This is a genomic window from Micromonospora sp. NPDC047707, from assembly GCF_040704235.1.
Classification (GTDB): Bacteria; Actinomycetota; Actinomycetes; order Mycobacteriales; family Micromonosporaceae; genus Micromonospora.
In genome coordinates, this window is sequence record NZ_JBEYSU010000010.1 from 118,217 (window position 1) to 173,651 (window position 55,435).

The window sequence follows — 55,435 nt, forward strand, 5'->3', positions numbered from 1 at the left end:
CCCGGTGTGGGCTCTTCGCAGGCCCCCCCTTATTCCGTTTTTGGTTCTGTGGGTCACCATTTTAACCCGGGGGTTTTAACCCCGCCACCCCTCCTTACCGCTCGGCGGCGGTTCAGAAGTCGCCGCCGCCGAAATCGCCGCCGCCGAAGTCGCCGGCGCCCGCACCGCCGCTGCCCTCGCCGCCCACGTCACCGCCGCCCGCACCGCCGGCGTCGCCCTGGTCGGCCCCGTCCTGGAAGCCCTCCTCGTAGCCGGTGCCGTAGCCGTACCCGGGATCGCCCCACATCGGGGAGAAGAGCGCGTCGGCGATGAGCAGGCCGCCGACCACGCCTGCGCCGGCGCCCAGCGCGGTCTTCCACCAGGGCGTCGAGTACCAACCGGCCGGCACCGGCCGGCCCTGGAACCGCCCACCCGGGTAGTAGTAGGGCGTGTCCCGGCCGGGCTGCGGGCCGGCCTTGAAGGTCTGACCCTGCACGTCCACCTCGCGGTCCCGGGTGAGCTGCCCGGCACCTCTGGCCGCGGCGAGCGGCGGCAGGTCCGGCCCGGGGTCGATGCCCATCGCGGTCCGGGCCGCCCGGATGTACGCCAGTCCCTCCAGCGCCGTCTCCCGGGCGAGCGCGAACTGGTGCGGTGTCCGCGCCTGCTCCAGCTGGGAGCCGGCCGCGTTGTACCGCTCCCCGGCGTCGGCCAGCGCCTGCCGGACCGCGGGTTCCTCCCCGTGGAGGTTCATCAGCTGCCCGCCGAGTCGCTCGTACCAGCGCTGCGCCTCCGCCCGCGCGTCGGCCAGCTCGTCACCGCGGCGCGCACCCGCCTGGGCACGGGCGACCGCGAAGGCGATCACCGCGCCGAGAGCCACGATGCCGAGGCACAGCAGAAGTTCCATGACGCGTACCTACCCACGCGCGCCCGGTCGTACCCGTTTGGCAAGCTCGGCGGCATGGACTTTCCGACGCTGGCCGTGGTGGTCGTCTGCCTCGCCGCGGGCGGCGCCGTGGGCTGGTACGCCGCCCGCGTCCGGTCCGCCACCGAGATCGCCCGGCTGGAGGCCACCCTGGCGGCCACCCGGGAGGGCGAGGGGCGGCTGGAGCAGTCCATGCGCGCGCTCAGCTACGAGGCCACCGCCCAGTCCCAGGAGGCGGTGGCCCGGGCGGTGGCGCCGCTGCACGAGACCCTCCGGCGGTACGAGCAGCGCGTCGCCGAGCTGGAACGCGACCGGGTCGACGCGTACGCCGAGCTGCGCGAACAGGTCCGTGCGATGAGCACCGTCTCCGGCGAGTTGCGCACCGAGACCAAACAGCTCGTGGCGGCGCTGCGGGCACCCCAGGTCCGGGGCCGGTGGGGCGAGCACCAGCTGCGTCGCATCGTCGAGGCGGCCGGCATGCTGGAGCACTGCGACTTCGCCGAGCAGGTCACCGCCGCGACCGACCACCAGGGGGTCCGCCCCGACCTGGTGGTGCGGCTGCACGGCGGCCGGTCGGTGGTGGTCGACGCGAAGGCGCCGTTCGAGGCGTACCTGACGGCGATGGAGGCCCGCGACGAACGTGGCCGCGACGCCCACCTCGACGCGCACGCGAAGCACGTGCGCGCCCACGTCGACGCGCTGGCCGCAAAGTCGTACTGGGCGGCGTTCGACCAGACACCGGAGTTCGTGGTGCTGTTCGTGCCGGCCGACCCGTTCCTGGACGTCGCATTGCAGCGCGACCCCACACTGCTGGAGCACGCGTTCGCCCGCAACGTCGTGCTCGCGACGCCCGCGACCCTGGTCGCGCTGTTGCGTACGGTCGCGTACTCCTGGCGGCAGGAGGCGCTGGCCCGCAACGCGGTGGCCGTGCACTCACTCGCCCGGGAGCTGTACGGACGGCTGTCCACGCTGGGCGACCACGTGAGCAAGCTGGGCGCGTCGCTCGGCGGGGCGGTGACCGCGTACAACCGGGCGGTTGGCTCCCTGGAGGCGCGGGTGCTGGTCAGCGCCCGCAAGCTCGCCGAGCTGGGCGTCTCGGACGAGGAGCTGACGACGCCGGCGCAGGTCGAGATCACTCCGCGCCAGCCCCAGGCTCCGGAGCTGCTGAAGCCCGGCACCTGAGTGGACGGTCACGGTCCGTCCATGTGGACCGCTGGATGTGACAGTGCGTGTCCGCGCATGTCACGAGATGGTCACAACGAACTTCCCGGTAGTGACATCGGACATCGACACCCCGAAGGATTTCGCTCACGCGTGCCCTGTATCTGAGGGCCCTGTTCTCTGGAGGAAGAGAACGTGAGCAAACCCCGGAACCTGAGCCGGCGTACCTCCGCCGCGCTCTTCGCGTCGGTGATGGCCGCCAGTGCCGTCACCGTCGCGGGCGGCGCCGCCACCGCGAGCGCCGCACCCACCACACCCGGCTCCGCACCGGCCACCCCCGTCGAGGTGCTGGGTGCCCACGACGCCAAGCTGCTCGCCGAGGCGGAAGCAAAGAAGGCCCCCAATGTCACGCTCATCGTGGCGACGGACAAGGGCGAGGCGAAGGACGTCGCCGACGACCTGAAGGGTCTCGGCGCGGCCGTCACCGAGCGGTACGACACGATCGGCTACGTCCTGGCGAAGGTCCCCACCGACAAGGTGGTCAAGGCCGCCACGCTGCCCGGCGTCTCCGCGGTCGACCTGGACGAGAAGATCCAGCTCCCCGACCCGAAGCCGGAAACCGCACCGTCAGGCAAGAAGGCGGCCCGGCAGGGCGCGACGCTGAGCGGCCCGGGCGCCGACACCCGCTCCGACAACCCGTACATGCCGACCAACGAGACCGGCGCGGTGCGGTTCGTCGACCAGAACCCGGAGTGGGACGGTCGCGGCATCACCATCGGCATCATGGACTCCGGCGTGGACCTGGAGCACCCGGCGCTGCAGCAGACCACCACCGGTGAGCGGAAGATCGTCGACTGGGTGACCGCGACGGACCCGTTCGAGGACCCGACCTGGCTTCGGATGAACACCCAGGTCACCGGCCCCTCCTTCACCACCCCCGAGGGAACCTGGACCGCTCCGAGCGGTTCCTACCGATTCGCCACGTTCCTTGAGCGGATCACCCGCAACAGTGAGCCGGGCGGTGACGTCAACCGGGACGGCGACATCACCGACGTCTTCGGGGTGCTCTACAACCCGGCCACCAATGACATCTGGGTCGACAGCAACCAGAACAACAACTTCACCGACGACGCCATGATGCGGCCGTACAAGGAGAAGTTCGACATCGGCTACTTCGGCACCGACAACCCGGCAACGCCGGTCAAGGAGCGGATGTCGTTCGTGGTCGAGTACCGCAAGGGCGTCAACACCAGCCCGATCGGTTTCCCGGGCACCTCGGACTACGTCAACATCGGCATCATCGAGAGCGCGCACGGCACCCATGTCGCCGGCATCACCGCCGCCAACGACATGCTGGGCAACGACGCGTTCGACGGTGCGGCGCCCGGCGCCAAGATCGTTTCTGCCCGGGCCTGCTCGTGGGGCGGTGGCTGCACGTTCGCCGCCCTCACCACCGGCATGGCCGACCTGGTGATCAACCGCGGCGTCCACGTCGTCAACATGTCGATCGGCGGCCTGCCGGCGCTGAACGACGGCAACAACGCGCGCGCCGAGCTGTACAACAACCTGATCACCACGTACGGCGTGCAGATGTTCATCTCCGCCGGCAACAGCGGCCCCGGTGTCAACACCATCGGTGACCCGTCGGCCTCGTCCAACGTGGTCAGCGTTGCCGCCAGCGTCAGCAAGGACACCTGGCTGGCCAACTACGGCTCGGTCGTGAAGAAGAAGAACGCCCTGTTCAACTTCTCCTCCCGGGGTCCGCGCGAGGACGGCGGCGCCAAGCCGAACATCGCCGCGCCGGGCTCGGCCATCTCCACCACCCCGGTCTGGCAGGCCGGCAGCCCGGTCGCCGAGGCCGGCTACGCCCTCCCGCCGGGCTACGGGATGTTCAACGGCACCTCGATGGCCTCCCCGCAGGCCGCCGGCGCCGCGGCGCTGCTGCTGTCGGCCGCCAGGGCGACCGACCGGGGCATCACGCCGGCCGCGCTGCGTCGGGCGATCTACAGCTCCGCCAAGCCGATCAAGGACGTCCCGACGTACGCCCAGGGCTACGGAATGTTCGACGTGCCGGGTGCGTGGAAGCTGCTGCGCCAGGGCGTGGACACCCGCTCCTACACCTCCGACGCCCCGGTCTGCACGGTGCTCTCCGACCAGCTCGCCACCCCGAACCGGGGCACCGGCGTCTACAACCGGTGCGGCTCCGCCGACGGCGGCCAGAAGGTCGGGCAGTCGAAGACCTACCAGGTCAAGCTGACCCGCACCAGCGGGCCGGCCGGCACCATCAAGCACAACGTCGGCCTGCGGGGCAACGACGGCACCTTCAAGGCGCCGAAGACCGTCGCGCTTCCGCTGAACAAGACCGTCACCCTGGCCGTGACCGCCAAGCCGAAGAGCGCGGGCGCGCACAGCACGATCGTGACGGTCGACGACCCGGCGACCAACACCGTCGACTTCGAGGTCTCCGCCGTGGTGGTGGCATCGAACGACGTCCGGAAGCCGGACTTCGCCTACGCCGCCGAGGGCTCGGTGGACCGGAACAGCACCACGTCGTACTTCGTGACCGTGCCGCCGGGCGCCGGTGCGCTGCAGGTGAACCTCTCCGGCATCGCCACCGGCTCGCAGACCCGGTTCATCGCGTTCAACCCGTACGGCGTTCCGGTGGAGAGCACCTCCAGCCTCGCCTGCTACACCAACTTCTCCAACGCCGCCACCTGCAAGCCGCAGGAGCGGGACTACCAGAACCCGATCCCGGGCGTCTGGGAGATCGAGGTGGAGTCGCGGCGTACCTCGCCGTCGCTGAACAACCCGTACCACATCCAGGCGCGGGTCCAGGGCGTCGCGGTCGAGCCGGCCGTGGTCGAGCTGCCGGCAGTCGACGCCGGTGCGGCGACCCCGGTCTCGTGGTCGCTGAAGAACACCTTCGGCCCGGTCACCGTGACCGGCCAGGGCGGCCCGCTCTCCAGCGTCCACGCGGAGCGGCCGACCATCGTCGAACACACCACCCAGGAGTTCACCGTCGAGGTGCCGGCGGGCGCGACCAGCTTCACCGCCCGGATCGGCAACCCGGCCAACGCGGCCGCGGACCTCGACCTGTACGTCTTCCGGGGTACCACCCCGGTCGGCCAGGCCGCGGACGGCGACTCGGAGGAGGCGGTGACCATCGCCAACCCGGTGGCGGGCACCTACCGGGTGGTCGTCGACGGGTACGCGGTGGACGGTGCCGGCGGCAGCACGGCGTACGACTACCGGGACTCGTTCTCGGCGGCGGCGCTGGGCAACCTCTCCGCGTCGGCGACCCCGCTCACCCTCGCCCACGGCGCCACCGCCACCCTCACCGGTGCGGTGACCGCCCAGTCCACCCCGGCCGCGGGCCGGCAGCTCTTCGGTGAGCTGGCCGTGGTGACCACGGAGGGCGCGGTCGTCGGCCGCGGCGCGGTCTCCATCGGCTCGGTGAACTGACCCATCGCAGGACAGCAGGAGCCCGTCCCCGGTCCGCCGGGGGCGGGCTCCTGTCACGTGTCGCGAGGTCTCGGAAGCCCCGGAGGGCCTCCTCGGCGTCCGGCGCGTCAGCCCCGCCGGGAGGCGGTCTCCACCAGGAAGGGGATGCCCTGCTGGCAGGTGGTCATCATGTCCGGCTGGATCTTCCCGGTCACCGTCACCGTGGCGCCGGCGGTCAGCACGTCGCGCGGGCCGCCGATCAGCAGGTACCCGTCGAGCAGCAGGCAGCCGGGCTCGACACCGGACTCGACCTTCCCGGTCAATGTGGCGGCCCCGACCGGCGGTGGCTTGGTCGGCCCGCCTGGCTGCTTGGGGCTGACCGTCGGCACCGGCTGCGTGGGGGCGGCCGGCGAGGTCGGCGGGACGGCGCCGGGGGTGGTCGGCTCCGGGATCGGCGAGTCGGTCACGGGCGATGCTCCCGTCGGGGTGGGGGTGCCGTCGCCCGTACCCTGGCCGCCGCAGGCGCCGAGCGCCAGGCAGACGGCCAGTGCCGGGACGGCGAGCCGAAGGGTCCTCATACCCGTATCTGACGTACCGGCGGCCGCCGGCGTTCCACGCTAACCCCGGGCCGCCGCGGCGGCCTTCATGTCCCGCTTGAGTTCCTGTGGCAGGGAGAAGGTCAGCCGCTCGTTGGCGGTCACGACCTCCTCGACGTCGGCGAAGCCGCGCGCGGCGAGGTGGGCCAGCACGTCCTGGACCAGCTCCTCGGGAACGCTGGCGCCCGAGGTCAGGCCGACCGTCGTCGCGCCCTCCAGCCAGGCGTCGTCGATCTCGTGCGCGAAGTCGACCAGGTGACCGGCGCGGGCGCCGGCGTCGAGGGCCACCTCGACCAGGCGGACCGAGTTGGAGGAGTTCTTCGAGCCGACGACGATCACGACGTCGCAGTCCGGCGCGATCTCCTTGACCACGTGCTGCCGGTTGCTGGTCGCGTAGCAGATGTCGTCGCTCGGCGGGGACTGGAGCATCGGCAGCCGCTTCTTCAGGCGCGCCACCGTCTCCATCGTCTCGTCCACCGACAGCGTGGTCTGCGAGAGCCAGACGACCTTGTTCGGGTCGCGGACGGTGATCCGGTCGGCGCCCTCCGGCCCGTCGACCAGCTGGATGTGCTCGGGGGCCTCGCCGGAGGTGCCGACGACCTCCTCGTGCCCCTCGTGGCCGATCAGCAGGATGTCGTAGTCCTCGGCGGCGAACCGCTTCGCCTCCTGGTGCACCTTGGTGACCAGGGGACACGTCGCGTCGATCGCCTTCAGCGAGCGCGCCTTCGCCTGTTCGTACACCTCGGGGGCGACGCCGTGGGCGGAGAAGATGACGGTGGCGCCCTCCGGCACCTCCTCGTTCTCCTCCACGAAGATCGCGCCCTGGGCCTCCAGGGTGCGGACCACGTGCTTGTTGTGCACGATCTGCTTGCGCACGTAGATCGGCGCGCCGTAGAGCTTGAGCGCCTCCTCGACGGTCTGCACCGCCCGGTCGACGCCCGCGCAGTAGCCGCGGGGCTTCGCCAGGATCACGCGCTTGCCGGTCCGGGACGTCGCTTCAGCCTCAGTCACCCGCCCATCGTACGTGCCGGCTCTCCCACCGGCAGCGCCTGCGACCCGTACCACAGCCCCCTGCCCGACCCTTCGATCATGAAGTTGACGGGTGGTTCGATCTTTTCGGCACCCGTCAACCTCATGATCGACGCGGGCGTGGTCGGGGGTGGGAACTAGGGTGGGCGGGTGGGTACGGGAGCGGAGATCCCGCGGAGCAGCTCCGAGGAGCCGTGGCCGGTCCGGGTGGTCAGCCAGAAGATCGGCGCCTGGATCGCCCGGCTGGGCTGGGTGTGGGTGGACGGGCAGGTCGCGCAGATCAGCCGCCGTCCCGGGGCCAGCACGGTCTTCCTCACCCTGCGGGACCCGTCCGCCGACCTCAGCCTGACCGTCACCACCAACCGGGACGTACTGGACTCCGGCGCGCCGGAGCTGCGCGAGGGCGCCCGCGTGGTGCTGCACGCCAAGCCCGAGTTCTACGCGGCCCGGGGCACCCTGAGCCTGCGCGCCGACGAGATCCGTCAGGTGGGGCTCGGCGAGCTGCTGGCCCGCCTGGAGAAGCTGAAGAAGCTGTTGGCCGCCGAGGGGCTCTTCGACCGGGCGCGCAAGCGCCGGCCACCGTTCCTGCCCAACCGGATCGGGCTCATCACCGGTCGCGCGAGCGCCGCCGAGCGGGACGTGCTCACCAACGCGCGGCGACGCTGGCCGGCGGTGGCGTTCCGGACGGTCAACGTGGCCGTGCAGGGGCCGTCGGCCGTACCGCAGATCATCGACGCGCTGAAGGTGCTCGACGCGGACCCAACCACCGACGTGATCGTCATTGCCCGGGGCGGCGGCAGCATCGAGGACCTGCTCCCCTTCTCCGACGAGGCGCTGTGCCGGGCGGTCTTCGCCTGCCGTACGCCGGTGGTCAGCGCGATCGGCCACGAGACCGACGCGCCGCTGCTCGACTACGTCGCCGACGTCCGCGCGTCCACCCCGACCGACGCGGCCAAGCGCGTGGTTCCCGACCTCGCCGAGGAGGTCCGCCTCATCGGGCAGGCCCGGTCCCGGCTGGAGCGGGCGGTCCGCAACCTCGTCGACCGGGAGTCGCACCGCCTCGACCTGCTCCGGTCGCGGCCGGTGCTGGCCCGGCCGCAGGTGATGGTCGAGCAGCGGGCGACCGACGTGACCGGGCTGCGCCAGCGGGCTCTGCGCTGCCTCGACCACCGGCTGGCCGCCGCCGACGACGACCTGCGGCACACGCTGGCCCGCCTGCGCGCCCTGTCCCCCGCCGCCACCCTCGACCGCGGGTACGCCATCGTGCAGCGCGCTGACGGCCACGTCGTCCGCGCGGCGTCCGAGGTCGCCAAGGGGGATCCGCTTCGGGTACGCCTCGCCGACGGCGAGCTGGCCGCGACCGTGGACGGCTGACACCGTCCGTCCGGCGGTGTCCGCCGGGTGTGATGGGATGGGGTCGATGAGCGAGGAAACCAAGGACGAGCGGCTCAGCTACGAGCAGGCCCGCGCCGAGCTGGCGTCGGTTGTCGAGCGGCTGGAGGCCGGCGGCACCACGCTGGAGGAGTCGCTGGCGCTCTGGGAGCGCGGCGAGAAGCTGGCCGGCGTCTGCCAGGCGTGGCTGGACGGCGCCCGCGCCCGCCTCGACGCCGCCCGCCAGGAGGCCGCCGAGTCCTGACCGCCCCGGTCGCCAGATCCCGGGAAGGTCCGCCCCCCGGAGGGGCCGCGTTCCTGCAAACCCACGAGGCGGCGGCGGGGCCGCCGGAGTGCGTCCCGGCGCGGGCGGCCGGAGGCCGCCCGCGCCGCCCGTCACGTGAACAGGTTGTAGAACTCGGCGGGCGCCTCGACCACCTGGTCGGCCGGCGGCTGCTGGGCCGGCGTGGCGTTGCCGTAGTCGGAGTACGCCATCCGGATCTCCTGCGCGGCCGACTGGCCGGCGGCCGGGATCTGGAGGACCAGTTCACTGAGCCGGCCCTGCGGGTCCAGCTTGGCGGTGAAGGGCACCGTACGCGCCTGCGGACCGAGCGCGGTGATCACGGCGGGGTCGACCGACCCGGCGTCGGCGGCCTTCGACGCGTCCAGCGTGCCGGCGTACGTGCCCTCGCCGGTCTTCCGTACCTCGGTGATGCCCTGCGTGAGCACCGTGCTGCCGGCCGGGTCGACCTGGTCGAAGTCGAAGCCCAGGTTCCGGTTCCCCTGGATCCGGGACTGGTCGAGGTGCTGGTACTTGCCGAGGTTGAGCTTCTGCACGCCGGGCACGCTGCTGGCGGTCCGGCCGCCGAGATCCAGCTTCACCCAGCTGTCCGGCTTGATGTGGACGAGGTCGAGGGTCATCGACAGGTCGTCGGTCGGCTTGCCGAGCACCACCTTCATCTGCGCGCTCTGGCTGGGCTCGTGCACCTGCCCCTCGGCGGTGGACCCGCCACCGGACATGGTGAAGCGGAAGTTGCCGTTGCTGATCTCCCGCGTCGAGTCCAGCAGCGCCTGCTTGGCGTCGGCGGGGACGCCGGTGGCGGGAGCCGGTCCGGACGCGGTGGCCGTCGGCGTGCCGGACGAGCCGCCCTGCGGGGTCCCGTCGGCGTTGCAGGCGGCGAGACCGGGTGCGAACAACGCGGCGGCCATCAGGCCGGCGCTCAGACGTCGAACAGTCATGCGTGTCTCCAGGTGGGTCACCCGGCACGCCTCGCGGCGGCCGGTACCGGGCGGCGCGCGCCACCGCCGGCCGCGCCGCGCGAGCCACGTCCGGCTGCCGGAGCCGGTCAGGTCGCACCCCTGTCTGTTCCCTGCCGTCGCGTCACGCAATCACCGGCGTCTCCGGATCCCCGCCCGGACGACCCGGCCGCAGAACGCGGAACGGGCCTGCGCCGGCGTCCGCGGTGACGTCGACACAGGCCCGAGCAGGGGCGTCGGGAGGTAGCCCCTCGTCCGTCGGGTCGTCCTAGCTGAGCATCTCGTAGGTCGACTCGGGAGCCTCGACGACCTGGTTCGCCGGCGGCTTCTGCGCGCCCTTGGCGGCGCCGTAGTCGGCGTAGGTGACCTTGATGTCGTGCGCCTTGGTGTCGCCGGCGGCGGGCACGGAGATGACCAGCTCGGTGAGCCGGCCCTCGGTGTCCAGCTTCGCGGTGAACGGCAGCGCCTTGGCCTGGTCACCCAGGGCCTTCAGCACATCGGCGTCCAGGGCCTCCGCATCGGTGGCGGCGGTGGCGTCCAGCTTGCCGGCGTACGCGCCCTCGCCAGTCTTCTGCACGTCGGTCACCGCCTTGAACAGCACGTCGGCGCCGGCCGGGTCGACGTCCTCCAGGTCGAAGGCGAGCGCCTCGGAGTCCTTGATGCGGGACCGGTCGAGGTGCTGGTACTTGTCCTGCTGGGCGGTCATCTGCGGGGGAAGGCTCTCGGCCAGCGCGCCGAGATCGAGCTTCATCCAGCTGTCCGACTGGATGTAGATCAACTCCATGGACATCCCGGCCGCTTCGGAGTCCTCGTCGAAGGTCACGGTGAACTGAGCGCTGTTGCTGGGCTTGTGCACCAGGCCCTGCCCGGTAAGCCCGTCGCCGGTGAGCGTGAAGTTGAAGTTGCCCTTCTCGATCTCCTTGGTCGAGGCGAGGAGCGCCTCCTTCGGGTCGGCCGGCACGACCGGGCTCGCGCCGCTGGTCGGCTCGGTGGAGCCGGAGTTGCAGGCGGCCAGGCCGGGAACGAAAAGGGTGGCGGCGAGGACGCCGACGGTCCACCGTCGAATGTTCACAATCATCTCTCTTCGAAACAGGACGGCACCCGGCGGGACGAATCCGCCGGGCATCGAGCCGAGGCAGATTAGCCGATCTTCCCGACCCGTGGGGGGCGCGCTCAGCCCAGCGACCCGGCCAGCGCCCGTAGCTCGTTGTCCCGCGCGTCACCGACGACGATCACCGTACGGGCCGGTTCCAGCAGCACCAGCGCCTGCTCGTTGCCCCGGGCCGTGTACCGCTGCCAGGTACGCCCCCCGAGGTCGGTCTGCCCCTGAGGTTGGCCCTGGTCGGTCAGCTCGGCGGGCAGCAGCCGCTCCGCCGGCACGTTGCTCTGCACCACCTGGACGCCCCGGCCCTCCGGCGTCAGGTACCCCAGGCGCAGCGTCGCACCGCCCTCGACCTGCTGGAAGGAGGCGTTGACCGGGCGCCACCCCTCGCCCAGGCCCTCCGGTTGGCTGACCGGGAAGGCGTTCGCCGCCCGCGCCGAGGCGAGCGCGGGTGCCGGGTCGACCACGGTGGGCTGGTCGCCGCCGAGGAAGCCCCGGTAGAAGGCGAGCAGCAGGGCGATGGGGATCAGCAGCACGAGCAGCGAGATCGCCATGTCCTTCGGTGAGCGCTCCGAGCGACGCGCGTCCGCGGCGGGTGGCGGGGCCGGAAGCTCCCCGGTCTCCGCCGCGCCCGCGGTGGGCGGCGTCGCCGGGGCACCGACGGGCTCCACCAGGGCCGGCTCCCCCGGGGGTACGGCTCCGGCGGGCGCGGGGTCGACCGGCGGCTGGCCCTCCGGCGGGGTGCGGTCGGCGGGTACGCGGTCGGCAGGCTGTGCGGGTTCCACCCCGACATCTTCGCAGCCGCCCGACGAGACGTATCCAACCCATCACCGCCCCGCCACCACACGCCACCCGGGATCGTGTGAGGATCAGCCACAAAGCCGGCAGCGGCGACGCCGCGCCCTGCCGGTCCACCCCGCACCGTCGCGAGGAGGAGCCGTCATGACGAACACCAGGACGCGGACCCCACAGGACCTCGACCGCAACCTCGCCCTCGACCTGGTCCGGGTCACCGAGGCCGCAGCGATGGCCGCCGGCCGCTGGGTCGGCCGGGGCGACAAGGAGGGCGGCGACGGGGCCGCCGTCGACGCCATGCGCAAGCTGATCAACTCGATCCCGATGCGCGGCGTCGTGGTGATCGGCGAGGGCGAGAAGGACAACGCCCCGATGCTCTTCAACGGCGAGGAGGTCGGTGACGGCACCGGCCCGGAGGTCGACGTGGCGGTCGACCCGATCGACGGCACCACGCTGATGAGCAAGGGCATGCCGAACGCCCTCGCCGTGCTGGCGGTGGCCGAGCGCGGCGCGATGTTCGACCCCAGTGCCGTCTTCTACATGGAGAAGCTCGCGGTCGGCCCGGTCTACGCCGACGTGGTGGACATCAACGCCGGCGTCGCGGACAATCTGCGGCGCATCGCCAAGGTCAAGGGCACGGACGTCTCCGAGGTCACGGTCTGCGTCCTGGACCGGTCCCGCCACGACGACCTGGTCGCCCAGATCCGGCGCACCGGGGCGGGCATCCGCTTCATCTCCGACGGTGACATCGCGGGCGCCATCGCCGCCGCCCGGGGCGAATCCGACGTCGACGTGCTGATGGGCATCGGCGGCACGCCCGAGGGGATCACCGCCGCCTGCGCCCTCAAGTGCATGGGCGGCGCCATGCAGGCCAAGCTGTGGCCGCGCGACGACGAGGAGCGGGAGAAGGCGATCGCGGCCGGGCACGACCTGGACCGGGTGCTCACCACCGACGACCTGGTGACCGGTGACAACTGCTTCTTCGTCGCCACCGGGGTCACCTCCGGCGACCTGCTGCGCGGCGTGCGGTACAAGGCGGGCGGGGCGTACACGCAGTCGATCGTGATGCGATCCAAGAGCGGCACGATCCGGGTGATCGACTCGTACCACCGGCTGGAGAAGTTGGCGCTGTACTCGGCGGTGGACTTCGACGGCCGTCCCCTGGCCGAGCAGGAGTGAGCTCCGCCGGGACGCTGGTCCGGCCGACCCCGTCGGCGACCCGCCGGATCACCGGCGTGGGCCTCGCGACCGCCTCCGGGCTGGCCGTGGCCGTGCAGTCCCGGATCAACGGTGAGTTGGGCGTACGCCTGGCCGACGGGATCGCCGCGGCGGTGATCTCGTTCGGCGGGGGCCTGCTGGTGCTGCTGGTGCTTGTCCCCGCCACCCCGCGCGGGCGGCGGGGCCTGGCCGCCCTGCGCGGGGCGCTGGCGGCACGGACGTTGCGTCCGTGGCAGTGCCTCGGCGGGGTGTGCGGGGCGTTCCTGGTGGCGACGCAGGGCCTCACGATCGGCACCCTGGGCGTCGCCGTCTTCACCGTGGCGGTGGTCGCCGGCCAGTCCGGCAGCAGCCTCGCGGTCGACCGGGCCGGCATCGGCCCGACCGGCCGGCAGCCGCTGACCGCCCGACGCCTGGCCGGGGCGGGGCTCACGGTGGTCGCGGTCGTGCTGGCGGTCGGCGACCGGATCGGCGACCCGGACGCCCTGGCGCTGGCCCTGCTGCCGCTGCTCGCCGGGGTGGGCATCGCCTGGCAGCAGGCGGTCAACGGGCGGGTCGGCCGGGCGGCCGGCAGCGCGTTGACCGCCACCCTGGTCAACTTCACCGTCGGCACGGTGGCCCTGTTGGTCGTGTTCGCGGTCGACGTGGCGGTACGCGGCCGTCCCGCCGGTGCGCTGCCCACCGAGCCGTGGCTGTACCTGGGTGGCCTGATCGGGATCGTCTTCATCGCGATCGCCGCCGCCATCGTCCGCTTCACCGGTGTTCTGCTGCTCGGCCTGGCCACCATCGCCGGCCAGGTGATCGGTGCGGTCGCGCTGGACCTGGTCCTGCCCACCGCGGCCTCGCAACCCGGCCCGACCACCCTGCTCGGCGCGGCGCTGGCCCTGCTCGCCGTGCTCGTCGCCGCCACGCGGTAAGGAAGGGCCCCTTATTAACGCCTCGTGTAGTAAAAGGGTCCCTTCCTAACGCTTGGCGGCGCCCGCCCGCAGCGCACCGATCGTCTCGGCGAGCGCCTCGTCGAGCGGGGTCGGCGCGATCCCGAGCGCCCGCTCGGCGGCCGTCGAGTCCATCAGGTACGGGCGGTCGAACTGGTACGCCGTCTCCCGCAGTTCCCGGGCGAACGGGTTGACCAGTCCGCCCAGCCAGACCGCCGCGTACGGCAGGCGGGTCATTCTCGGTGCGGGTACGCCGGCCAGGGTCGCGGCGCGGGTGGCCAGGTCGCGTACGGTCACCGCGGGCGGGCTCGGCACGTGCCACGCCCGCCCCCAGGCCCGCTCGCTTGTGGCGGCGGCGACCACGGTGCGGGCCACGTCGCCCACGTACGTGAACGTGTGCGGGGCGTCGACGTCGGCCGGGACGATCACCCGGCGGCCGGCGAGCACGGCCGGCAGCACCATCGTGGTGAGGGATGTGGTGCCGGCGCCGAGGTAGTCGGAGCCGCGGACCTCGGTCACCCGGACCTTGCCCGCCTGGTGGGCGGCCAGCGCGTCGGCCCACATGCGGTTGCGGACCCGCCCCTTGGTGCCGGTCGCCGCGAGCGGGGTGGCCTCGGTCATCGGCGCGTCGACCGGTCCGTACCCGTAGAGGTTGCCGACTGTGGCGAGCACGACGCCGTTGCGCTCGGCGGCGTTGAGCAGGGCGGCGGCGAGCGGCGGCCAGTCGACCGGCCACCGGTGGTACGCGGGGTTGGCGCAGTTGTACAGGGCGGCGGCGCCCGTCGTCAGGGCGGTGAGGCGGTCGGCGTCGGTGGCGTCGGCGGCGACCCGCTCGACGGCCGGGTGGTCGGGGCCGGCGCCCCGGCGGCTCACCACCCGCACCCGCTCGCCGCGCTCGGCGAGCAGGCGGGCGGTGGCGGTGCCGACGGGTCCGGCGCCGACGATCACGTGGAGCGACATCAGAGGTCACCTTTCGAATCGGGGATCCAATCCGAGAGCACTGCTCTCGGCGGCGTGTCCAGCATGCCGGACCCGCACGACTCCGTCAAGAGCAGTGCTCTCGGTTTTGACTGGCGCTCTCACTCGTGGCAGAGTGGGCCCATGGCCGCAAACACCTTCCGGGCCCGGGTGCGCGCCGGGATGATCGAGGAGATCAAGTCCGTGGCCCGCCGCCACCTGGCCACCGACGGGGCCAACCTGTCGCTGCGCGCGGTCGCCCGGGACCTCGGCATGGTCTCGTCCGCGATCTACCGTTACTTCCCGAGCCGCGACGACCTGCTCACCGCGCTCATCCTCGAGGCGTACGACGCGCTCGGCGACGCGGTCGAGGCGGCGGACGCCGCCGCCGACCCGACCGACCTGCGCGGCCGCTGGCACGGGGTGTGCCGGGCGGCCCGGGGCTGGGCGCTCGCCCACCCGGCCGAGTACGCGCTGCTCTACGGCAGCCCGGTCCCCGGCTACTCGGCGCCCGACGACACCATCGAGCCCGCGCAGCGCCCTCCGCTGACGCTGGTCGGCATCCTGCGGGACGGCCTGGCCGCCGGTCAGCTCACCCCGCCGCCGACCGACGAGCTGCCCGAGCCGGTCCGTGCCGACCTGGCCGAGATCGCGGCGGCGTACTTCCCGGGAATGCCGGAGGCGCTGCTCGCCCGGGGGATGGCCGGGTGGACGCAGCTCTTCGGGCTGATCAGTTTCGAACTGTTCGGTCGGATCAACCGCGCCCTGCCCCACCGCGACGAGTACTTCGACCACCAGATCGCCCTGATGGCCGACCTGATCGGCCTGCCGGCCTGAGCCCCGTCCGGTCGAGTCCGTCAGGCCTGCCCGGCCGCGTGCGACGGGTCCGCCGCGTGGGGCCGCGCCGGATCGGCCAGCCGGGCCGCCCATTCGGCGGTGTCGTTCTCCCAGTCGACGTGGAGCGAACCCACCCGCTCCCACCGGCCGTCCGGGTGCCGGAACGCGAACCCGTCCCGGCCGTTGGCGACGAGGACGCCGTGGCCGCCGTCGGCGCCGAACACGACCAGTTCCGGCGAGGAGAAGTGCCGGTCGACGTCCCCGGGCTCCGGGTACCGGCCGGCCAGCGCCTCCCGCTGCAGTGACGGGTCTCATTCCGGCCACGACCGGGCGAAGATCAGGTGCCGTCGGAGGAGTGCCCGGGGAAGAGGTGGGCGCTCGGGTCGATCACCACGGCCGCGTTGTTCACCGCCGTGGCGGCCTCTCCGAAGCCGGTGGCGATCAGCCGGACCTTGCCCGGGTACTCGGTGATGTCGCCGGCGGCGAACACCCGGGGCAGGTTGGTGGCCATCGTGCTGTCGACCACGACGTGCCGGCGGTCCAAGCGGAGCCCCCACTCGGCCAGCGGCCCGAGGTCGGCGGTGAAACCCAGCGCCGCGACGACGGTGTCGACCGGCAGCACCTCCGCCGCGCCGCCCCGGACGGTGATCTCGGCGCCGGTCACCGTGCCGTCCCCGTGCAGCTTCGTCACCTCGGCGTTGACGATCACCCGAACCGGCATGCCGAGCACGCGGGCGACGGTGGCGGCGTGCGCCCGGAACTTCTCCCGGCGGTGGACGAGGGTCACCGAGCGGGCCAGCGGCTGAAGCGTCAGTGCCCAGTCGAAGGCGGAGTCGCCCCCGCCGACGATGAGGACGTCCCGGTCGGCGAGGTCGGCCGGCTGCGGTACGAAGTAGACGATCCCGCCGCCGACGAAGTGCTCCGCGACCGGCAGCGGCCGGGGCGTGAAGCTGCCCAGGCCACCGGTGATGAGGACGGCTCCGCAGGCCAGTTGCTCGCCCCCGGCGAGACCGAGCACCGGCCGGCCGTCGGCGTACGAGAGCTTCTCCGCCCGGGTGCCGAGCAGGTAGCGCGGCTCGAAGGGGGCGGCCTGGGCGACCAGGTTGGCCACCAGGTCCCGCCCCTTGACAGCGGGGAACCCGGCGACGTCGAGGATCAGCTTCTCCGGGTACATCGCGGTGATCTGGCCGCCGGGCTCCGGCAGCGCGTCGATCACCGCGACCGAGAGCCCCCGGAACCCGGCGTAGTACGCCGCGAAGAGGCCGGCGGGCCCGGCTCCGATCACCGCGACATCGACCTCGCGCATGGACGTACCGTCGCTTTCCGCTCACGGATCAACGGGTGCTGATCTCTCGACGGTAGAGGCGGCGCGACGGTCAGGCAAGAGTGTCCCAGGTGCGGCGGCGCGTCGCGTCGCCGCAGCTCAGGGCAGGGTGAGCGTCGACTCGGAGTGGTACGGACCGAGGTCCGGCCGGCGCCGCCGGAAAATGATCGCGGCGACGATCCCGCCGAGCAGCCCGAAGAGGTGGCCCTGCCAGGAGATGCGCTCGTCGGTGGGGAGGATGCCGACGAGCTGCCAGCCGTAGAGCAGGCCGACGAGGAGGAAGACCGCGAAGTTCCACCAGCTCCGCTCGACGATGCCACGGGTGAGCAGGATGCCGAGGTAGCCGAAGATGACGCCGCTCGCGCCGACCACCACCGAGTTGGACGAGCCGGTGAACCAGACGCCGAGGCCGCTCACCAGCACGATGATCAGTGTGGACCAGAGGAAGCGGCGGGCGCCGGCGGCGAGCACGAAGGTGCCGAGCAGGATCAGCGGGATGCTGTTGCTGTAGAGGTGGTCGAAGCCGTGGTGCAGGAACGGTGAGAAGAAGACCCCGTCGAGGCCGTCGATCCGCTTCGGGATGATGCCGGCCGCCGGGTCGAGCCCGAACGCCAGGCCCTGGTCGACGGCCTCGATGAGGAACAGGAACGGCACCACCGCGCACATGGCGACGAAGGCCCGGCCGAGCGCGGCGTAGAACGCCTCGGTGCCGAACCGGTGGGGGTCGCCGCTTCCCGGGAGGAGGGTCACCTGTCAACAGCTATCAGGTGACGGCCACAGCCGCCACCCGAGCGGGTGTCCGACGGCGGAAACACCGGTGGCGGGGTGTGGTCGACCACACCCCGCCACCGATGACCGGTTCAGTACCAGCCCACGTCCTGGGAGTGGGCCCACGCCCCGCACGGGGTGTCGTACCGGCCCTTGATGTATCCGAGGCCCCACTTGATCTGGGTGGCCGGGTTGGTCTGCCAGTCGTCCGCCACCGAGCCCATCTTGCTGCCGGGCAGCGCCTGCGGGATCCCGTACGCCCCGGACGAGGAGTTGCGGGCCTTGTGGTTCCAGCCGCTCTCCTTGTCCCAGAGCTTGTTCAGGCAGGGAAACTGGTCGATCCCGAAGCCCGCGTCGATCATCAACGCGCAACCGATCTTCCGGTTTCCGCTGAACTCCTCGCAGGAGGACGGGATCGGTCCGTCGTACGGCTTACTCTCGGCGGCCTTCGTCTCGGCGGCGGCCTTGGCGGCGGCCTCGCGGGCCTTCTTCCGCGACGCCGCGGCGGCCTCCGCCCGGCGCTTCCGCTCGGCGACCGCCTCGGCGGCCGCGGCCGCCCGCAGCTTCTCCTGGTACTCGGTGGTCCGCTCCTTCGCGGAGTGCACCTGGCGGGCCTGCTGCAGCGCGGCCTGTTCGACCGCGACGCCGACCTGCGCGCTCTGGCCCTGATCCCGGTCGCCGCCCAGGTAGAAGCCACCGGCGACGCCCACGGAGAGCAGCGCGACAGCGGCCGTACGGGCGCCCAACCGGCTCCACAGCCGACTCACGAAGTGGTCCCTTCGTCGGGTGCATGGACACGACGCGTACCGCACCACGGATGGGCGGGGATCCGCGCCGCGAGCGCCCCGACCCAACGGTCGCGGTCGACCCACCCCGGGATCGTCGACGTCGTCCCGCCGGAGCGGGCGAACGATCACCGACGATCTTCGTGGTGCGCGAGCGCTCGTGGGACACCATCGCGCACAGTGAGGCTGATGGGAAACCACGACGCCCGATTGTGACTTGTGCCACAGAAATTATATGGACAAAGATACCAAAATCGGACGTCAGAGCGGGTTGTCCTCCAGAAGATCCGTCACCATGGCGGCGATCGGCGACCGCTCCGATCGGCTGAGCGTGACATGCGCGAAGAGCGGATGGCCCTTCAGCGCCTCGATCACCGCGGTCACCCCGTCGTGCCGTCCGACCCGAAGGTTGTCCCGCTGGGCCACGTCGTGGGTCAGCACGACACGGGAACCCTGGCCGATGCGGGACAGCACCGTCAACAGCACGCCCCGCTCCAGCGACTGCGCCTCGTCCACGATGACGAAGGCGTCGTGCAGGCTGCGCCCCCGAATGTGGGTCAACGGCAGCACCTCCAGCAGCCCGCGGGAGGTGACCTCGTCGAGGACGTTCTCGTGGACCACGGCGCCGAGGGTGTCGAACACCGCCTGCGCCCACGGCGACATCTTCTCCGACTCCGAACCCGGCAGGTAGCCGAGCTCCTGCCCGCCGACGGCGTACAGCGGGCGGAACACGACCACCTTCTTGTGCCGGCGGCGCTCCATCACCGCCTCCAGGCCGGCGCAGAGCGCCAGGGCGGACTTGCCGGTGCCGGCCCGGCCGCCGAGCGACACGATGCCCACCGAGTCGTCCAGCAGCAGGTCGAGCGCGATGCGCTGCTCCGCGGAGCGGCCGTGCAGGCCGAACGCCTCACGGTCCCCCCGGACCAGCCGGACGGTCTTGTCGGGCAGCACCCGGCCGAGCGCCGAGCCCCGGGTCGAGTGCAGCACCAGACCGGTGTGACAGGGCAGCCCGGCCGCCTCGTCCACGTCCAGCGACTCACCCGCGTACAGGCGGCTGATCTGGTCCTCGGTCAGCTCCAGCTCGGACATCCCCGTCCAGGTGGGGTCGCTGGCCTGGCCGTGCCGGTACTCGTCGGCCCGCAGGCCCACCGACGCCGCCTTGACGCGCAGGGGCATGTCCTTGCTGACCAGCGTGACCGCACGTCCCTCGGCGGCGAGGTTCAACGCCACGGAGAGGATGCGGGCGTCGTTGGACTCGGTGCGGAAGCCCGGAGGTAGTACCCCGTCGTCGCTGTGGTTCAGCTCGACGCGCAGCGTGCCGCCGTGGTCGTTGGCCGGCACCGGCCGGTCCAGCCGGCCATGCCGCACGCGCAGCTCGTCCAGCAGTCGCAGCGACTGGCGCGCGAACCAGCCCAGCTCCGGGTGGTGTCGCTTGCCTTCCAGTTCGGAGATGACCACCAGCGGAAGCACCACCTCGTGCTCGGCGAACCGGTGGAACGCCGCCGGGTCGGAGAGCAGCACCGAGGTGTCCAGGACGAACGCCTGGCCGGATGGTCGGGGCTCCTCGTTGCCGGCCGGGACGGCCGCGGGGCGGCGGCTCCGGGTGGCGCGGCGGGTCGTGGCAGTCGCGGCCGGGGTCTGGTCGGCACCGGCGGTGGTACGGCGAGTCGTCACAGGCCTGCTCCGGCGGATGGGCACCCGGCCACCCGCGTTCCGCCTCCTCCGGTGCCCGGGGACACGGGGTCGGATGCGGGCCCCGTGCGCGAGGTCGCAGATCCGGGCTTGCCGGCTGGCCCGGGACAACCCCGCGCCATGCCTAGACGCTAGCGGCGCCGGACCGTCCCGGCTAGAGGGCCACGTGGATCTTCCACCGACCGGGGGGTGAACAGGATCGGCACTTGAGGGCCGCCGACGCGCCGAGCCGGACCGGGGCGGGTAGCGCCGGCCACGCGGCGGAACCGGCCGGGATGCATGCCCCCTGCGCGCATCCCGGCCGGTGGGGTCAGCGTCACCGGTCTGACCTGACCCCGACGGTGCGTGTCCGCCGCGGACGACGCACCGTGCCCTCACGTACCGGCCGGCGGGTCTCGGGTCCCCGCCGGCCGGGCTCAGGTGGCCCGTCGTACCAGCGTGCCGGTCGGGTGTCGCCCGGTGACCGGCGCGGCCGGCGTGGTGAACGACGAGCCGGTGTACGTGGTGCCGGGGCGGACCACCGTGCCGGCGACCCGGGTCCGGGCGGCGTTGTCGGCCGGCGGCGGCCCGGCGAGCGCGGAGGCGATGGCCGCCTGGGCGTCCCGCCGGCGCCGGTTCCAGGCACCCCGGTCACCGTCGAAGTAGCCCTGCCGGTATCCGAACCGGTAGCCGATCCGGTAGCTCAGCTGACCGTGCAGGCGGCCCGCGGCATAACTGGTGGCCGCGAGGACGAGGACGAGGAAGACGGCGAGGAACGGACTCATCCGGCCGCTCCGGCGTGCCGTACCTGTGTGCTCATCGCTCCTCCGGCTCGGCCGGGGTGGGATCGACGACCAGCAGCCGGTCGAGGTCGTCGGTGCTGACCTCCTCCACCAGCTCGACGCTGATCCGGCACCCGTCCAGCACGACCTCCGCCACCGACGCGCGGCGGATCTCGCCGCCGGCGTCGTAGACCCGGACGCTGAGTTCGGGGCAGCCGAGGTGGGTACGCCAGGCGTTCCACTCTGCACGGTCGCCGACACTGAGGGAGAGGTAGCGGCAGCCCCGGGCCAGGTAGAGGCGCCAGGGCGCGGTCAGGCCGGCGGCGACACCGTCGGCGATCAGACCGAAGGCCTGCGCACGGGTGGCGAGTTCGGTCACCGTGTCCCCCTCGTGCCGGAGATGTCACGCATGTGAGCACTCATCGTCTCCTGCACGTGACACACGGTAGGTTGTCCCATGGACGTGACAGTATCAGCTTTTCGTCTGATTACCCCCGCACCTACGGTTATCTATTCTGCCCAGGTGACACCCCTCAGAAGCGCACCCGGATCGTTTACCGGGAATCCGAACATGCCGTCACGTTCGCGTGACAAGCGCGTGCCGGGCGAGGCGGCGACGACCGGCTGGTCGTACGGTCACCGGGTGACCGAGACCGCCAACGCACGGAAGATCGCCTTCGCCACCTTCGTCCGCCGCGCCCTCGACGAGGCACGTGCCACCCGAGCGTGGAGCGGGACCGAGGTCTCCCGACGCACCGGCGTCTCCCGCCAGACGATCAACCGGTGGGTCCGGGGCGACTGGGCCAGCGACCCGGAGGCCGAACGCGTCGTGGCCTTCTGCGAGGGCCTGGGCCTCAACCCGGCCACCGCGTTCGCCGCGCTGGGCTGGGACCGGCGGGCCACCCCGCGGACCGCCCCGGCACCGCCGCCGATGGATCCCGACGTGGAGGCGCTGCTGCGCCGGCTGGTCGACCCCACCGTGTCGGATGCGGAGAAGTTCCACATCCGGGAGACCATCCGGTACCTCGCATATCGCCCGACTCTCCCGGTCGACGTCCGAAAACGAGGTAAACAGGCCGGGTAGTTCCTCAGATGGCGAAAGAACGGCTGGTCAGACTCATTCGTTTCGCTCCGGGGCCGGATTCGGCGCGCTAGCGTCCGTATTCGTACTGCTTGGGCTCGTCGTCGGCGGGGGGACGGGACAAGGCCGAATCCAGCCCTGCGGGACAGAAGGAGGGGTCTGTCCATGACCCTGAAGTGGTTGGCAGTCATGGTCGCCACCGTGTCGCTGACACTGTGCCTGACCGGGAACGCGGTGATCCTTGCGGTGAACGGCGGGCAGCTTCCCCTGCTCGTCAACCTCCTCACGCTCACCGCCACCGGCACCGCGGTCGTCCTGGCCGTCGTGGCCGAACTGCACGACCGGCTCAACGACCGGGTCAGCGCGCTGACCGAGTTCCTGGTGGCCCGGCTCAACGAGATCGAGACCAGCACCGGTGACCGGAACACCGGGTTCGTGGAGGGGTACCTGCTCAGCCACAGCCAGGAGGCGGCCGTCGTGCCGTTCGGACGCCGGGGACGGGGAGCCGCCGAACGCTGACCCGCGCATCCGCCGGCCCCACGCGGCCGCCCACCGTGAGGCCGGGCGGAGGGGTACGTCACGGCCGGGAATGAGCCGCCACACCCGGGGTACGCTGACGCGCGTGCCGCCGTTGAATCTGGGCAAGCAGCAGCCGAAGACCCCGTTGAACGCCGACCTGGCCTGGCGCACAACCGCCGCCCGGGCGGCCGGAACAGTCCTCTTCTTCGACTTCGACGGCACGCTCGCGCCGGTCGACGACGACCCGACCGCCGTCCAGCCGGCGCCGAAGGTGCTGGCCGCCATCGAGGCGCTCGCCCCCGTCGTACGCCGGGTGGCGATCGTCTCCGCGCGCCCGGTCGAGTTCCTCCGTGACCACCTCGGCGGGCTCGCCGGAGTCGACCTCTACGGCCTGTACGGGTTGGAGCACAGCCACTCCGGCGGCGAGACGGTGACCGAGCCGGCCGCGCTGCCCTGGGTGCCCACCATGGCGGACGTCGCCGACCAGGCCCGTGCCGAGTTGCCCGCCGGTGCGCTGGTGGAGTACAAGCGGCTCTCGGTGGCGCTGCACTGGCGTACCGCCCCGCAGCTCGGGGCGACGGTGGAGGAGTGGGGCCGCGCCCGGGCCGAGCAGCTCGGCCTGCGGGTCCAGGCCGGTCGGATGGTCCTCGAGCTGAAACCTCCGGTCGACCGCGACAAGGGCATGGTCATCGACGAGCTGGTCCGGGACGCGGAGGGCGCCTGGTACTTCGGCGACGACGTCTCGGACATCAAGGCCTTCGCGGCGCTGCGCGCCCGCGCCGCCGCCGACCCGCACTTCTTCGGGGTCTGCGTCGCCGTGGCGAACCCGGAGACCGGTCAGGAGGTCGCCGACGCCGCCGACCTGACGATCGACTCCCCCGCCGCCCTCGGCGACTTCCTCACCGACGCCGTCCGCCGGATCACCTGACGTCCCGCCGCGCGAACGTCCGGCGGGCGCCGGGCCCGGGCTCAGGCGCCGAAGCGCCGCTGACGGTTGGCGTACGAGCGGAGCGCGCGGAGGAAGTCGACGCGGCGGAAATCCGGCCAGTTGAGCTCGCAGAAGTAGAACTCCGAGTGCACGGACTGCCAGAGCATGAAGCCCGAGAGGCGCTGCTCGCCGCTGGTCCGGATGATCAGATCCGGGTCGGGCAGGCCCCGGGTGTAGAGGTGCTCGGCGATGTGCTCGACGTCGAGCGCCTCGGCCAGCTGCTCGATGCTGGTGCCGGCCTTCGCGTGCTCGTGGAGCAGCGAGCGCACCGCGTCGGCGATCTCCCGCCGGCCGCCGTACCCGACCGCGATGTTGACCTGCGCGCCGCCGGTGCGCTCCCGGGTGCGCTCCTCGGCCGCCTTGAGCGCCGCCGCGTGGTGCGCCGGCAGCACGTCGAGAGCGCCGACCATGCGCAGCCGCCAGGGGTTGCCCTCCTCGGCCAGCTCGGTCGTCAGGTCCTCGATGATCTGGAGCAGCGGATCCAGCTGGGCGGCCGGCCGGGAGAGGTTGTCGGTGGAGAGCAGCCACAGCGTCACGTGCCCGACGCCGGCCGCGTCGCACCAGCGCAGCAGCTCCTTGATGCGCTCGGCGCCGACCCGGTGGCCGTCGTTCGGGTCGACGAAGCCCATCTCCTTGGCCCACCTGCGGTTGCCGTCGCACATGACGCCGACGTGCCGGGGCACCGGCTTGCCCGCGAGCTTGGCCGTGAGCCGGCGCTCGTACACCGAATAGACAAGATCCCGCAGAGTCATCACCTGCCAGGGTAGCGACCGGAGCGACGGATCAGGGGACGGGATGCCGTTCCGGCGTCACGAGGCCGCGGCCGATCAGGCCGAGCGTGCGGGCGTCCAGGCGGCCGTCACCGAGCCCCAGCTCGACCACCGTCCGGTAGACGCGGTCGTCCCGGGTGGCCGCCCGGACCGCCGCGTCCACGACGGGGCTCCGCCGGGCCAGCCAGGCCGCCACCGAGCTGTGCCGCAGGTGTACGCCGAGCCGGCGGCGCAGCGCCTCGGTGTACCGCCGGGCCGCGTGCTCCGGGGCGCCGACGGCCGCCGCACCCGCCAGCGCCCCGGACAGCAGGGCGTAGAAGATCCCCTCCCCGGTGAACGGGTTGATCAGCGAGAGCGCGTCCCCGGCCAGCACCACCCGCCCCCGCCCCGGCGTGGGTCGACGGGTGGACAGCGGCAGATGGTGGGCACGCAGGTCGGTCACCGCGGCCGGGTCCGTGCCGGGCAGCAGCGCGCCGAGCCGCTCGACGAGGTGGGCACGGGTCAGCGGCTCGCCCCGCAGCACCTCCCCGTACCCGACGTTCGCGCGCCCGTCGCCGATCGGGAACGACCAGGCGTACGCCGGCCAGCGCGGCGCCGACGTGACGATGAGCTGTTCGGGCGGGCCGGGCAGCGCGGGCGCGTAGCCCCGCAGGGCCAAGGCCAGGTGGCGGTCCGGGTTCGGGCGGTGCCCGAGGGCGCGGCGGACGACGGAGCCGGCGCCGTCCGCGCCCACCACGGCACGCCCGGCGATCCGTCCGTCGAGCACCACCCGGTCGGCGCGAACCTCGACCCGGCGGACCGCGTGCCGGCGCAGCCGGGCGCCCGCCGCGACCGCCGCAGCGACCAGCCGGGCGTCGAAGACCGTCCGGGGCACGGTGTACGCCGGCCGGGGCAGCGCCCGCGCCACCGATCCGCCTCCCGGACCGACCAGGCGCAGCGCGGGCAGCGGCGCGTACCCGGCCACGGCGTCCGGCACGCCCAACTCGGCGAGCACGTCGAGCGCGTGGGCGGCGATACCGTCGCCGCAGGGCTTGTCCCGCGGGAAGTCGGACCTGTCCACCAGGAGCACGTGCGCTCCCGCACGCCGCGCCGCGAGGGCAGCGGCCGCCCCGGCCGGTCCCGCCCCGACCACCACCACGTCGAACTCGTCGTCCACGTCGAACTCGTCGTCCACGGCGCCCCTTCCGTGCCCGGCTCCCCACCGCCATCCTGCCCCGACGCACGGCACCACCGTCGATGCCGCACCGCACCGGCCACCCGAACCCTTCGGCCGGCAGGACACCGGGGGCCGCCTTTGGAGGTGACTCGTTCACGACATCACGCCACCGCGCCCACCGAAGCGCCCACACCGGCACGCCTCATGGCAGTGATCCGTCCACGACATCAGCTCCAAAGGACCGGATGTGCACATCCGCCCCCAGCGACGGTCGACAGCCGGATCGGTGCCAGCGGCGACCGGCCGGCCCCGAGAGCGAGCGCTCCGCCGATGTCGCGGGCCGGTCGGTCAGGAGGCGCGCATGCCGGAGTGTTCGGCCCGGGTGGCGCGGTGGAGGGCGTACAGGGTCAGGGCAGCGGCGGCGACCAGCGGGCCCCCGTCCCGGACCAGTCCGTCGGCGCCCAGCAGCCACCAGCACAACGGCAGGTCGACGGCGAGGACGGCGAACGTGACCACGACGAGCAGCGTGCGGGCCCAGTGCTTGCCGCGCAGCAGGAAGGCGGTGCAGAACAGCACCGCGTAGCTGGTGAGGATCCCCGCGGCGAACCAGAGCAGCACGGCGGGCACCGCCGCCAACCGGCCGTCGAGCACCGCACCGCACGCGACCAGGGCGGGGACGAGCATGAGCGGGCTGTAGGTGAACGCGGCCACCCGTCCGGTGAGCAGCCAGCCGCTGACCTCCGGCCGGCGCGGCGGGATCTCCCGCAGGCGGACGCCACGGCGGTCGACGACCAGCCGGGGCCGGTGTCGCACCAGGTGCCCGGCCAGCGCCGGCGAGCGGTACAGCAGCCACACGACCGCCGCGCAGAGCGTCGTGAGCAGCAGGAAGCCGAGCGACCGCAGCAGCGCCCACCCGGTCCGGACGGCGAGACCGAAGCCCTGCTCCGGGGCGTACCAGAAATTGAGCAGCTCGACCACGACGGTCGCCGCCGCCGTCACGGCGAGCAGGGTGGTGAGCGCCCGAACGGCGGACGGCCGCCGGACCTCGGTGGTCTCGGCGGCCGTCCTCATGGGATCCGGTGGTGCCCCGCGGGCGCGGGGATCACACCTACTTCTGCGGTTGTTCCGCGTCAAGGCGGGCGCGCAGCGCGTCCAGCTCGGCCCAGAGCACACCGGGCAGCTTGTCACCGAACTTCTCGAACCACTCGGTGACCAGCGGCAGCTCGTCGCGCCACTCGTCGGGGTCGACCTTCAGGGCGATCCGGACGTCCTCCGGGGTCATGTCCAGGCCCTCGACGTCCAGCGCGTCCTGCGCCGGAACCATCCCGATCGGGGTCTCGACGGCCTCGGCGCCACCCTCGATCCGCTCGACGATCCACTTGAGCACGCGCGAGTTCTCGCCGAACCCGGGCCAGAGGAAGTTGCCCTCCGGGTCCTTGCGGAACCAGTTGACGTAGTAGATCTTGGGCAGCTTCGACTCGTCGCCGTCGGCGCCCTTGCCCATCTCGATCCAGTGCCGGAAGTAGTCACCGGCGTGGTAGCCGATGAACGGCAGCATGGCCATCGGGTCGCGGCGGACGACGCCGACCGCGCCGGACGCGGCGGCCGTGGTCTCCGAGGAGAGCGTCGCGCCCATGTAGACGCCGTGCACCCAGTCGCGCGCCTCGGTGACCAGCGGGACGGTGTCCCGGCGGCGGCCGCCGAACAGGATCGCGTCGATCGGCACGCCGTTCGGGTCGTAGTAGTCCTCGGCGAGGATGGGGCACTGGGTGATCGGGGTGCAGAACCGGCTGTTCGCGTGGGAGGAGAGGCTGTCGCTCTCCGGCGTCCAGTCGTTGCCCTTCCAGTCGATCAGGTGCGCCGGGGGCTCCCCCATGCCCTCCCACCAGATGTCCCCGTCGTCGGTCAGGGCCACGTTGGTGAAGACGGAGTTGCCCCGCTCCAGCGTCCGCATCGCGTTGGCGTTGGTCTTCCAGTCGGTGCCGGGCGCGACGCCGAACAGGCCGTACTCCGGGTTGATCGCGTAGAGGCGACCGTCCGGGCCGAACCGCATCCAGGCGATGTCGTCACCGATGGTCTCGACCTTCCAGCCCGGGATGGTCGGCTCAAGCATGGCGAGGTTGGTCTTGCCGCACGCCGACGGGAAGGCGCCGGCGATGTGGTAGACCTTGCCCTCCGGCGACGTGATCTTGAGGATCAGCATGTGCTCGGCGAGCCAGCCCTCGTCGCGGCCCATCACGCTGGCGATCCGCAGCGAGTAGCACTTCTTGCCGAGCAGCGAGTTGCCGCCGTAGCCGGAGCCGAAGGACCAGATCTCCCGGGTCTCCGGGAAGTGGGAGATGTACTTCGTCTCGTTGCACGGCCACGCCACGTCCTGCTGGCCGGGCGCGAGCGGGGCGCCGATCGAGTGCAGCGCGTGCACGAAGTCGGCGTCGTCGCCCATGGCCTCCAGGATCTTCGACCCCATCCGGGTCATGATCCGCATCGAGGCCACCACGTACGGGCTGTCGGTGATCTCGACGCCGAACATGGGGCTCTCGGCCTCGACCGGGCCCATGCAGAACGGGATGACGTACATGGTGCGCCCGCGCATGCAGCCGCGGTACAGCTGCGTCATCGTCCGCTTCATCTCCGCCGGCGCCATCCAGTTGTTGGTGGGGCCGGCGTCCGCCTCGTCGACGGAGCAGATGAAGGTGCGCTCCTCGACCCGGGCGACGTCCGTCGGGTCGGTACGCGCGTAGAACGAGTTGGGCTTCTTCTCCGGGTTGAGCCGGATCAGGGTGCCGGCGTCGACGAGCTCGTCGGTGAGACGACGCCACTCCTCGTCGGACCCGTCAACCCAGACGACCCGGTCGGGGGTGGTCAGTTCCGCGACCTCACGGACCCAGGCGAGCAGTTTGGGGTGGGACGTCGGGGCCTGATCGATACCCCGAACAGTGGCCGGAGCAACCATGACACATCTCCTTGTGGTCGACGCTGACCGGTCTATGGGATGCACGAGTCTTGACGGCGCTATGCGTCGCCCTTCGTGGAAACCTGGGATTGGCCTCAGCGTAAACCGGGTTGCGTCGCCAGTCAGTGGGACTGGTTGTGAAGAACTGCACAAGGTACGGCCACGCTGCGGCATCACGAGCTGATACCCGCTTTCACGCGCAGTTTCACGCAAATCCTGCGGGGAACCTCGGAACGAGGGCCCGACGGAGACCAACCGCCGTCCGATGCCGAGGGTCGCCACCGGGGTTCGCGGAACGACCACCGCGCCGGCACCGGGCCGGTTACGCTCCGCTCATCGCCGTCGCCGCCAGCCACCCTGCTCGCCGTTGCTACCAGTACGGCGGGTCCACAGCCGGTAGGCTCGCGGAGTGGCCGCGACAATGATCGGGGGGCCGGGCTCCCGACAGACCGACCCGGGTCTGTTCCGCTCCCTGCTCGACCGGTTCGGTCACCTCGTCCAGGAGCTGAGCAAGTTCGCCACCGTGGGTGGGGTCGCCTTCCTGGTCGACCTCACCATCTTCAACTACCTCACGCTGGCCCTGGGCGTCGAGCCGGTGACCGCGCGGGTCATCTCCACCGTCATCGCCGCGACCGTCGCCTTCCTCGGCAACCGCTTCTGGACCTGGCGGCACCGCCAGCGCTCCAACCCGGCCCGCGAGTACGCGCTCTTCTTCCTCTTCAACGGCGTGGGGCTGGCGATCGCGGTGTCCTGCATGGCGATCAGCCGCTACGGGCTGGGCAGCGTCTGGCCGGAGATCTTCCGGACGCCGCTGGCCGACAACATCTCCGGCTACATCGTCGGGACCGGGCTCGGGACGCTCTTCCGCTTCTGGTCCTACCGGCGGTTCGTCTTCCCGGAAGCGGGAACCCCGTCCGTTCGGGAAGTGACGCACGACCGACACGCGGCGTGACCTGGCGCCCATCCCGCCCGGCCGGGACGTTCCGGCCCTGTCAACTCTTCTAAGGTGTTCCGCATGCGTCTTGTCCGTCTCCTGCCTGAGCGCTGGCAGAAGTTCGTCCGCGAGGCGCTCAAATTCGGCGTCGTCGGGGGCGTCAACACCGTCATCAATTACGCGGTGTTCAATGCCCTGGCACTCACCGTTTTTCGGGACGGCCAGTTGAAGGCGACGGTCATCGCGACCATCGTAGCCACGATCACGTCATATCTGATGAATCGTCACTGGACGTACCGTGACCGCCCGAAATCGGCGATGCGTCGCGAATACGCCCTGTTCTTCCTTTTCAACGGCGTCGGCCTGCTGATCGAACTGGGCGTGCTGGCCGCCGCCAAGTACGGCTTCGGAGTGACCAGCCTCCTCGCGCTGAACGTCGCCAAGACCTGCGGCGTCGGGCTCGCCACGCTCTTCCGCTTCTGGTCGTACCGGACGTTCGTCTTCCAACCTGCTCCCGCGCACGCGGCGGACACCTGGCACACCATCCCCCGGGACGAGTGGGACACGATGGCCGAGATGGACCCGGTGGCCGAGCTGGCGGAGTCCGTCTCCGAACTGGAGGAGGCCGAGCCGCCACCGGGCACCCGGCGGGCGGCCGGGACCCCGCTCCAGGGCCGGGGAATCCCGCAGGACGTCGGGCTCAGCCTCGACCGGGAGCTGGAGGCGGAGCTCGCCGCCGAACTCCAGGCGAGCACCCGCCGGAGCCGCCAACCCTGACCGCGACGACGGCCGCGTCACCCCGTCGGGTGACGCGGCCGTTTCGCGTCGCCGTCAGCTCGGTTCGCGGAGCGGCTTGCCGTCCTGGACGTCGGCGAGCATGTCGCGCATCTCGGCGTCGCCCAGGGAGTGCTTGTCGTGGTGCGCCTCCACCAGCTCGTACAGCGTGGTCTGGACCCGCTCGACCTGCGGCACGTCGTGCAGCACCGACTGGCCGCGCTCGCCCGCCGACTCGATGGTGAGAGTGCCGCAACCGAACAGGCGCTCGCTGAACCGCTGGTTCATCGCGTGGTCGTTCACCCGGGTCAGGGGGATGTCCCGGCGGTCCCGGGAGAGCACACCCTGCTGGATGAGCACGCGCTCGTTCGTGAACAGGTAGTGGGTGGTGCGCCAGACCAGGAACGGCCAGAACGCGAACCAGAGCACCGCCAGCAGCGCCAGCCCGCCGATCACGGCCAGCGCCGCGGTTCCGCCTCCGCCCGACGGCAGCAGAATCAGGGCCGCCAGCAGCGCGGCGACGGCGAGCACCACCACCGCCACCGGCCGGACCAGGGCCTTCCAATGCGGGTGCAGGTGCAGCACGACGTGCTCGTCCTCGGTGAGCACGTCCTCGGGAAACGCCACAGACACCTCCATGACCAGAACGGGACGCGCAGACGCTAACCGCTCGGACGCCGCCGGGGGATCAGCCGCGCGGACGCCGCGTCAGCGGAGGTGGAGGACGTCGCCTGCCGTCAGGCGGTGGTCGCCGTCGGGTGCGGTCACCACGAGGTGGCCGTCGGGGTCGACGCCGGTTGCGGTGCCGGTCAGTTCGCCACCGCCGGGGAGCAGGACCCGCACCTGGCGGCCGACCGTGGCGCACGCGTCGAGGTAGGCGGCGTGCAGGCCGCTCTCGACGGCGCTGCCGCCGGCGGCACGCCAGCGGCCGTACCAGTCGGCGAGCGAGCGGAGCAGGGCGCGCAGCAGCGGATCCCGGTCGGTGGCGGCGGCACCGGCCAGTTGCAGCGAGGTGGCCGGCAGGCCGGTCGGGTTCTCCGGCAGCTCGTCGGCGCGGAGAGTGACGTTCAGGCCGATGCCGAGCACGACCGCCGGCGGCGCCGCCGGGGTCGCTCCGGTCACCGTCTCGGCGAGGATCCCGGCGCACTTCGCGTCGCCGAGGAGCAGGTCGTTCGGCCACTTCAGGGTGGCCTCCAGCTCGGCCAGCCGGGCCACCGCCTCGACCAGCGCGACGCCGGCGAGCAGGGGCAGCCATCCGTACGCCGACGAAGGCGCCGGCGGCCAGCCGCGGTCGGCGGCGGCCTCGCCCGGCCGGAGCAGGACGCTCGTCGCGATGCCCGCCCGGGCCGGCGACTGCCAGGCGCGGCCCCGCCGCCCGCGGCCGGCGGTCTGCCGCTCCGCGACCACCACGAGGCCCTCCGGCTCGCCGGTGCGGGCCGCCTCCGCGACGTCGGCGTTGGTCGAGGCGGTCTCCGCGCGCAACTCCAGCCGGGCCCACGGGCCGTGCGGCGCGACCAGCGCCCGCCGCAGCCGCGCCGCCGACAACGGCGGGCGGTCCAGATCGGTGTACGGGGAGCCCGGCATCCCGCCAGCCTACGGGCCGCGCGGACGGAGGGTAGTGAGGTGTACTGCACAGCGGCATCCGCCTGAACCATCGTTATATTCCCTGGGTGACTACCGAGACCGGGATCAACATCCACAGCACCGCGGGCAAGCTGGCGGACCTGGAGCGTCGGGTCGACGAGGCGGTGCACGCCGGGTCGGCGCGCGCCGTGGAGAAGCAGCACGCGAGGGGCAAGAAGACCGCGCGCGAGCGGATCGAGATGCTGCTCGACGAGGGCTCCTTCGTCGAGCTGGACGAGCTGGCCCGACACCGGTCGACCAACTTCGGGCTGGAGAAGAGCCGCCCGTACGGCGACGGCGTGATCACCGGCTACGGCACCATCGACGGCCGCCAGGTGTGCGTCTTCGCGCAGGACTTCACGGTCTTCGGCGGCTCACTCGGCGAGGTCTTCGGCGAGAAGATCGTCAAGCTGATGGACCTGGCCATGAAGATCGGCTGCCCCGTCATCGGCATCAACGACTCCGGCGGCGCCCGGATCCAGGAGGGCGTCGCCTCGCTCGGCCTCTACGGCGAGATCTTCTTCCGCAACGTCCGGGCGAGCGGCGTCATCCCGCAGATCTCGCTCATCATGGGCCCGTGCGCCGGCGGCGCGGTCTACTCCCCGGCGGTCACCGACTTCACGGTGATGGTCGACCAGACCTCCCACATGTTCATCACCGGCCCGGACGTCATCAAGACGGTCACCGGCGAGGACGTGGCGATGGAGGAGCTGGGCGGCGCCCGCACCCACAACTCGCGCAGCGGCAACGCGCACTACCTCGCCACCGACGAGGAGGACGCGATCGAGTACGTGAAGGCGCTGCTGTCGTACCTGCCGTCGAACAACCTCGACGAGCCGGTGGTCTACGACGCCCCCGTCGACCTCGACATCTCCGACGAGGACCGGGAGCTGGACACCCTGATCCCGGACTCGGCCAACCAGCCGTACGACATGCACCGCGTCATCGAGCACGTCCTCGACGACGGCGAGTTCCTCGAGGTGCAGCCGCTGTACGCGCAGAACCTCATCATCGGCTACGGCCGCGTCGAGGGGCGCCCGGTCGGCGTGGTCGCCAACCAGCCCATGCACTTCGCCGGGACGCTGGACATCGCCGCGTCCGAGAAGGCCGCCCGGTTCGTCCGCACCTGCGACGCGTTCAACATCCCGGTGCTGACCTTCGTGGACGTTCCCGGCTTCCTCCCCGGCACCGGCCAGGAGTGGGACGGCATCATCCGCCGCGGCGCGAAGCTCATCTACGCGTACGCCGAGGCGACCGTCCCGAAGGTCACCGTCATCACCCGCAAGGCCTACGGCGGGGCGTACGACGTGATGGGCTCCAAGCACCTCGGCGCGGACCTGAACTTCGCGTGGCCGACCGCCCAGATCGCGGTGATGGGCGCCCAGGGCGCGGTGAACATCCTCTACCGGCAGGAACTGGCCGCCGCCGAGGACCAGGCGGCGCTGCGCGCCGAGCTGATCACCGAGTACGAGGACACGCTCGCCAACCCGTACATCGCGGCGGAGCGCGGGTACGTCGACTCGGTCATCCCGCCGCACGAGACCCGGGCGCAGATCGTCCGCGCCCTGCGGGTGCTGCGCACCAAGCGCGAGACCCTCCCCCCGAAGAAGCACGGCAACATCCCGCTGTAGCCGGCGTGCCGCACGTTCGGCGCAAGATCCGCGCAACTTCGGGGAAAGAGTCCCCTCCCCGCACTGGGAGGCCACTTTTCCCGAAGTTGCTCGGGTCGTCCGCAGGTCGTCAGCGGGGTTGTCAGCAGGGCGGGTTGGCGGCGACACACAGACGCCGGGCGGCAAGCGTGGCGAGGCGACGCAGATCCGGCTCCGTGCCGTCGCGGCCCTGGCTGAGCACCGTGACCAGGTCACCCACCCGGACCACCGCAACCGTCGTGGGCTTCGGCGCGGCACCGGCGAACTCGCCCGTCTCGAGGTTCCGCGCGCGGGTGACGGTGTGCCGCAGGAGCAGTGACTCGTCACCGGTGAAGTCACGCTCCACCGCCTCCCAGCTGTGGATGGCCTCGGCCTGGACGACCCGACTTCCCCACTGCGTCGGACCGACCGACCGCCACGCGACGCACGGCGCGATCAGGGTTCCCACGCTCTGGAAGAACCGTCCGGCCGCCTCCGGCGCCAACCGGTACACGTCCTGGCTGAGCAGCACATCGCTCGGGGGGTGGTCGAAGCCGGGCGGCCGTTGCCGGAGGAGCGTCTGGGATCGGGAGTACCGGGACGTCTCCCAGGCCGCCGTTCGGCCCTGCGACTCGTGGCAGACGAGCAACAGGTCGGCGACCCGGACCGGGGCCCCGATCTCGGCCTGAGTCAGTGGCGGGTCGGTCTCGACGCCCAGATCCCCCGGTTGCAGCAGCGTCTCCCAGGCGATCTCGTTGCGTACCGGCGTCGGAGTCGTCTCCAGCGCGCTGGTGGTGGTCGGCGCGGGCACCAACCGACCGGCCAGCAGGGCGACGGTCGACGTGGTGGCCACCACGAGCACGGCCGCCACCAGAGTGGTACGCCGGTTGCGCCGTCGGGCACGCGCCCGGATCTCCGCGGGCTCCGGCCAGCGGACGTCGCTCAGGTCGCGCTGCACCCGCTCGACGAAGCTCATCTCGTCACGCATCGGCCACCTCCTCCAGGTCAGCGACGGCGAGCAGACCGGCCAGCGCGGCGCGTCCCCGCGAGAGCCGGGCCTTGACCGTGCCCACGGGCGCGTTGGTCTGCCGGGCGACCTCGGCGACCGGCAGACCAACGAGGTAGTGCAGCGCGATCGCGATCCGCTGCGCCTCGGGCAGCCGGCGCAGCGCCTCGACCACCTCGACCGTCTCGATGCCCGGGCCGGGAACGGTCTCCGACGCGCCGTGCCGCAGGTACGCGCGGGCGCGGCTACGCAGGCTGCGCCACCGGCTGACGGCGATCCGGCTGGCCACCACCCGTACCCACGCCTCCGGATCGTCGTACGCGCTCACCGTCGACCAGCGCTGCCACGCCCGGATGTAGGCCTCCTGCACGGCGTCCTGGGCTTCGGTGACGTCACCGGTCAACACGTAGACGAAACCGAGCAGCCGCTGCCGGCTGCCGCGGTAGAAGTCGTCGAAACCGTCGACGTCCGGCACCGGCGTCACCTCCCCGTGGTGGTCGCAGAGGACACGCACCAGCGGGCCCTGCAGGTTGCCACGCAGCCCCCGCTTTCTCCGCTGACCGGCCACGCTCAGCCCAGCAGCCGCTCCAGGTCCACGCGCGGGAACGTGCCGGCCGGGATCCGTTCCCGCACCGCCCGCCGCATGCCGAGCTGCACGGCCGCGTTCGCCGGGGTCGGCACGCCGTGCAGGCGGCCGAGCAGGACGATCTCACCGTTGAGGTGGTCGGCCTCGGCGGACCCGGCGCCCCGGGCGAGGCTCTGCCAGGTGGAGCTGCCGGACCGGTGCTCGCCGCCGACCGGCCGGTGCCCGACGAGGTCGCCCCGTTCGGCCACCTCCTCCGCCCGGTCGGTGTGCGGGATGCCCGCCGCCGCGAGCACGGCCTCGCCCTCGGCGCGTACCCGGTCCGACAGGTCGTCCGGGACGTCCGCACCGAGCAGCGCCTGGAGCCCGTTGCCGAGGTTGGCGAGGAGTTTGCCGTACTTCCACCGCATCACGTCGTCGCGGACCGGCGCGACGAAGCCGGCCGCGGTCAGGTCGGCGGCCACGGCCCGGTCGGTGTCGTCCGATCCGGACGGGTACCGCCCGAGGTGCAACATCCCCGGGTGCGGATGGCCGTTGGCGACGACGACGCCGGGTTCGAGGTGGGTCGCGGGGAGCCAGACGCAGACGGCGTGCACGGCGGCGAAGAGCCGGAGCGCGGCGGGCTCGTTGGCCACCCCGTTCTGCGCGGTGACCAGCGGTAGGCGCTCGGCCGCCGTCCCGCCGCCGGCGACCGGCGCGTCCGCCCAGGCGGCGAGCGCGGACGCGGTGTCCTGCGACTTCACGGTGAGGACGAGGACGGTGTCCGCCGGCAGCGGCCGCTCCCCCGGCCCGTCGAAGGCCGGCCCGTGCCACGTCGTCTCCCCGCCCGGCCGGCGCAGCGTCAGACCCCGTTCCCGGACGGCCGCCAGGTGCGCGCCACGGGCGGCCAGAGTCACGTCCCGCCCGGCCGCCCCGAGCTGCACGCCGATGGTTCCCCCGACCGCCCCCGCACCGATGATCACGTAACGCACGGCCCCATTCTGCCCGGGCGCGGCCCGGCGGGGCTCAGGGCGCCAGACCGGCCTCGGTGAGGATCGGGCCGGCGAGCAGCAGCGCACCCGCGACGAGGACCACCAGGTTGACCAGGGCGAACAGCGTGACCCAGAAGAACGGCGGGAACGGGGTGATGCCGGCGAGCTGGTCGGCGTCGGAGGCGGGCATCCGGCCCCGGGCGCGCAGCCGTTGCAGCTCCACCACCGGGCGGATCCCGCCGAGCAGCAGGAACCACACCCCGGTGTACGCGAACGCCGCCTGCACCTGCGGACTCGCGTACCAGGAGACGGCGAGCACGATCCCACCGGTGACCAGGAGCGACAGCACACCGAAGACGTTCCGGATCATGATCAGCATGGCGAGCAGCAGCACCACGGCGATCCACAGCAGCAGCGTGATCCGGTTGCCGCCGAGGATCCACGCGCCGGCAAGGCCGACCAGCGGCGGGGCGACGTAGCCGGCGAGCAGGGTCAGGACCATGCCCGGGCCGGCGGGCCGGCCGGCGGACAGGGTGAGCCCCGACGTGTCGGAGTGCAGCCGGATGCCGTGCAGCCGGCGGCCGGTGAGCAGGGCGGCGAGGGCGTGCCCACCCTCGTGGGCGATGGTGATCGCGTTGCGGCCGATCCGCCAGGGCACCCGGGTGGAGACCACCACCAACCCGACGAGGCCGGTGAGCAGCACCAGCAGCGGGGGCGGGTCCGGCTGCGCGCTGAGCAGCGTCTCCCACAGGTCGGTCAGGCCGTCGATCGCCACCATGGGCGGGGAGCCTACCGCCCTCGTCCCGTGTCGATCAGCGGCCGGCGGCCCGTATGGTGTGAAACTGACCGGGTGGTGAGCGAGTCAGGAGGTGAACGCAGATGAGCGCGGCCCCCCTGGAACCCCACGTCGGCCTCTGGACGGAGGCGGACTACTTCGCCATGGGCGAGACGAATGACCGGATCGAGCTGCTCGACGGGAGCCTGATCGTGAGCCCTGCCCCGAGCCGACGCCACCAACGAGTAGCGCGTCGGCTGGCGAACAGCATCGAAGCAGCAGTTGAGGAGTGCGGCCTCGCGGTCTACGACGCCGTCAATGTCCGGCTGGGGACCGACCGGATCGTCATACCGGACTTGGTTGTCACAGACGCGGACGACGAGGGGACGGTACTCGAGGCCGACCAGGTGTTCTTCGTGGGTGAGATCGTCTCCCGGGGAAATGCCGCAGCGGACCGGCTGGTCAAGATGCAGCTCTACGCGATCGCCCGCATCCCCTGGTACCTGCTGGTCGAGCAGGACGGCGAAACCCACTCGCTGCGGCTGTACCGGCTGGACGGCGGTCACTACGTCGAGGACCGGGTCGCGAAGGCGGGCGAGACGCTCAGCATCGCCGAGCCGTTCCGATGGGAGATCGATCCCGCGACGTTGCGCTGAATCGGCGCGGCGCCGGCCGGTGTTCAGACGTCGGCGGTGAAACTTTTCCTCAACATGTGTTGCCTCGGGCGGCACCCGTCTTCAATGATGTCAGTCAATCGATCGGCGTCTTTGGAGGCATCCATGGCCCGTACCAGATCACCGCTGCGCCGGCTGATCGCCGCCGCTCTCACCACGGTCGCCACCGCGGCCGCGGCCCTCGTCGCGACCGCCACCCCCGCGTCCGCGGCCACCGTTCCCGGCATCGACGTCTCCCACTACCAGGGGGCCATCAACTGGACCAGCGTCCGCAACGCGGGCATCCAGTTCGCCTTCATCAAGGCCACCGAGGGGACGAGCTACAAGGACCCGCGGTTCAACACCAACTACGTCGCCGCCTACAACGCCGGGGTGATCCGCGGGGCTTACCACTTCGCCCGGCCGAACATCTCCTCCGGCGGGGTGCAGGCGAACTACCTGGCCTCGAACGGCGGCGCCTGGTCGGCGGACAGCCGCACGCTGCCCGCCGCGCTGGACCTCGAAGCGAACCCGTACAGCGGTGGGTACTGCTACGGCCTGAGCACGACCGGGATGCGGAACTGGGTGCAGGACTTCCTGAACACCTACCGCGCGCGCACCGGCCGGTACGCCGTCATCTACACCACCACCAGCTTCTGGAACACGTGCACCGGCAGTTGGAGCGGCCCGTGGGGCAACCACCCGCTCTGGATCGCCCGCTGGGCGAGCTCGCCGGGCGCCCTGCCCCCCGGGGCGCCGTTCTGGAGCTTCTGGCAGTACACCAGCACCGGCCGGGTCGCCGGCATCAGCGGCAACGTCGACCGGAACTACTGGAACGGCGACCGCAGCCGGCTGATCGCGCTCGCCAACAACACCTGAGCCACACCACCCTGGGGAGGTAGTTGGCGGCAGCGGGATCGGCTGTCACCGTACGGTCGACAACTGGTCCGGCTGCCGCCACGCCATCCTCGCGGCGGGTCGTCAGGCCCGCCGTCGTGCCGCCACCGGGACGGTCACCGCGTCGGTCCGGGTGAGGGCAGCCCGGCGGGACAGCCGCCAGACCACCACCCCGGCGACGGTGACGGTGACGACAGTGAGCAGCGCGACCAGAACCGGCAGGCCGGCGCTGGCGAGGAGCAGGACGACGTCGCCGAGCGCGACGAGCATCCACAGTGCCACCCGGGGCCGGGTGTCCTTCCGTCGGTAACTCATCTCGTACCTCCTTCCGTCGTGGGCAGTCAGTTACCCCGTACGACGGAAGGTCATGCGGATCAGCTTCGCACCGGCACGAATCCCACGCGTCAGTCCTGGCGGTCCGGCACGAAGCCCTTCATGATCACGTCGAAGTCCCGCTGGCCCGCCGCCCAGTCCTCGTCGGGGACCTCCCAGCGCAGCGCGTATCCGCGGTTACTTGCGGTGGCGAACCCCCGGTTGCGGACGTGGATCCGGGTGTTGTCCCGGGTCTCCAGCCACTCCCAGTCCGCGCAGGTGCGCCCGTAGTCGCAGCGCCTGATGCTCAGCAACTCGTAGTCGCGCACGAGGTTCTTACGGGCCGGCTCGAGGTTCTGCCAGTCCTCGTAGGCGTCCGCCTTCGGCCGGTCGGTCCACTGGACGAGCAGCTCACGCACGCCGTTGGGTTCGTCGAAGACGACCGTGTTCGCCCCGCCGCTGCGGCGCACCCAGCCCTCCGGGATGGGCAGGGCGAAGCCCGCCTGGTCCTCATGCAGCTTCCAGCCGGCCGGCAGGGCGTTCGGATCCCCGGTAGGGCTGGCCGGTGGCGTGGTCGGTGCGGCGCTGCTCGGCGCGGGGTCGGCCGGAGCGGGCGCCGACGTCGGCGCCGCCGCCGACGTGGGTGCGCCACTCGTCGCACCGGCTCCCGAGGGGGCGCCACCGTCGTCGTCGTTGGCGAGCAGCGGCACGACCACGGCGAGACCGAGCAGCAGCACGGCCACCACGACACCGATCAGCAGGTTCCGGCGGGTCGTGTCGCGTCTCGTACCGTCGGACGGCGGAACCGGCGCGCGCCCGGCCGGCGCGGGAGCCGGGCGGGGCAGGACGGACGTCGCGGCGGGCTCGCCCTTCGTGTCGTCGGGCGCGGGCGGCGGCGCGGGCTCGGTGGCTTTCGTCGCCGGACCGGCTTCCGGAGTGGACGGCGGGGGCGTGACCTTGGCGGTCGGGGCGGCGTCCGAGGTGGTCGGGGTCACCTGCGCGGGCGCGTCCGCACCTGCGGCCGCGACCGCACCGGCCGCCGGTTGGCGGGGCGCGGGCGGGGCGACGGGCTTGTCGGACTCCTGCTCCGCCGGGCGCGGCGACGGCACGACCGGCGGGCGGGGCTCGCGTCTGCCGTTCGGCCCGGGCCGGCGGACACCGTCGAGCAGCGGGATCGTGCGCGACCGCTTCCCGCCGGCGCGGCGCAGCAGTTTCTCCGCAACCTCGGCGGTGATCCGCTCGTTCGGGTCCTTGCGGAGGAGACCGTTGAGCACCGGCCGGAGCGGGCCGGCGTTCTTCGGCGGCGGCAGCGGTTCGGTGGCGAGCGCCGCCAGGGTGGCGATCGCCGACGGCCGCGCGTACGGCGACTTGCCCTCGACCGCCGCGTACAGGGTCGCGCCCAGCGACCAGAGATCGGCCTCCGGACCGGCGGTGCCGTCCCGGGCCCGCTCCGGCGCGATGTACGCGGGCGAACCGAGCACCATGCCGGTGCGGGTGACGTTGGGGTCGCCGGGGATCGTCGCGAGGCCGAAATCGGTCAGCACGACGCGGCCGTCGTTGCCCAACAGCACGTTGCCGGGCTTGATGTCGCGGTGCATGACGCCCGCCTTGTGCGCCGCCTTCAGGGCGGCGAGCACGCCGAGCCCGATCTCCACCGCCCGGGCCGGCGACACCGGCCCCTCCTCGGCGATGGTGTCCTGGAGGGACTTCGACGGCACGTACTCCATGACGATCCACGGATCGCCGTCCGTGCGCAGCACGTCGAAGATGCGGACGACGTTGATGTGGTTGAGCCGGGCGATGGCCCGCGCCTCCCGCAGCGAGCGCTCCCGCATCTCGCGGCGCTCCTCGTCGGTGAGGCTGGGCGGCGGCACCAACTCCTTGATCGCCACGTCGCGGTGCAGCACCTCGTCGCGCGCCTTCCACACCCGACCCATGCCACCCTGACCGAGCGGCGAAATCAGCCGGTATCGGTCAGCGACGAGTTGGGGAAGCGCGTTCGACATCGCTGAGACGGTACCCGGCGGCGACGACAGTCACACCGCCGGCACGCCACTGTGCGGCGAAGGTCAAGTTCCGACCGCGTACCCTGACGCCATGTCAGCCGAAGAGCCGCTGTTCCGGATCGTCCGCGGCGTACCGACCGCCGACGAGCTGGCCGCCCTGGTGGGCGCGATCGTCGTCCGGTCCCGCCCGGCCGCCGCGCCCGCCCCCACCCCGGTGTCCGCCTGGGCGCGCAGCGCCCGCCCCGCCGGCGCGGCCCGCACGGCCGGTCCCGGCGCATGGCGCGCGTCCGGCCTGCCGCGCTGACTTTTCGTACGCATCAGCGCAGGTCTTCGCCGCTGCGTCGACGGCGAGTCGCCCGGTGTGCACCACTCTGGGGCTGCAACTCCCAGCCGCCACCCGTTAACCTCACTCTCGGAAACGGTGCGGTGACGCGTAGGGAGGGACCATGATCCCCGAGGAGGACCGCCCAGCGGCCTGGCTCCATGGCTACGGCGGCATCGAGGCCGACATCCGCCAGTTACAGGAGTTCGCCGAGAAGCTCCAGGCCGAGGTGGAGCGCCAGTACACGCCGCACCTGTCGTACATCAAGGCGGACATGACCGCCGCCGTGCCCAACCCGGCGGACGCGTTCATCGAGCTGGTGCAGTTCCTGCACGCCCACTGGGAGACCCAGCAGGCCACCGCCGACCTGGTCTGGAGCGTCGGCGGGGCGACCGGGCACCTGGCCGCCGCGGCCGGCACCGTCGCCGACCGCTACCGCGACTCCGACGCCTTCTCGTCCGCCCGCGTGGTCGACGTCGAACGGGCCCTCGCCGCCCCGACCGCCGTCGCGCCGACCGGGTCGCCCGTGATGCTGCCTGACCCGACCGGCCCGGAGGAGACCCGGCCCGGCCCGGTGGTGCTGCCGTGAACGAGCCCGGAGTCGGCCGCTCGGGCGGCCTCACCGACTGGCACCTGATGGATGTGGCCAGCATGTGGGCCTGCCTCAAGGACCAGGACACCACCAACCAGTGGCGGCACGTCGCCGGCTGGCGCAAGGTCTGCGACCTGGCCCAGGCGCACCTCGGCCGGTTGCAGGCGTACCGCCGGGGTCTCGCCGAGGCGTGGCCGCCGGAGACCAACGCCGCCGCCCGCACGTACCTCGCCGAACTCGACCAGCTCATCGACAAGGTGCAGCACACCCACGACGCGGCGGCGGCGAACTACACCGCGCTCGCCGCCGCCACCCAGGCCATCGGCAGCACCCGCACCGCCCTGGAGAAGATCCACGACGAGTACGCGGTGAAGCTCCAACAGAAGCGGTCGTACGAGGCCACGGCCGCGGACCCGAAGGCGGTCGCCGGCAGCCGCGTCTCCGAACCGCCGGTCACCGACGCGGACCTGGAACGGCTGAACGTCCAGGCGCGCGGCATCATGTACGGCCTCAGCAGGGAACTCCAACAAGCCCAAGTAGCCCTACGCCAACCCCCACCCGTAAAGCGGGCCGGAATTGATCCCGACAGCGGGGACGCCTACTCCGTAGGCGCGCCACCGTCTATCCCGCCGGTCGTGGCGGTTCCGATTGGGATGTCGACCAGCGCGGCTACACGCAAGGCTCCGCAACCCGTTTTGCGCCCCTTCTCGACTCCCGCCCAGGCGGGCGTCGGCCCAATCTTGGGAGGTACGGGCACAGCGTTGGCGCCTGCGCCTTCAAACTCGGCACCCTCAACTCCGGCACCATCGCCGTCACCTAATCCTGCCTCTGGCATTGCAGCGCCGCCGCCGGTTCGCCAAGGATCTGTCCGGTCGAGTGAGCTGAGCCGAGCAACCGACAAACCAGAGCGCCTGCGTAAGCCAATTGCGGGAACGACAGGCGGACCGGCACAGCCGACTCCACCGTCCAATCGTCCGCCGATGCCTCCGGGCGGACTAATCGGCGGCATGCCCGGGGCAGGACTTGGGCAGGCGAGCCCCAGTAACCAGCCAAGAAGAATTAATCCGATTGGAGGCGTAATTGGCGGCGGTGGTGCCGGCACAGGACCGGCGGGCGGCGCGGGCTCCCGCCCAGGCGCTGGTCGAAGCTTCGGCACGATCCACGGAGCGGCCCCGATTGGCGGATCTCCCTTCCTCGGCTCAATCGGACCGGCTAATCACCCTAGACTCATGGACGACCGAGAGTGCTCGGAGGAACGACGCCAATGGGACCCCGACCATCCGTGGGAAACGGCTGAAGGCGTTACACCTGTCATGCGACACCCGGAAGACGACGGGCCGATCGATCCTGGTCCTGCCATCGGCATGAACAGGTAATGCGTCACTTGACTCGCGCCCTGGCGCCCTTGGTCGTGCTGATTGTGACGCTGTCCAGCTCTCTCCCCATGACGGCTGGCGACCCGCACACATCGGTCCGGCCTATCGGAGAAGACCGGATCCGCGCCGACCAGTGGCACCTACAATTCCTGAACATCGCCGCAGCCCACCGCTTCTCACTAGGAGCAGGAGTAACCGTTGCGGTACCTGACACAGGAGTAGATTCTCACCCCGACCTGCATAGAAACTTGCTACCCGGCTTCAATGCCCTCTTCAGAGACAGCGGGGACGGACGTTCAGACGGCCATGGCCATGGCACAGGGATGGGGGGAGTAATCGCTGCTCACGGCCAAGGGGGGAACCGCGGAGCGCTCGGCATTGCCCCACAAGCCAAAATTCTTCCGATCATCTCCTCATCAGCTGAGAATCTTGGCGATCCAGAAGATCTTGCCATAGCTGTGGAAATGGCGATATCGCACGGGGTCCAAGTCATTAGCGTCTCTAGCACGGGCAGCACAAACCACCGCCTCACTCAAGCAATCAAGCAAGCTTTAGCGTCGGACATTGTCGTAGTCGCTGGCGTCGGAAACCGTCCAGTTATTCAACACGTGTCCTACCCGGCAACCGAACCGGGAGTGCTCGCGGTTGGTGGTGTGGACCGGGCAGGTAACCACGCGGCCTTGTCAGTCACAGGGCCAGAAGTCGACATTACCGCGCCGGCCGTCGAAATCTACAGCACCAGCACGAAAGGATCCTACCGACGAGGCACCGGCACGTCTGGGGCTACGGCAATAGTGGCGGGAGCAGCCGCTTTAATTCGAGCGAGGCACCCGAACTTGGCCGCATCGGAGGTGGTGCATCGGTTGACTGCGACGGCTGTCGACAAGGGACCGCCTGGGCGGGACGACCAGTACGGCTATGGCGTGATCGACATCGTCGCTGCGCTCACTGCCGACGTACCTCCGCTCGGCTTCGAATCCGCGACCGCTGCCGCGCCAGCCGCCCGACCGACGGACGCCGAGGCGGAGCGGTCGGACAGCGACCGGGCAGCGACAACTCGTGGCCTCGTCACGTTGGGAGTCATCGTGGCAGCGGGCGGTGCGTGGGCCTTCATCGCCAGGCGCCGCCGGCGCAGCGATGATCCACCGCCCCGCATCAGCCGGTGAGGCTAGAGGCGATCAAGAGCACCCGGGCCCGCGACTACTTGATCGAACCCGCGCGAGCCACCCACGTGGCGGGCTGCCCGGTCACGTTCGCGATCTGATCGAAGTCGCGGTCGTAATGCAGCAGGGACATACCGTGGTACTCGGCCGTTGCCGCGATGAGCAGATCCACCGCGCCGGCGGAGCGATGCACGCCCCGCAATGTGAGGTCGTGCTGGATCTCGGCAGCCCGCTCGTAGCCGCGGTCCGGCATCATCACCCAGCCGAACACCGTTCGGAGTTGATGCTGAAGCCACTCGCGGTCTGCGGCGGACCGGGCGGTGTACAGGAACTCCAACTCGACGACGGGACAGACGGCGATCAGACCGGCCGTCAGGGGCGACTCCCACCGGGCGCGCAGTTCAGCGTTGCGCAGCAGACGAACCAGTGCGCTGGTGTCGACCAGGTAGTCAGCAAGCCTCACGGCCGGTAGGCGCCCTTGTCGAGCAGTTCATCGAAGTCACCGGCCTCAGCGCGGTTGGCGAGTTCGGCGAGCGCCCTGGCGCGACGGAGCCTCGCCGCGCCCTCCCGGAGTGCCACATTCACCGTTTCCTTCTTGGTCTTGGTCCCGAAGGCCTCGGCGGCATCGGCCAGGGCCTCGTCGTCCACATCCACCAGTATCTTGGTCATGGCCATCCCTATATACCGTGAAGGCTTCCAGTATATCTTCAGCGCGGTCCCGAATCGGGCCGTTCGGCGCTCTGCGGCCCGTCGTACCCCAGCTGTCCACGGCGCCCGGTAACGTCGGCAAGGTGTCCCGATCTCTGCCGCTCCGTCTCGTGCTCGCCTCGGCCAGCCCCGCCCGCCGCAAGACCCTCCAGGCCGCCGGAATCGAGCCGGACGTGCTGGTCAGCGGCGTCGACGAATCGCTGGTGGTGACGGACCGGGCGGAGGAACTCTGCCTCGAACTGGCGCGGCTCAAGGCACAGGCTGTCCTGACCCGGCTGCGGCCGTCCGACGACCAGCGGACGCTGGTGATCGGGTGCGACTCGGTGCTGGAGTTCGACGGCGGGATCTTCGGCAAGCCGGCCGACGCGGCGGAGGCCGTACGCAGGTGGAAGCGGATGCGGGGGCGCAGCGGCGTCCTGTACAGCGGGCACTGCCTCGTCGACATCGTGGCGGGTCGCCGGGCCGAGGCGGTCGCCTCGACGACCGTGCACTTCGCCGACATCAGCGACGACGAAATCGCGACGTACGTCGCCACGGGCGAGCCGCTGGCAGTGGCCGGTGCGTTCACGATCGACGGGCTGGGCGGGCCGTTCGTGGAACGGATCGAGGGCGACCCGGGCACCGTGGTGGGCCTGTCCCTACCCCTGCTTCGTCGGCTCCTGGCCGAACTGGACCTGCGGATCACCGACCTGTGGACGAAGGTCACGCCGGGCAACCAGTCGGTTGAGCCGCTCGCCTGACGCCGGTACGAGGAGAGGCACGATGACCACGAAGTCCATCCCGCTCACGCCGGAGCTGCACGCGTACCTCGTGGCGCACGGCTCACCACCGGACGACGTGATGCGGGACCTGATCGACGAGACGCGCGCGGCGTTGCCGGACGACGCGCAGATGCAGGTGGCCCCGGAGCAGGCCGCGTTCCTGACCTTCCTGACCCGGCTCCTGGGCGTGCGGCAGGCGGTCGAGGTGGGCACCTTCACCGGGCTGTCCGCGCTGGCGATCGCCCGTGGCCTGGCCGAGGGTGGACGGCTGACCTGCCTGGACATCTCCGCGGAGTACACCGGCATCGCCCGGCGGTACTGGGCCCGCGCGGGCGTGGCGGACCGGATCGACCTGCGGATCGGGCCGGCCGCCGACACGCTGCACGAGATGCCGCACGAACGTCACCTCGATTTCGCCTTCATCGACGCGGACAAGACCGGGTACCCGATCTACTGGTCGGAGCTGGTGCCACGGATGCGCCCCGGCGGAGTGATCGCGGTGGACAACGTCCTGCGTGGCGGCCGGGTGATCGCACCGCAGGACGCGGCGGACCGGGCGATCGCGGCGTTCAACGACGAGGTCCTGGCCGACGTCCGGGTCGAGGCGGTCATGCTCCCCGTCGCTGACGGACTCACGCTGGCCCGGGTGCTGTAGGGCCTGCGCCGACCTTCCCTGGCCGCCCTGCGGCGGGCCGAGGCGACGACCAAGCACCGCCGCATCCGGCGACGGCCGCAGGCCGCGACGGGCCAAGCACCGCCGCTGGCGACGGGCAAGGACCGCCGGTTCTAGGCAGCGCCGACCGGGGTCGGGGCGGCCTCCGGGGTCGGGGCGCGGAGGGCCCGGCCGAGGCGGACGGCGAGCAGCGCGGCCACCCCGATGAAGGCGGGCAGGAGCAGGAACGCCAGGTGCGGGCCGACCTCGTCGGCCACCCGGCCGAGGGCGACCGGCGCGATCCCGAAACCCACCCCCATCGAGTACGACGCCCAACCGGCCGCCCTGTCCGCGGCGGGCCCGGCGACGGCGAGCGCGATCGAGATCACCAAGGGGTAGTGCAGTGCGTTGCCGAGGCCGAGCAGAAGCAGCCCGGCGACCGCGAGGCCCCCGACCGGGGTGGCCCAGAACAGGGCGAAACCGGCCAGGGAGAGTCCCAGCGCGGCGAGCAGCAGCGGGACGGGCCGGTACCGCAGGGCGATACGGCCGCCGACCACCCGCCCGGCGAACATCCCGCCGACGATCGCGGCCACGGCGGCCGAGGCGGCGCCCGCGCCGAGCCCGGCGTGCGTACGGAGCACATCGGCGGTCCAGAGCGACAGGCACACCTCGATCGAACCGGTCACCGCCATGAGGACCCAGGCGACCCAGTACGCCTGCGGCAGCCGCCGAGAGACCGCCGTGCCGGGGGCGGGCACCGCCGGCCGCGCGCCGGCAGCCGCGGCAGCGGGGTCGGCCAGCGGTCCGCGTACCCGGAAGGTCAGGGCGGCGAGCGCGACCAGCGCGATCAGGCCGACCTCGGCGGCCATCGCCGGCCGCCAGCCCCACCCCGCGTCCACGCTGGCACCGATGACCAGCGGAGCGAGGACGCCCATGCCGGCGCAGGCGGCGTTGGCCTCGCTCAGCGCGGCCGGCGCGGCGACGCCGTGCCGGGCGGTGAGCACCACGGTCACGCCGCTGATCACCATCATGCCGAAGGTGGCGATCACCGCCATGGCGGTGATGGTGGCGGGCAGGGCGCGCAGAGTTGCCAGGGCGGTGATGCCGAGTGCGACCCCGGCCAGGCCGGTCCAGATCGCGGGACTGCGGCCGACGCGGCGGGCCAGTGGCGCGAAGAGCGCCCCGCCGAGCAGCGCGCCGACGGCGATGCCGGTGCTGTGCAGGCCGGCGACCGCGGCCGAGGTGCCCTGTTCGTCGCGGAGCAGCGGCACCACCGGGCCGAAGCCGTAGAGGAAGAAGCCCCACAGGCCGAGCTGGGCGTAGGCGAGCCAGGTGGTCCGGTCACGGGTGAGGCGCGGCACTGGCCTCACGCTACAAGCGCCCCACCGTCGCCCCGCTCCGGATGAGAGACAGCTCTGTTTCCCCGGGCCCCACCGGTGAACTGGCGGGCGGCGGCACAGTGCGGCATCCCACACTGAGCGATCGTTAGGTGCGCCAGAGTGGCCGATACACTCCCGGTCAGTAACCTCCCGGGAGGAGCCACCAAGGTGCGCAAGGTACTCATCGCCAACCGCGGCGAGATCGCCGTCCGCGTCATCCGCGCCTGCCGCGACGCCGGCCTGGGCAGCGTCGCCGTCTACGCGGACTCGGACCGGGACGCTCTGCACGCCACCCTGGCCGACGAGGCGTACGCCCTCGGCGGTGACACCGCGGCCGACAGCTACCTGCGGATCGACAAGCTGATCGACGTCGCGGGCAAGTCGGGGGCCGACGCCGTGCACCCCGGCTACGGCTTCCTCTCGGAGAACGCCGACTTCGCCCAGGCGGTCATCGACGCCGGGCTGACCTGGATCGGCCCCACTCCGCAGGCGATCCGCGACCTCGGTGACAAGGTCACCGCCCGGCACATCGCCCAGCGTGCCGGCGCGCCCCTGGTCCCCGGCACGCCGGACCCGGTCGGCAGCGCCGACGAGGTGATGGCCTTCGCCGTGGACCACGGCCTGCCGGTCGCCATCAAGGCGGCCTTCGGCGGCGGCGGGCGCGGTCTCAAGGTGGCCCGCACGATGGAGGAGATCCCGCACCTGTTCGAGTCGGCCACCCGCGAGGCGGTCGCCGCGTTCGGCCGGGGTGAGTGCTTCGTCGAGCGGTACCTGGACAAGCCCCGCCACGTCGAGGCCCAGGTCCTCGCCGACCAGCACGGCAACGTGATCGTGGTCGGCACCCGGGACTGCTCCCTCCAGCGCCGCCACCAGAAGCTGGTCGAGGAGGCCCCGGCGCCGTTCCTCACCGAGGCGCAGCGGACGCAGATCCACGAGTCCGCCAAGGCGATCTGCCGCGAGGCCGGCTACCACGGCGCGGGCACGGTCGAGTACCTGGTCGGCACCGACGGCACGATCTCCTTCCTGGAGGTCAACACCCGGCTCCAGGTCGAGCACCCGGTGACCGAGGAGACCGCCGGCATCGACCTGGTCCGCGAGCAGTTCCGCATCGCCGACGGCGAGAAGTTGCGCTTCACGGAGGACCCGACGCCGCGCGGGCACTCCATCGAGTTCCGGATCAACGGTGAGGACCCGGGCCGCAACTTCCTGCCCGCGCCGGGCACGATCACCGCGCTGCGCCTGCCCACCGGCCCGGGCGTCCGGGTGGACACCGGCATCTCCGCCGGTGACGTGATCGGCGGCAACTTCGACTCGCTGCTCGCCAAGGTCATCATCACCGGTGAGACGCGCACCGAGGCGATCGAGCGGGCCCGCCGCGCGCTGGACGAGATGGTCGTCGAGGGTATGGCCACCGCGCTGCCGTTCCACCGCCTGGTGGTCCGGGACGAGGCGTTCACCGCCGAGCCGTTCACCGTGCACACCCGGTGGATCGAGACCGAGTTCGACAACACCGTCCCGGCGTTCACCGCGCCCGCCGGCGCCGTCGAGGGCCCGGCCGAACGCGAGACCGTCGTGGTCGAGGTGGGCGGCAAGCGGCTGGAGGTCAGCCTCCCGGGCGGCTTCGGCGGGGGTGCGCCCACCGTGTCGCCCGTCGCGAAGAAGCCGGCCCGGCGGGGCGGTGGCGCCAAGGCCGGCGCCGCGGTCAGCGGTGACGCGCTCACCTCGCCGATGCAGGGCACCATCGTGAAGATCGCGGTCGCCGACGGTGACACCGTGGCCGAGGGCGACCTGGTCGTGGTGCTGGAGGCCATGAAGATGGAACAGCCGCTGCACGCCCACAAGGCGGGCACGATCAGCGGCCTCGCCGCCGAGGTCGGCGCGGTCATCACCGCCGGCGCCGCGATCTGCACCATCGCCTGAGGTGTAAGGAAGGGCCCCTGGTTAACGCCTGCGGTAGTAAAAGGGTCCCTTCCTAACAACCGTTCCGGGGCTCGTCAGCGGAGGGTTTCGGCGGCCACCGCGCGGACGGCGGCCGTGAGCGCCGTCAGCGCCGTCGACTCCAGCCGCCAGTGCTGCCAGTACAGCGGGACGTCCGCCGTGCGGCCGGGGGCGATGTCGACGCAGCGCCCGGACGTCAGGTCGGCGTCGGCGATCTGCTCGGGCACCAGCGCCCAGCCGAGCCCCAGCCGGATCGCCTCGCTGAACGCCGGCACCGACGGCAGGTAGTGCGCCGGCGGGTCCAGGACCCGACCGGTGACCGACCGCAGGAAGCGGTGCTGCAACCGGTCCTTCCGGTCGAACACCATCACCGGCGCCTGCGCCAGCGCGGCCGGGGTGGCGCCCTCGGGCAACCACCGCCCGACGTACGCCGGAGACGCCAGCGCCCGGTAGCGCATGGCGCCGAGCGGCTGCACCCGGCACCCCTGCACCGGCTCCCGCTGGGCGGTCACCGCCGCCGTCACCGATCCGTCGCGGAGCAACTCGGCGGTGTGCTCCTGGTCGTCCTGCCGGATGTCGAAGGAGAGGTCGAGCGGCTCCGGCACCCGGGCCAGCGCGGCGGGGAACCAGGTGCCCAGGGAGTCGGCGTTCACCACCACCGCGACCCGCGTACGCCCCCGGCCACCGCCCAGCGGCCCCCGCGCCTCCGCCAGTGCCTCCTGCTCCAGGAGGGCGAGCTGGCCGGCGAGGCGCAGCAGCGGCTCCCCCGCCTCGGTGGGCCGGCACGGGCGGTGCCGTCGCACCAGCACCTGGCCGACGGTCTCCTCCAGGGTCTTGATCCGCTGGCTCACCGCGGACGGCGTCACGTGCAGCAGCCGGGCGGCAGCGTCGAAGCTCCCCTCGGCGACCACCGCGGCGAGCGTCCGGAGCTGAACGGCGTCGAGCATGAGGGAATCTTACGGAACATCAAAATCTTTAGCTGGACCGCATGAAGCCGGTCCGCCTACCGTCGAACCGTGATCGCCTCCGCCCTCGCCGGGTTCTCGCTCTCCGTCGCCCTGATCGTCGCCATCGGCGCGCAGAACGCGTTCGTCCTGCGTCAGGGGCTGCGCCGCGAGCACGTCGTACCGGTCGTCCTCACCTGCGCGTTCTCCGACGCCCTGCTGATCGGCGCCGGCATCGCCGGGGTGGGCGCCCTGGTGGCGGACCGGCCCGGCCTGCTCACCGCCGTACGGTGGGGCGGCGCCGCGTTCCTGCTGTGCTACGCGGTGCTCGCCGCCCGCCGCGCGTGGCGTCCGGACGCGCTGCGACCCGCCGACCGTCCGCCGGCCCGCCTGCGGACCACCCTGCTGGCGTGCCTCGCCTTCACCTACCTCAACCCGCACGTCTACCTGGACACCGTGCTGCTGCTCGGCGGCGTCGCCCAGCAGCACCCGCACCGGTGGGTGTTCGGGGTGGGAGCGGCCACGGCCAGCCTCGCCTGGTTCACGGCGCTCGGGGCGGGCGCGTACCGGCTCGGGCCGGTGCTCGCGCGTACCGCGGTGTGGCGGGTGCTCGACGCCGTGATCGCCGTGGTGATGGCCGGGCTGGCGGCGGCGCTGCTGCTGGCCTGACTGTGATTTTCTGCGCGACCGCCTGCCGACCGCGGCTGTCAAGAAGGGGCCCTTCCTCTACCGCAGGCGTTAACAAGGGGCCCTTACTTGCCCCTCGGCGGCGGAGGGGGCGGTGGGAGGTCATGATGGCCGGGTGCGGTTCCTTCACGGCGCGGTCCCCGCGCACGACCTGACCTACAACGACGTCTTCATGGCGCCGGCCCGCTCCGAGGTCGCGTCCCGCCTCGACGTCGACCTTGCGACCAGCGACGGGACGGGCACCACCATCCCGCTGGTGGTGTCGAACATGACCGCGGTGTCCGGCCGGCGGATGGCGGAGACGGTCGCCCGGCGCGGCGCCATCGCGGTGATCCCCCAGGACATCCCGATCGAGGTGGTCGCGAACGTCGTCGCCTGGGTCAAGCAGCGGCACCTGGTGCACGACACGGCGATCACACTCGGCCCGACCGACACCGTCGGTGACGCGATCCACCTCCTGCCGAAGCGGGCGCACGGCGCGGTGATCGTGGTCGACGAGGCGGGCCGGCCGGTCGGTGTGGTGACCGAGGCGGACACGGTGGGTGTGGACCGGTTCGCGCAGTTGCGGCACGTGATGTCGACCGAGCTGCACACCGTGCCGGCGGACGCGGACCCGCGTACCGGCTTCGACCGGCTCTCGGCGGGCCGCCGCCGGCTCGCTCCCGTGGTGGACGCGCAGGGACGGCTGGTCGGGGTGCTGACCCGGCAGGGTGCGCTGCGCGCGACGCTGTACAAGCCGTCCGTCGACGACCGGGGCCGGCTCCGGATCGCCGCGGCGGTCGGCATCAACGGCGACGTCGCCGGCAAGGCCAAGGCGCTGCTGGAGGCCGGGGTCGACACGCTGGTCGTGGACACCGCGCACGGCCACCAGGAGCGGATGATCTCCGCCCTGCGGACGGTGCGCAAGGTCGACCCGGCCGTCCCGGTCGCGGCCGGCAACGTGGTCACCGCCGACGGGGTACGCGATCTCGTCGAGGCGGGCGCCGACATCGTGAAGGTGGGCGTCGGCCCGGGCGCGATGTGCACCACCCGGATGATGACCGGGGTGGGCCGGCCCCAGTTCTCGGCCGTGCTGGACTGCGCCGCGGCGGCACGCGAGCTGGGCCGGCACGTGTGGGCCGACGGTGGGGTCCGGCATCCGCGTGACGTGGCGCTGGCGCTGGCGGCGGGCGCCTCGAACGTGATGATCGGCTCGTGGTTCGCCGGCACGTACGAGTCGCCCGGTGACCTCTACGTCGAGGCGGACGGCCGGCGCTACAAGGAGAGCTTCGGCATGGCCTCGGCCCGCGCGGTGAGCGCCCGCACGGCGGAGGATTCCGCGTACGACCGCGCCCGGAAGGCGATCTTCGAGGAGGGCATCTCCTCGGCACGGATGTACCTCGACCCGAACCGGCCCGGCGTCGAGGACCTGATCGACGAGATCATCTCCGGGGTACGCAGCGCCTTCACCTACGCCGGGGCGCACAATCTCGCGGAGTTCCACGAGCGGGCGCTGGTCGGCGTGCAGAGCGCGGCCGGCTACACCGAGGGGATGCCGCTGCCGACGAGCTGGTGACCGGCTGAGCCGGGCGGCCTCGGTGACCGGCCCGGCCGCCCGACGTCGGTGACCGGCTCAGCCGCCCGACGTCGTCGCCGGCGCCGGCCGGCGGGACGGCGGCGACGGCTCGGGGCGGTCCCGGGGCAGCCGGGCGCAGGCGAGCAGGCCGATCAGGAGGAAGCCGGCGGCGCAGAAGGCCGCGTACCGGGTGGCGTCGGAGAGGGCGGCCTTCGCCTCCTGCGCGATCGGCGCCGTACGCGGATCGGCGGCGAGACCGCCGATCGCCGCCCCGGCGCTCTCCCGGACGGCGGCCACGATCTGCTCCCGCTGGGCGGGATCGACGCCGGGCTGGCCGGCGAGCCGGTCGCCGAGGATCCCACCCAGGCCGGCGAAGAGCACGGTGCCGAGCACCGCGATGCCGAGCGCCGACCCCAGCTGCCGGGCGGTGCTCTGCACGCCGGACCCCTGGCCGCTCTGCCGGACCGGCACCTCTCGCAGCGACACCCCGGTGAGTTGGGCGGTGGCCAGGCCGACGCCGACGCCGTAGAGGAACAGGTAGCCGAGCGGCGCCCACCAGGACGTGTCCGGGGCGACGACCGTGCCGAGGCCGGCGATGCCGGCGAGTTCGGCGGCGACCCCGAGCTGGACGACGCGGGTGGCGCCCCACCGCTGGACCAGAGGTGCGCCGAGACCACTGGCCAGGAAACTGCCGACGGCGAGGGGCAGCAGGGCGAGGCCGGTGTCGAACGCGCTGTAGCCGAGGACGTTCTGGTACCACAGCGGGAGGGCGAAGAGCAGGCCGAACTCGCCGAGGCTGACGATCGCGGCGGCGACGACGGCGTTGCGGAACGAGCCGATCCGGAACAGCGACAGGTCGAGCAGGGCCGCCCGGCCGGCCCGGTCGCGGCGGACCTGGTGGGCGACGAAGCCGGCGAGGGTGACCAGCCCGACCAGCGCGGCGACCGGCACCGGCGAGATCGCGGCCGTCCAGTCCGCCCCGAACAGGCTGAACGCTTTCTCCCGCTCCCACCAGCCGTAGGTGCGCCCCTCGATGAGCGCGAAGACGACACCGGTCAGGCCGACGACCGAGAGCAGGGCGCCGAGCCAGTCGAGCCCCCGCTCCACGCGCTCGTCCCGCGATTCGCGTACCAGCACGAGCGTGGCGGCCACCACGAGCGCGCCGACCGGCACGTTGATGCCGAACGCCCACCGCCACGACAGCTCGGTGGTGAGCCAGCCGCCGAGGAGCGGGCCGAGGGCGGCGGCCCCGCCGATGGTGGAGCCCCAGATCGCGAACGCGACCCCTTTCTCCCGTCCGGTGAACGTGGCGTTCAACAGGGACAGCGAGGTGGGCAGGATCATGGCGCCGCCGAGCCCTTGGAGCACCCGGGCGCCGATCAGCGCCTCGCCGGACCCGGCCACCGCGGCGAGCACGCTGGCCGCGACGAAGACCACGACGCCGGTGACGAACGTCCGCCGCCGGCCGGCGCGGTCGGCGAATCGGCCGGCGACCAGCAGCAGGGCGGCGAAGACGAGGGTGTACGCCTCCTGCACCCACTGCGCGTCTGTGGCGGTGATGCCGAGGTCCCGGATGATCGCGGGCACGGCCACGTTGACGATGGTGGCGTCGACGATGATCGTCGCGACTCCGAGGCTGATCGCGAGGAGTCCCCACCAGCGTGCGCGTCCCTGCTCCGGCATACCCGCCTCCGATCGCTAGATTCTCTAGCTACGTGAGATGCTAGCTTTCACCCATGGAACCTCCTCCGTCAACCACCGGCGGCGCACGCCGCGGGCCGTACGGCGAGGCCCCCTCGACGAGCGAGACCGCCCGGGCGCTGCGCGAGGTGATCCGGGCCGCCGGTGACACCCGGGGCGCCCTGGCCCGCCGCCTCGGGATCGGGGCGACCGACGCCGCCGCCATCGACCACCTCGTCTCCAGCCCGGACGCCCTCGGCCCGGTGGAACTGGGCAACCGGCTCGGAATCCGCTCGGCTTCGGCCACCACCCTGGTCGACCGGCTGGTGCGGGCCGGCCACGTCGAGCGCACGCCGCACCCGCAGGACCGGCGCCGGCTGGCGCTCCAGGTCACCGACCAGGCGTACGACGAGGTGCTGGCGGCACTACGGCCGATGCTGGCCGGAATCGAGCAGGCGGTCGCCCGGCTCACACCCGAGCAGGCGGCGGCGACGAGCGCCTTCCTGCGGGAGGTGGCGGCCGTGATGCGGGAGTACGTCGACACCGCCCCCGACGACCCGGGCAGGCGGTCGACGGCGGACTGAGTCAGCGGGGCCCGAAAAGGCGGCGGATGACGGCCCGCGCCGCCGCCCGCGGGTCGTCGCCGGTGTCTGGCGGCAGGGCGCCGGCGTTCCAGAGCGTGGCGAAGCCGTGCACGATCGACCAGGCGGCGAGAGCGTCCCCGGCGGCGTCGCCCGCCGTGCCGTGGCCCGGCGGGAGTTCCGCGACTCCCGCGTGCAGAGCCGCCCCCGACCGCTCCCTCGCGGCTGCCAACTCCGGCGCGTCCGCCCGGTAGAGGTCGGGGCGAAACATCACCTCGAAGTGCGCCCGGTGCCGCACCGCGAAGTCCACGTAGGCCACCCCGGCCTCCACCAGACCGCCGTCGGCAGCGTGCAGTGCCTCGGCGAGCAGGTCGAAGCCCTCCACCGCGAGCGCGGTGAGCAGGCCGGCCTTGTCGCCGAAGTGGTGCGCGGGCGCCGCGTGCGACACGCCGGCCCGGCGGGCGAGGTCGCGCAGGCTCAGCGCCGCCGGCCCGGACTCCTCGATCACCTCGGCCGCCGCGGTGAGCAGGGTGCGCCGCAG

General features: G+C 72.2%; 57 protein-coding genes (1 of these 57 only partly in view). 24 read left to right on the plus strand and 33 right to left on the minus strand.

All coding sequences use genetic code 11. The features are described 5' to 3' along the window. Positions 1-112 precede the first annotated feature (112 nt). Positions 113-883, minus strand: coding sequence for a hypothetical protein (locus AB0873_RS14235; protein WP_366600125.1), 771 nt, complete (start codon positions 881-883; stop codon positions 113-115). Between the two features lie 54 nt (positions 884-937). Between AB0873_RS14235 and rmuC the strand changes: the two genes are divergently transcribed. Beyond that, positions 938-2,083, plus strand: coding sequence for a DNA recombination protein RmuC (gene rmuC / locus AB0873_RS14240; protein ID WP_366600126.1), 1,146 nt, complete (start codon positions 938-940; stop codon positions 2,081-2,083). Between the two features lie 174 nt (positions 2,084-2,257). Next, positions 2,258-5,524, plus strand: a complete 3,267-nt coding sequence (locus tag AB0873_RS14245) for a S8 family serine peptidase (RefSeq protein ID WP_366600127.1) — start codon at positions 2,258-2,260, stop codon at positions 5,522-5,524. Positions 5,525-5,631: 107 nt separating this feature from the next. On the opposite strand, the gene AB0873_RS14250 is transcribed toward AB0873_RS14245, so the two are convergent. Together AB0873_RS14250 and AB0873_RS14255 are read right to left on the minus strand one after the other, a co-directional pair. Beyond that, entirely contained in the window at positions 5,632-6,081 is a 450-nt protein-coding gene (locus AB0873_RS14250) for a hypothetical protein (protein WP_155328854.1), read from the minus strand. Between the two features lie 39 nt (positions 6,082-6,120). After that, positions 6,121-7,110 carry a 4-hydroxy-3-methylbut-2-enyl diphosphate reductase gene (locus AB0873_RS14255; protein ID WP_155328855.1) on the minus strand — a complete coding sequence of 330 codons (990 nt, stop codon included), beginning with the start codon at positions 7,108-7,110 and terminating at the stop codon, positions 6,121-6,123. 168 nt (positions 7,111-7,278) lie between these two features. Between AB0873_RS14255 and xseA the strand changes: the two genes are divergently transcribed. Together xseA and AB0873_RS14265 are read left to right on the plus strand one after the other, a co-directional pair. Continuing rightward, complete coding sequence (gene xseA, locus AB0873_RS14260) at positions 7,279-8,502, plus strand: exodeoxyribonuclease VII large subunit (RefSeq protein WP_366600128.1); 1,224 nt, start codon at positions 7,279-7,281, stop codon at positions 8,500-8,502. Between the two features lie 46 nt (positions 8,503-8,548). Further along, the gene (locus AB0873_RS14265) at positions 8,549-8,764 is read left to right on the plus strand and encodes an exodeoxyribonuclease VII small subunit (protein ID WP_155328857.1); all 216 of its coding nucleotides are present in this window, start codon (positions 8,549-8,551) and stop codon (positions 8,762-8,764) included. Between the two features lie 131 nt (positions 8,765-8,895). Here AB0873_RS14265 and AB0873_RS14270 read toward each other — a convergent pair whose 3' ends face one another. The 3 genes from AB0873_RS14270 to AB0873_RS14280 form a co-directional block, all read right to left on the minus strand. Next, complete coding sequence (locus AB0873_RS14270; protein WP_366600129.1) at positions 8,896-9,738, minus strand: hypothetical protein; 843 nt, start codon at positions 9,736-9,738, stop codon at positions 8,896-8,898. A gap of 286 nt (positions 9,739-10,024) precedes the next feature. Next, a complete protein-coding gene (locus AB0873_RS14275) occupies positions 10,025-10,828 on the minus strand; it encodes a hypothetical protein (RefSeq protein WP_196255774.1) in 804 nt (267 codons plus the stop codon). Positions 10,829-10,929: 101 nt separating this feature from the next. Further along, on the minus strand, positions 10,930-11,643 hold the full coding sequence (locus AB0873_RS14280; protein WP_366600130.1) for a DUF4245 family protein: 714 nt from the start codon (positions 11,641-11,643) through the stop codon (positions 10,930-10,932). 157 nt (positions 11,644-11,800) lie between these two features. On the opposite strand from AB0873_RS14280, the gene glpX reads away from it, so the two are divergent. Both glpX and AB0873_RS14290 read left to right on the plus strand, forming a co-directional pair. Then, positions 11,801-12,832: a class II fructose-bisphosphatase gene (glpX, locus tag AB0873_RS14285; protein ID WP_366600131.1), complete on the plus strand. Its 1,032-nt coding sequence runs from the start codon at positions 11,801-11,803 to the stop codon at positions 12,830-12,832. Then, positions 12,829-13,785 (plus strand): DMT family transporter, encoded by a 957-nt coding sequence (locus tag AB0873_RS14290; protein ID WP_366600132.1) that lies wholly within the window; start codon positions 12,829-12,831, stop codon positions 13,783-13,785. Before glpX ends, AB0873_RS14290 begins: the two co-directional genes overlap by 4 nt. Positions 13,786-13,830: 45 nt before the next feature. Here the strand turns inward: AB0873_RS14290 and AB0873_RS14295 are convergent, their stop codons facing one another. After that, entirely contained in the window at positions 13,831-14,763 is a 933-nt protein-coding gene (locus tag AB0873_RS14295) for an NAD-dependent epimerase/dehydratase family protein (protein WP_366600133.1), read from the minus strand. 141 nt (positions 14,764-14,904) lie between these two features. On the opposite strand from AB0873_RS14295, the gene AB0873_RS14300 reads away from it, so the two are divergent. Continuing rightward, the gene (locus AB0873_RS14300; protein ID WP_366600134.1) at positions 14,905-15,597 is read left to right on the plus strand and encodes a TetR/AcrR family transcriptional regulator; all 693 of its coding nucleotides are present in this window, start codon (positions 14,905-14,907) and stop codon (positions 15,595-15,597) included. A 20-nt stretch (positions 15,598-15,617) separates the two neighbouring features. On the opposite strand, the gene AB0873_RS14305 is transcribed toward AB0873_RS14300, so the two are convergent. The 7 genes from AB0873_RS14305 to AB0873_RS14335 all read right to left on the minus strand — a co-directional run bounded on the left by AB0873_RS14305 (position 15,618) and on the right by AB0873_RS14335 (position 21,306). After that, positions 15,618-15,821 carry a hypothetical protein gene (locus tag AB0873_RS14305; RefSeq protein WP_366600135.1) on the minus strand — a complete coding sequence of 68 codons (204 nt, stop codon included), beginning with the start codon at positions 15,819-15,821 and terminating at the stop codon, positions 15,618-15,620. Between the two features lie 113 nt (positions 15,822-15,934). Next, on the minus strand, positions 15,935-16,903 hold the full coding sequence (locus AB0873_RS14310) for an NAD(P)/FAD-dependent oxidoreductase (protein ID WP_366600136.1): 969 nt from the start codon (positions 16,901-16,903) through the stop codon (positions 15,935-15,937). A 117-nt stretch (positions 16,904-17,020) separates the two neighbouring features. Then, positions 17,021-17,671 (minus strand): rhomboid family intramembrane serine protease, encoded by a 651-nt coding sequence (locus AB0873_RS14315; RefSeq protein ID WP_155328867.1) that lies wholly within the window; start codon positions 17,669-17,671, stop codon positions 17,021-17,023. A gap of 110 nt (positions 17,672-17,781) precedes the next feature. Then, a complete protein-coding gene (locus AB0873_RS14320) occupies positions 17,782-18,456 on the minus strand; it encodes a lytic transglycosylase domain-containing protein (RefSeq protein ID WP_366600137.1) in 675 nt (224 codons plus the stop codon). Between the two features lie 279 nt (positions 18,457-18,735). Continuing rightward, positions 18,736-20,148, minus strand: coding sequence for a PhoH family protein (locus AB0873_RS14325; RefSeq protein WP_366600138.1), 1,413 nt, complete (start codon positions 20,146-20,148; stop codon positions 18,736-18,738). A gap of 434 nt (positions 20,149-20,582) precedes the next feature. Further along, positions 20,583-20,930, minus strand: coding sequence for a hypothetical protein (locus AB0873_RS14330; protein WP_366600140.1), 348 nt, complete (start codon positions 20,928-20,930; stop codon positions 20,583-20,585). Between the two features lie 31 nt (positions 20,931-20,961). Continuing rightward, on the minus strand, positions 20,962-21,306 hold the full coding sequence (locus AB0873_RS14335; protein ID WP_155328871.1) for a hypothetical protein: 345 nt from the start codon (positions 21,304-21,306) through the stop codon (positions 20,962-20,964). 264 nt (positions 21,307-21,570) lie between these two features. On the opposite strand from AB0873_RS14335, the gene AB0873_RS14340 reads away from it, so the two are divergent. From AB0873_RS14340 to otsB, 3 genes are all read left to right on the plus strand, one after another. After that, a complete protein-coding gene (locus AB0873_RS14340; protein ID WP_155328872.1) occupies positions 21,571-22,011 on the plus strand; it encodes a helix-turn-helix transcriptional regulator in 441 nt (146 codons plus the stop codon). A 162-nt stretch (positions 22,012-22,173) separates the two neighbouring features. Then, positions 22,174-22,527 carry a hypothetical protein gene (locus AB0873_RS14345; RefSeq protein ID WP_155328873.1) on the plus strand — a complete coding sequence of 118 codons (354 nt, stop codon included), beginning with the start codon at positions 22,174-22,176 and terminating at the stop codon, positions 22,525-22,527. A gap of 103 nt (positions 22,528-22,630) precedes the next feature. Further along, positions 22,631-23,455, plus strand: a complete 825-nt coding sequence (otsB, locus tag AB0873_RS14350) for a trehalose-phosphatase (protein WP_155328874.1) — start codon at positions 22,631-22,633, stop codon at positions 23,453-23,455. Between the two features lie 41 nt (positions 23,456-23,496). Here otsB and AB0873_RS14355 read toward each other — a convergent pair whose 3' ends face one another. From AB0873_RS14355 to AB0873_RS14370, 4 genes are all read right to left on the minus strand, one after another. Continuing rightward, a complete protein-coding gene (locus AB0873_RS14355; RefSeq protein ID WP_155328875.1) occupies positions 23,497-24,267 on the minus strand; it encodes an isoprenyl transferase in 771 nt (256 codons plus the stop codon). A gap of 31 nt (positions 24,268-24,298) precedes the next feature. Continuing rightward, complete coding sequence (locus tag AB0873_RS14360) at positions 24,299-25,459, minus strand: geranylgeranyl reductase family protein (RefSeq protein ID WP_366600141.1); 1,161 nt, start codon at positions 25,457-25,459, stop codon at positions 24,299-24,301. A gap of 330 nt (positions 25,460-25,789) precedes the next feature. Beyond that, complete coding sequence (locus AB0873_RS14365) at positions 25,790-26,512, minus strand: hypothetical protein (RefSeq protein WP_366600142.1); 723 nt, start codon at positions 26,510-26,512, stop codon at positions 25,790-25,792. A 37-nt stretch (positions 26,513-26,549) separates the two neighbouring features. Beyond that, on the minus strand, positions 26,550-28,394 hold the full coding sequence (locus AB0873_RS14370) for a phosphoenolpyruvate carboxykinase (GTP) (RefSeq protein ID WP_155328878.1): 1,845 nt from the start codon (positions 28,392-28,394) through the stop codon (positions 26,550-26,552). Between the two features lie 409 nt (positions 28,395-28,803). Here AB0873_RS14370 and AB0873_RS14375 point away from each other — a divergent pair, with 409 nt between their 5' ends. Together AB0873_RS14375 and AB0873_RS14380 are read left to right on the plus strand one after the other, a co-directional pair. Continuing rightward, positions 28,804-29,346, plus strand: a complete 543-nt coding sequence (locus AB0873_RS14375) for a GtrA family protein (protein WP_230688861.1) — start codon at positions 28,804-28,806, stop codon at positions 29,344-29,346. A gap of 63 nt (positions 29,347-29,409) precedes the next feature. Beyond that, complete coding sequence (locus AB0873_RS14380; RefSeq protein WP_366600143.1) at positions 29,410-30,105, plus strand: GtrA family protein; 696 nt, start codon at positions 29,410-29,412, stop codon at positions 30,103-30,105. A 54-nt stretch (positions 30,106-30,159) separates the two neighbouring features. On the opposite strand, the gene AB0873_RS14385 is transcribed toward AB0873_RS14380, so the two are convergent. Both AB0873_RS14385 and AB0873_RS14390 read right to left on the minus strand, forming a co-directional pair. Beyond that, complete coding sequence (locus tag AB0873_RS14385) at positions 30,160-30,729, minus strand: PH domain-containing protein (RefSeq protein ID WP_366600178.1); 570 nt, start codon at positions 30,727-30,729, stop codon at positions 30,160-30,162. A gap of 81 nt (positions 30,730-30,810) precedes the next feature. After that, positions 30,811-31,686: a biotin--[acetyl-CoA-carboxylase] ligase gene (locus tag AB0873_RS14390; protein WP_366600144.1), complete on the minus strand. Its 876-nt coding sequence runs from the start codon at positions 31,684-31,686 to the stop codon at positions 30,811-30,813. A gap of 86 nt (positions 31,687-31,772) precedes the next feature. Between AB0873_RS14390 and AB0873_RS14395 the strand changes: the two genes are divergently transcribed. After that, on the plus strand, positions 31,773-33,356 hold the full coding sequence (locus tag AB0873_RS14395; protein WP_366600145.1) for an acyl-CoA carboxylase subunit beta: 1,584 nt from the start codon (positions 31,773-31,775) through the stop codon (positions 33,354-33,356). A gap of 121 nt (positions 33,357-33,477) precedes the next feature. Here the strand turns inward: AB0873_RS14395 and AB0873_RS14400 are convergent, their stop codons facing one another. From AB0873_RS14400 to AB0873_RS14415, 4 genes are all read right to left on the minus strand, one after another. Next, positions 33,478-34,341: a hypothetical protein gene (locus tag AB0873_RS14400; RefSeq protein ID WP_366600147.1), complete on the minus strand. Its 864-nt coding sequence runs from the start codon at positions 34,339-34,341 to the stop codon at positions 33,478-33,480. Then, positions 34,334-34,834, minus strand: coding sequence for a SigE family RNA polymerase sigma factor (locus tag AB0873_RS14405; RefSeq protein ID WP_366600149.1), 501 nt, complete (start codon positions 34,832-34,834; stop codon positions 34,334-34,336). Before AB0873_RS14405 ends, AB0873_RS14400 begins: the two co-directional genes overlap by 8 nt. A 95-nt stretch (positions 34,835-34,929) precedes the next feature. Further along, positions 34,930-35,913, minus strand: a complete 984-nt coding sequence (locus tag AB0873_RS14410; protein WP_366600150.1) for a 2-dehydropantoate 2-reductase N-terminal domain-containing protein — start codon at positions 35,911-35,913, stop codon at positions 34,930-34,932. 34 nt (positions 35,914-35,947) lie between these two features. Then, a complete protein-coding gene (locus AB0873_RS14415) occupies positions 35,948-36,691 on the minus strand; it encodes a M50 family metallopeptidase (RefSeq protein ID WP_366600151.1) in 744 nt (247 codons plus the stop codon). A 101-nt stretch (positions 36,692-36,792) separates the two neighbouring features. Between AB0873_RS14415 and AB0873_RS14420 the strand changes: the two genes are divergently transcribed. Next, positions 36,793-37,344 carry a Uma2 family endonuclease gene (locus AB0873_RS14420; protein WP_366600152.1) on the plus strand — a complete coding sequence of 184 codons (552 nt, stop codon included), beginning with the start codon at positions 36,793-36,795 and terminating at the stop codon, positions 37,342-37,344. Positions 37,345-37,467: 123 nt separating this feature from the next. Continuing rightward, the gene (locus tag AB0873_RS14425; protein WP_366600153.1) at positions 37,468-38,220 is read left to right on the plus strand and encodes a GH25 family lysozyme; all 753 of its coding nucleotides are present in this window, start codon (positions 37,468-37,470) and stop codon (positions 38,218-38,220) included. Between the two features lie 102 nt (positions 38,221-38,322). On the opposite strand, the gene AB0873_RS14430 is transcribed toward AB0873_RS14425, so the two are convergent. Both AB0873_RS14430 and AB0873_RS14435 read right to left on the minus strand, forming a co-directional pair. After that, on the minus strand, positions 38,323-38,553 hold the full coding sequence (locus tag AB0873_RS14430) for a hypothetical protein (protein WP_366600154.1): 231 nt from the start codon (positions 38,551-38,553) through the stop codon (positions 38,323-38,325). 89 nt (positions 38,554-38,642) lie between these two features. Next, positions 38,643-40,556: a serine/threonine-protein kinase gene (locus tag AB0873_RS14435; RefSeq protein ID WP_366600155.1), complete on the minus strand. Its 1,914-nt coding sequence runs from the start codon at positions 40,554-40,556 to the stop codon at positions 38,643-38,645. A gap of 91 nt (positions 40,557-40,647) precedes the next feature. Between AB0873_RS14435 and AB0873_RS14440 the strand changes: the two genes are divergently transcribed. After that, positions 40,648-40,860 (plus strand): acyl-CoA carboxylase subunit epsilon, encoded by a 213-nt coding sequence (locus AB0873_RS14440; protein ID WP_155328889.1) that lies wholly within the window; start codon positions 40,648-40,650, stop codon positions 40,858-40,860. Positions 40,861-41,002: 142 nt separating this feature from the next. Continuing rightward, positions 41,003-41,467, plus strand: a complete 465-nt coding sequence (locus AB0873_RS14445) for a hypothetical protein (protein ID WP_366600157.1) — start codon at positions 41,003-41,005, stop codon at positions 41,465-41,467. A gap of 292 nt (positions 41,468-41,759) precedes the next feature. Here the strand turns inward: AB0873_RS14445 and AB0873_RS14450 are convergent, their stop codons facing one another. Then, complete coding sequence (locus AB0873_RS14450) at positions 41,760-41,927, minus strand: hypothetical protein (protein ID WP_155328891.1); 168 nt, start codon at positions 41,925-41,927, stop codon at positions 41,760-41,762. A gap of 987 nt (positions 41,928-42,914) precedes the next feature. Between AB0873_RS14450 and AB0873_RS14455 the strand changes: the two genes are divergently transcribed. Further along, a complete protein-coding gene (locus AB0873_RS14455) occupies positions 42,915-44,012 on the plus strand; it encodes a S8 family serine peptidase (RefSeq protein WP_366600180.1) in 1,098 nt (365 codons plus the stop codon). 34 nt (positions 44,013-44,046) lie between these two features. Here the strand turns inward: AB0873_RS14455 and AB0873_RS14460 are convergent, their stop codons facing one another. Continuing rightward, complete coding sequence (locus AB0873_RS14460; protein ID WP_155328892.1) at positions 44,047-44,472, minus strand: PIN domain nuclease; 426 nt, start codon at positions 44,470-44,472, stop codon at positions 44,047-44,049. Beyond that, the gene (locus tag AB0873_RS14465) at positions 44,469-44,684 is read right to left on the minus strand and encodes a type II toxin-antitoxin system VapB family antitoxin (protein WP_230688863.1); all 216 of its coding nucleotides are present in this window, start codon (positions 44,682-44,684) and stop codon (positions 44,469-44,471) included. The genes AB0873_RS14460 and AB0873_RS14465 overlap by 4 nt, the downstream gene beginning before the upstream one ends. 116 nt (positions 44,685-44,800) lie before the next feature. On the opposite strand from AB0873_RS14465, the gene AB0873_RS14470 reads away from it, so the two are divergent. Both AB0873_RS14470 and AB0873_RS14475 read left to right on the plus strand, forming a co-directional pair. Further along, on the plus strand, positions 44,801-45,457 hold the full coding sequence (locus tag AB0873_RS14470) for a Maf family protein (RefSeq protein ID WP_366600158.1): 657 nt from the start codon (positions 44,801-44,803) through the stop codon (positions 45,455-45,457). Positions 45,458-45,479: 22 nt separating this feature from the next. Beyond that, the gene (locus AB0873_RS14475) at positions 45,480-46,133 is read left to right on the plus strand and encodes an O-methyltransferase (protein WP_366600159.1); all 654 of its coding nucleotides are present in this window, start codon (positions 45,480-45,482) and stop codon (positions 46,131-46,133) included. Between the two features lie 131 nt (positions 46,134-46,264). On the opposite strand, the gene AB0873_RS14480 is transcribed toward AB0873_RS14475, so the two are convergent. After that, positions 46,265-47,491 carry an MFS transporter gene (locus tag AB0873_RS14480; RefSeq protein WP_366600160.1) on the minus strand — a complete coding sequence of 409 codons (1,227 nt, stop codon included), beginning with the start codon at positions 47,489-47,491 and terminating at the stop codon, positions 46,265-46,267. A gap of 186 nt (positions 47,492-47,677) precedes the next feature. Here AB0873_RS14480 and AB0873_RS14485 point away from each other — a divergent pair, with 186 nt between their 5' ends. Beyond that, a complete protein-coding gene (locus tag AB0873_RS14485; RefSeq protein WP_366600161.1) occupies positions 47,678-49,429 on the plus strand; it encodes a biotin carboxylase N-terminal domain-containing protein in 1,752 nt (583 codons plus the stop codon). 74 nt (positions 49,430-49,503) lie between these two features. On the opposite strand, the gene AB0873_RS14490 is transcribed toward AB0873_RS14485, so the two are convergent. Next, positions 49,504-50,394: a LysR family transcriptional regulator ArgP gene (locus AB0873_RS14490; RefSeq protein WP_366600162.1), complete on the minus strand. Its 891-nt coding sequence runs from the start codon at positions 50,392-50,394 to the stop codon at positions 49,504-49,506. A gap of 69 nt (positions 50,395-50,463) precedes the next feature. Here AB0873_RS14490 and AB0873_RS14495 point away from each other — a divergent pair, with 69 nt between their 5' ends. After that, a complete protein-coding gene (locus AB0873_RS14495; RefSeq protein WP_366600163.1) occupies positions 50,464-51,060 on the plus strand; it encodes a LysE/ArgO family amino acid transporter in 597 nt (198 codons plus the stop codon). A 133-nt stretch (positions 51,061-51,193) separates the two neighbouring features. Further along, positions 51,194-52,633: a GuaB1 family IMP dehydrogenase-related protein gene (locus tag AB0873_RS14500; protein WP_366600164.1), complete on the plus strand. Its 1,440-nt coding sequence runs from the start codon at positions 51,194-51,196 to the stop codon at positions 52,631-52,633. Between the two features lie 57 nt (positions 52,634-52,690). Here AB0873_RS14500 and AB0873_RS14505 read toward each other — a convergent pair whose 3' ends face one another. Then, complete coding sequence (locus AB0873_RS14505; RefSeq protein WP_366600165.1) at positions 52,691-54,316, minus strand: DHA2 family efflux MFS transporter permease subunit; 1,626 nt, start codon at positions 54,314-54,316, stop codon at positions 52,691-52,693. Positions 54,317-54,369: 53 nt separating this feature from the next. On the opposite strand from AB0873_RS14505, the gene AB0873_RS14510 reads away from it, so the two are divergent. Further along, on the plus strand, positions 54,370-54,897 hold the full coding sequence (locus AB0873_RS14510; protein WP_366600166.1) for a MarR family transcriptional regulator: 528 nt from the start codon (positions 54,370-54,372) through the stop codon (positions 54,895-54,897). A 1-nt stretch (position 54,898) separates the two neighbouring features. On the opposite strand, the gene AB0873_RS14515 is transcribed toward AB0873_RS14510, so the two are convergent. Continuing rightward, positions 54,899-55,435 carry the 3' portion of a TetR/AcrR family transcriptional regulator gene (locus AB0873_RS14515; RefSeq protein ID WP_366600167.1) on the minus strand. Its footprint extends 33 nt past the window's final position, so 537 of the gene's 570 nt are visible here — the last part of the coding sequence; the start codon falls outside the window, past its right edge; its stop codon occupies positions 54,899-54,901.

Bases quoted from the DNA above. Each gene is read 5' to 3' on its own strand.
- AB0873_RS14235 (WP_366600125.1), bottom strand. From the start codon at position 883: ATGGAACTTCTGCTGTGCCTCGGCATCGTGGCTCTCGGCGCGGTGATC.
- rmuC (WP_366600126.1), top strand. From the start codon at position 938: ATGGACTTTCCGACGCTGGCCGTGGTGGTCGTCTGCCTCGCCGCGGGC.
- AB0873_RS14250 (WP_155328854.1), bottom strand. From the start codon at position 6,081: ATGAGGACCCTTCGGCTCGCCGTCCCGGCACTGGCCGTCTGCCTGGCG.
- AB0873_RS14265 (WP_155328857.1), top strand. From the start codon at position 8,549: ATGAGCGAGGAAACCAAGGACGAGCGGCTCAGCTACGAGCAGGCCCGC.
- AB0873_RS14270 (WP_366600129.1), bottom strand. From the start codon at position 9,738: ATGACTGTTCGACGTCTGAGCGCCGGCCTGATGGCCGCCGCGTTGTTC.
- glpX (WP_366600131.1), top strand. From the start codon at position 11,801: ATGACGAACACCAGGACGCGGACCCCACAGGACCTCGACCGCAACCTC.
- AB0873_RS14295 (WP_366600133.1), bottom strand. From the start codon at position 14,763: ATGTCGCTCCACGTGATCGTCGGCGCCGGACCCGTCGGCACCGCCACC.
- AB0873_RS14300 (WP_366600134.1), top strand. From the start codon at position 14,905: ATGGCCGCAAACACCTTCCGGGCCCGGGTGCGCGCCGGGATGATCGAG.
- AB0873_RS14310 (WP_366600136.1), bottom strand. From the start codon at position 16,903: ATGCGCGAGGTCGATGTCGCGGTGATCGGAGCCGGGCCCGCCGGCCTC.
- AB0873_RS14330 (WP_366600140.1), bottom strand. From the start codon at position 20,930: ATGAGTCCGTTCCTCGCCGTCTTCCTCGTCCTCGTCCTCGCGGCCACC.
- AB0873_RS14345 (WP_155328873.1), top strand. From the start codon at position 22,174: ATGACCCTGAAGTGGTTGGCAGTCATGGTCGCCACCGTGTCGCTGACA.
- AB0873_RS14355 (WP_155328875.1), bottom strand. From the start codon at position 24,267: ATGACTCTGCGGGATCTTGTCTATTCGGTGTACGAGCGCCGGCTCACG.
- AB0873_RS14365 (WP_366600142.1), bottom strand. From the start codon at position 26,512: ATGAGGACGGCCGCCGAGACCACCGAGGTCCGGCGGCCGTCCGCCGTT.
- AB0873_RS14370 (WP_155328878.1), bottom strand. From the start codon at position 28,394: ATGGTTGCTCCGGCCACTGTTCGGGGTATCGATCAGGCCCCGACGTCC.
- AB0873_RS14380 (WP_366600143.1), top strand. From the start codon at position 29,410: ATGCGTCTTGTCCGTCTCCTGCCTGAGCGCTGGCAGAAGTTCGTCCGC.
- AB0873_RS14390 (WP_366600144.1), bottom strand. From the start codon at position 31,686: ATGCCGGGCTCCCCGTACACCGATCTGGACCGCCCGCCGTTGTCGGCG.
- AB0873_RS14400 (WP_366600147.1), bottom strand. From the start codon at position 34,341: ATGCGTGACGAGATGAGCTTCGTCGAGCGGGTGCAGCGCGACCTGAGC.
- AB0873_RS14415 (WP_366600151.1), bottom strand. From the start codon at position 36,691: ATGGTGGCGATCGACGGCCTGACCGACCTGTGGGAGACGCTGCTCAGC.
- AB0873_RS14420 (WP_366600152.1), top strand. From the start codon at position 36,793: ATGAGCGCGGCCCCCCTGGAACCCCACGTCGGCCTCTGGACGGAGGCG.
- AB0873_RS14425 (WP_366600153.1), top strand. From the start codon at position 37,468: ATGGCCCGTACCAGATCACCGCTGCGCCGGCTGATCGCCGCCGCTCTC.
- AB0873_RS14430 (WP_366600154.1), bottom strand. From the start codon at position 38,553: ATGAGTTACCGACGGAAGGACACCCGGCCCCGGGTGGCACTGTGGATG.
- AB0873_RS14435 (WP_366600155.1), bottom strand. From the start codon at position 40,556: ATGTCGAACGCGCTTCCCCAACTCGTCGCTGACCGATACCGGCTGATT.
- AB0873_RS14440 (WP_155328889.1), top strand. From the start codon at position 40,648: ATGTCAGCCGAAGAGCCGCTGTTCCGGATCGTCCGCGGCGTACCGACC.
- AB0873_RS14445 (WP_366600157.1), top strand. From the start codon at position 41,003: ATGATCCCCGAGGAGGACCGCCCAGCGGCCTGGCTCCATGGCTACGGC.
- AB0873_RS14455 (WP_366600180.1), top strand. From the start codon at position 42,915: ATGACGGCTGGCGACCCGCACACATCGGTCCGGCCTATCGGAGAAGAC.
- AB0873_RS14465 (WP_230688863.1), bottom strand. From the start codon at position 44,684: ATGGCCATGACCAAGATACTGGTGGATGTGGACGACGAGGCCCTGGCC.
- AB0873_RS14475 (WP_366600159.1), top strand. From the start codon at position 45,480: ATGACCACGAAGTCCATCCCGCTCACGCCGGAGCTGCACGCGTACCTC.
- AB0873_RS14490 (WP_366600162.1), bottom strand. From the start codon at position 50,394: ATGCTCGACGCCGTTCAGCTCCGGACGCTCGCCGCGGTGGTCGCCGAG.
- AB0873_RS14505 (WP_366600165.1), bottom strand. From the start codon at position 54,316: ATGCCGGAGCAGGGACGCGCACGCTGGTGGGGACTCCTCGCGATCAGC.
- AB0873_RS14510 (WP_366600166.1), top strand. From the start codon at position 54,370: ATGGAACCTCCTCCGTCAACCACCGGCGGCGCACGCCGCGGGCCGTAC.